The sequence below is a fragment of the Rothia sp. HMSC066G02 genome (genome assembly GCF_001813145.1).
Taxonomy (GTDB): domain Bacteria; phylum Actinomycetota; class Actinomycetes; order Actinomycetales; family Micrococcaceae; genus Rothia.
The window spans coordinates 1-42,101 of record NZ_KV811590.1 but is presented as its reverse complement, the minus strand read 5'-3'; the positions used below and the strand labels follow the sequence as shown (position 1 = coordinate 42,101).

27 protein-coding genes and 5 tRNA genes are annotated in these 42,101 nt (G+C 62.2%); 3 read left to right on the top strand and 29 right to left on the bottom strand.

Going from position 1 to position 42,101, the window contains the following annotated elements; all coding sequences use genetic code 11:
• Positions 1-47 precede the first annotated feature (47 nt).
• A tRNA-Val gene (locus HMPREF2894_RS04060) sits at positions 48-120 on the bottom strand.
• Positions 121-599: 479 nt separating this feature from the next.
• Here HMPREF2894_RS04060 and aceE point away from each other — a divergent pair.
• Entirely contained in the window at positions 600-3,332 is a 2,733-nt protein-coding gene (gene aceE, locus HMPREF2894_RS04055) for a pyruvate dehydrogenase (acetyl-transferring), homodimeric type (RefSeq protein ID WP_070605447.1), read from the top strand.
• A gap of 199 nt (positions 3,333-3,531) precedes the next feature.
• On the opposite strand, the gene HMPREF2894_RS04050 is transcribed toward aceE, so the two are convergent.
• From HMPREF2894_RS04050 to HMPREF2894_RS03930, 25 genes are all read right to left on the bottom strand, one after another.
• A complete protein-coding gene (locus HMPREF2894_RS04050) occupies positions 3,532-7,920 on the bottom strand; it encodes a non-ribosomal peptide synthetase (RefSeq protein WP_210399397.1) in 4,389 nt (1,462 codons plus the stop codon).
• A gap of 272 nt (positions 7,921-8,192) precedes the next feature.
• Entirely contained in the window at positions 8,193-8,420 is a 228-nt protein-coding gene (locus HMPREF2894_RS04045) for a phosphopantetheine-binding protein (protein ID WP_005507422.1), read from the bottom strand.
• A 66-nt stretch (positions 8,421-8,486) separates the two neighbouring features.
• Entirely contained in the window at positions 8,487-10,187 is a 1,701-nt protein-coding gene (locus HMPREF2894_RS04040; protein ID WP_070677928.1) for a (2,3-dihydroxybenzoyl)adenylate synthase, read from the bottom strand.
• A gap of 267 nt (positions 10,188-10,454) precedes the next feature.
• The gene (locus HMPREF2894_RS04035) at positions 10,455-11,858 is read right to left on the bottom strand and encodes an enterochelin esterase domain-containing protein (RefSeq protein ID WP_141754527.1); all 1,404 of its coding nucleotides are present in this window, start codon (positions 11,856-11,858) and stop codon (positions 10,455-10,457) included.
• Between the two features lie 532 nt (positions 11,859-12,390).
• The gene (locus tag HMPREF2894_RS04030; protein ID WP_049347404.1) at positions 12,391-13,233 is read right to left on the bottom strand and encodes an ABC transporter ATP-binding protein; all 843 of its coding nucleotides are present in this window, start codon (positions 13,231-13,233) and stop codon (positions 12,391-12,393) included.
• Complete coding sequence (locus HMPREF2894_RS04025; protein ID WP_070677926.1) at positions 13,233-14,339, bottom strand: FecCD family ABC transporter permease; 1,107 nt, start codon at positions 14,337-14,339, stop codon at positions 13,233-13,235. Before HMPREF2894_RS04025 ends, HMPREF2894_RS04030 begins: the two co-directional genes overlap by 1 nt.
• Complete coding sequence (locus HMPREF2894_RS04020; RefSeq protein ID WP_083309905.1) at positions 14,339-15,406, bottom strand: FecCD family ABC transporter permease; 1,068 nt, start codon at positions 15,404-15,406, stop codon at positions 14,339-14,341. Before HMPREF2894_RS04020 ends, HMPREF2894_RS04025 begins: the two co-directional genes overlap by 1 nt.
• 143 nt (positions 15,407-15,549) lie before the next feature.
• Positions 15,550-16,596 (bottom strand): plasmid partitioning protein, encoded by a 1,047-nt coding sequence (locus HMPREF2894_RS04015; protein WP_070677924.1) that lies wholly within the window; start codon positions 16,594-16,596, stop codon positions 15,550-15,552.
• 178 nt (positions 16,597-16,774) lie between these two features.
• On the bottom strand, positions 16,775-18,853 hold the full coding sequence (locus HMPREF2894_RS04010; protein WP_070677922.1) for a peptidase: 2,079 nt from the start codon (positions 18,851-18,853) through the stop codon (positions 16,775-16,777).
• 126 nt (positions 18,854-18,979) lie between these two features.
• Positions 18,980-20,053, bottom strand: coding sequence for an ABC transporter substrate-binding protein (locus HMPREF2894_RS04005; RefSeq protein WP_070677920.1), 1,074 nt, complete (start codon positions 20,051-20,053; stop codon positions 18,980-18,982).
• Positions 20,054-20,405: 352 nt separating this feature from the next.
• Positions 20,406-21,107, bottom strand: a complete 702-nt coding sequence (gene rpe, locus HMPREF2894_RS04000; protein WP_070605467.1) for a ribulose-phosphate 3-epimerase — start codon at positions 21,105-21,107, stop codon at positions 20,406-20,408.
• Between the two features lie 54 nt (positions 21,108-21,161).
• On the bottom strand, positions 21,162-23,114 hold the full coding sequence (locus HMPREF2894_RS03995) for an RsmB/NOP family class I SAM-dependent RNA methyltransferase (protein ID WP_070677919.1): 1,953 nt from the start codon (positions 23,112-23,114) through the stop codon (positions 21,162-21,164).
• On the bottom strand, positions 23,111-24,079 hold the full coding sequence (gene fmt / locus HMPREF2894_RS03990) for a methionyl-tRNA formyltransferase (protein WP_005505557.1): 969 nt from the start codon (positions 24,077-24,079) through the stop codon (positions 23,111-23,113). Before fmt ends, HMPREF2894_RS03995 begins: the two co-directional genes overlap by 4 nt.
• Before the next feature lie 6 nt (positions 24,080-24,085).
• Positions 24,086-24,691 carry a peptide deformylase gene (def, locus tag HMPREF2894_RS03985; RefSeq protein ID WP_049342135.1) on the bottom strand — a complete coding sequence of 202 codons (606 nt, stop codon included), beginning with the start codon at positions 24,689-24,691 and terminating at the stop codon, positions 24,086-24,088.
• A gap of 340 nt (positions 24,692-25,031) precedes the next feature.
• Complete coding sequence (locus tag HMPREF2894_RS03980) at positions 25,032-25,880, bottom strand: PD-(D/E)XK nuclease family protein (protein ID WP_070605482.1); 849 nt, start codon at positions 25,878-25,880, stop codon at positions 25,032-25,034.
• A 108-nt stretch (positions 25,881-25,988) separates the two neighbouring features.
• Positions 25,989-26,063: transfer RNA gene (locus tag HMPREF2894_RS03975), tRNA-Val, on the bottom strand.
• A 512-nt stretch (positions 26,064-26,575) separates the two neighbouring features.
• Positions 26,576-26,648, bottom strand: a tRNA-Glu gene (locus tag HMPREF2894_RS03970).
• A 22-nt stretch (positions 26,649-26,670) separates the two neighbouring features.
• Positions 26,671-26,742, bottom strand: a tRNA-Gln gene (locus HMPREF2894_RS03965).
• Positions 26,743-27,269: 527 nt separating this feature from the next.
• A tRNA-Gly gene (locus HMPREF2894_RS03960) sits at positions 27,270-27,342 on the bottom strand.
• A 263-nt stretch (positions 27,343-27,605) separates the two neighbouring features.
• Positions 27,606-28,049 (bottom strand): hypothetical protein, encoded by a 444-nt coding sequence (locus tag HMPREF2894_RS03955; protein WP_070677917.1) that lies wholly within the window; start codon positions 28,047-28,049, stop codon positions 27,606-27,608.
• Positions 28,050-28,051: 2 nt separating this feature from the next.
• Positions 28,052-29,563, bottom strand: coding sequence for a glutamate--tRNA ligase (gene gltX / locus HMPREF2894_RS03950; RefSeq protein ID WP_070677915.1), 1,512 nt, complete (start codon positions 29,561-29,563; stop codon positions 28,052-28,054).
• Positions 29,564-29,620: 57 nt separating this feature from the next.
• Positions 29,621-30,373: a fumarylacetoacetate hydrolase family protein gene (locus tag HMPREF2894_RS03945; protein ID WP_070677913.1), complete on the bottom strand. Its 753-nt coding sequence runs from the start codon at positions 30,371-30,373 to the stop codon at positions 29,621-29,623.
• A 264-nt stretch (positions 30,374-30,637) separates the two neighbouring features.
• Positions 30,638-31,735 carry a branched-chain amino acid aminotransferase gene (locus tag HMPREF2894_RS03940; RefSeq protein ID WP_070677910.1) on the bottom strand — a complete coding sequence of 366 codons (1,098 nt, stop codon included), beginning with the start codon at positions 31,733-31,735 and terminating at the stop codon, positions 30,638-30,640.
• Between the two features lie 392 nt (positions 31,736-32,127).
• Positions 32,128-33,183 carry a 3-isopropylmalate dehydrogenase gene (locus tag HMPREF2894_RS03935; RefSeq protein WP_070677908.1) on the bottom strand — a complete coding sequence of 352 codons (1,056 nt, stop codon included), beginning with the start codon at positions 33,181-33,183 and terminating at the stop codon, positions 32,128-32,130.
• Positions 33,184-33,365: 182 nt separating this feature from the next.
• On the bottom strand, positions 33,366-34,721 hold the full coding sequence (locus HMPREF2894_RS03930) for a hypothetical protein (RefSeq protein ID WP_070677907.1): 1,356 nt from the start codon (positions 34,719-34,721) through the stop codon (positions 33,366-33,368).
• Positions 34,722-35,306: 585 nt separating this feature from the next.
• Here HMPREF2894_RS03930 and HMPREF2894_RS03925 point away from each other — a divergent pair.
• Entirely contained in the window at positions 35,307-36,746 is a 1,440-nt protein-coding gene (locus HMPREF2894_RS03925) for a histidine kinase (RefSeq protein ID WP_210399396.1), read from the top strand.
• 41 nt (positions 36,747-36,787) lie between these two features.
• Positions 36,788-37,639 carry a response regulator gene (locus HMPREF2894_RS03920; protein WP_070677903.1) on the top strand — a complete coding sequence of 284 codons (852 nt, stop codon included), beginning with the start codon at positions 36,788-36,790 and terminating at the stop codon, positions 37,637-37,639.
• A gap of 142 nt (positions 37,640-37,781) precedes the next feature.
• Here HMPREF2894_RS03920 and HMPREF2894_RS03915 read toward each other — a convergent pair whose 3' ends face one another.
• The 3 genes from HMPREF2894_RS03915 to HMPREF2894_RS03905 all read right to left on the bottom strand — a co-directional run bounded on the left by HMPREF2894_RS03915 (position 37,782) and on the right by HMPREF2894_RS03905 (position 41,810).
• A complete protein-coding gene (locus HMPREF2894_RS03915; protein ID WP_070677901.1) occupies positions 37,782-38,099 on the bottom strand; it encodes a nucleotidyltransferase family protein in 318 nt (105 codons plus the stop codon).
• A 186-nt stretch (positions 38,100-38,285) separates the two neighbouring features.
• Positions 38,286-41,039 (bottom strand): ABC transporter permease, encoded by a 2,754-nt coding sequence (locus tag HMPREF2894_RS03910; protein WP_070677898.1) that lies wholly within the window; start codon positions 41,037-41,039, stop codon positions 38,286-38,288.
• 3 nt (positions 41,040-41,042) lie between these two features.
• Positions 41,043-41,810 (bottom strand): ABC transporter ATP-binding protein, encoded by a 768-nt coding sequence (locus tag HMPREF2894_RS03905; RefSeq protein WP_012903286.1) that lies wholly within the window; start codon positions 41,808-41,810, stop codon positions 41,043-41,045.
• Positions 41,811-42,101 lie beyond the last annotated feature (291 nt).

Sequence of the window (42,101 nt, the reverse complement as noted above, 5' to 3'; positions counted from 1 at the left end):
TTTATAGCGTCCAAGTTTCGGGGCGCAGTTCATACCGGGGTAATCGGTGGGTCCTACCGGGATCGAACCGATGACATCCACGGTGTAAACGTGGCGCTCTACCAGCTGAGCTAAAGACCCGTAGTTCTCACTGATTTGTTTTTGTTTCAGTGGCGAACACAAGAGAAAACTATACGGGCTTTTGAGGTGCCACGCAAATCCAGAACACGTGTTCTATGTCTCAATATTTTTTTCATTTTCCCACCGCACCCAACATCAAGCCACACCAAGCCACAGCTACCCTCCCCCTCAGAAACAAGCCACACCCTCTCATTCCGCGCCATTCCGCCCACCCCACCATTCCGCGCTATATAGGTGCAAAAAGACCCTAACTAGTACTTTTGATGCGCATATTTTTCGCTTAGAGAGCTAAGCCGCGAAACCCACATCACAAAAACCTTCGTTTGATGCCAAGAAGCCCACATTTAGGTCTAAGATAGTAGAGATAAGTAGCGAAGTAGACCCCACGGATCTATGGCGCTTAAACACAAAGATTGTTCGACAACGCAACATCGCGGGCGGGCGATCTCACAACCGCACAGAAGAGAGGTTGGATTAGTTTGGCTAACGTACCGAACGAGCACTCCCTGAGCACCCTTCTTGATGGCCTGAAGGACATCGACGTAGAAGAGACCCAGGAGTGGGCCGAGTCCCTCGAGGACCTTATCAAGACTCACGGCACCGAGCGTGCAGAGTACATCCTTCGCGCACTGCTCAAGGAGGCTGGCGAGAAGGGCGTTAAGGTCCCGACTCTGGTCAAGACCGACTACATCAACACCATCCCCGTCGACCAGCAGCCCGAGTACCCCGGTGATGAGGAACTCGAGCGCCAGTACCGCGCATGGATTCGTTGGAACGCAGCAATTATGGTTCAGCGTGCCCAGAAGAAGGGCATCGGCGTTGGCGGTCACATCTCCACCTTCGCAGGTGTGGCTGACCTCTACGAAATGGGCCAGAACCACTTCTTCCGCGGCCGTAACCACCCCGGTGGCGGTGACCAGGTCTTCTTCCAGGGTCACTCCTCCCCCGGTGTCTACTCCCGCGCATTCGTTGAGGGCGTCCTGACCGAAGAGCAGATGGACGGCTTCCGCCAGGAGAAGACCAAGGGCGCAAACGGTATTCCTTCGTACCCGCACCCCCGTTGCATGCCCGAGTTCTGGCAGTTCCCGACCGTTTCCATGGGTCTGGGCCCCCTGAACGCAATCCACCAGGCATCCTTCAACAAGTACCTGCACAACCACAAGATCAAGGACACCTCCGAGCAGCACGTCTGGGCATTCCTGGGCGACGGCGAAATGGACGAGCCCGAGTCGCGTGGTGCACTGCAGCTGGCTGCAAACGAGCACCTGGACAACCTGACCTTCGTCGTCAACTGCAACCTGCAGCGTCTGGACGGCCCCGTTCGCGGTAACGGCAAGATCGTTCAGGAGCTCGAGGCATTCTTCCGCGGCGCAGGCTGGCACGTCATCAAGGTCCTGTGGGGCTCCGACTACGACGAGCTGCTCAAGAAGGACAAGAGCGGCAAGCTCATCCAGCTGATGAACGAGACCCTCGACGGTGACTACCAGACCTTCCGTGGCGAAGACGGTGGCTACATCCGCGAGCACTTCTTCGGCAAGTACCCCGAAACCAAGGAACTGGTTGCAGACCTGACCGACGAGCAGATCTTCAACCTGCGCCTGGGTGGCCACGACGACAAGAAGCTCTACGCAGCCTACAAGGAAGCTATGGAGACCAAGGGCAAGCCCACCGTCATCCTGGCACAGTCCATTAAGGGTGCAGAGCTCGGCCCCTACTTCGAGGCACGTAACTCCACCCACCAGATCAAGAAGTTCACCATGGAAGCACTGAAGGGTTTCCGTGACCACCTGAACATCCCCATCTCCGACGAGGAGCTGGAGAAGGATCTGTACAACCCGCCGTATTACCTGCCCGAGGCAAACCACCCGGCACTGCAGTACATGCAGGCACGCCGCAAGGAACTCGGCGGTTACATCCCCGGCCGTGCAAACACCCAGCCTGAGATTATCCTGCCCGAGTCCAAGGTCTACGCACAGACCAAGAAGGGCTCCGGCAAGCAGACCGCTGCTACCACCATGGCGTTCGTCCGCCTGATGAAGGACCTCATGCGTGTGAAGGGCTTCGGTCACCGTATCGCTCCCATCACCCCCGATGAGGCACGTACCTTCGGTATGGACTCCTTCTTCCCCTCGGCTAAGCTGTACAACCCCAACGGTCAGAACTACGTGCCCGTTGACCACCAGCTCATGCTCACCTACACCGAGTCCCCCGAGGGCCAGATCGTTCACGTGGGTATTAACGAGGCAGGCGCAACCGCTGCGTTCATCGCACTGGGCTCCTCCTACGACACCCACGGCGAGCCGATGATCCCGATTTACATCTTCTACTCGATGTTCGGCTTCCAGCGCACTGGCGACGGCTTCTGGGCTGCTGCCGACCAGCTGTGCCGCGGCTTCGTCATCGGTGCAACCGCAGGTCGTACCACCCTGTCCGGTGAGGGTCTGCAGCACAACGATGGCCACTCCCCGATTCTGGCGTCCACCAACCCGGCGTTCAAGATCTACGACCCGGCTTACGGCTACGAGATCGCTCACATCGTGGAGCGCGGTATCGAGCAGATGTACGGTACCAAGGACGAAGACCACAACGTCATGTACTACCTGACCGTGTACAACGAGCCGATTCACCAGCCTGCTGAGCCGGCAAACGTTGACGTTGAGGGCATCATCAAGGGTATCCACAAGATCAGCGAGTCCCCGCTGACCTCCGGCCCCAAGGCACAGCTGCTGGCATCCGGCGTTGCTGTTCCGTGGGCTGAGAAGGCTCAGCAGCTGCTGGCTGAGGACTGGGGCGTCTCCGCAGACGTCTGGTCTGTCACCTCGTGGACCGAGCTGCGCCGCGACGGCATTGCCGCTGAGGAAGAGGCTCTGCTGAACCCGAACCAGCCCGCTCGCGTTCCTTACGTGACCCAGAAGCTGGCTGGCGCTGCTGGCCCGATCGTCGCGACCACCGACTTCGCTTCGGATGTTCCCGACCAGATCCGCCAGTTCGTTCCGAACGACTTCGCAACCCTGGGTGCTGACGGCTTCGGCTTCGCAGACACCCGCCCGGGCGCACGTCGCTTCTTCCACATCGATGCAGAGTCGGTTGTTGTCCGTACCCTGCAGATGCTGGCAAAGCGCGGCGAGGTTGCAGCAGACGTTCCCGCGAAGGCATTCGCTAAGTACGACCTGCTCAACGTGAACGCTAACTCCGAGCTGGAGCAGCACTAAGCATTTAGCTGTAGAACCCCGGTTCTGCGTTAGAAGCTAAACGATGCCCCCGGTTGATGATTCATCAACCGGGGGCTTTCGTGTTTTAACTGTGAAGGGGTGCAGGATACCCGAGCTGATTCCTGTCGATATGCTCGTTGACTATGCGTTTCTTACGTAATAAATCAGACGTGACCGGAGTTTTGGTTGCCTGGTGCGTCTAGCCGGCGAAGTGGCCGGTCACCTCCGCCAAACGCGCCGGATTCACCAAATCAGGGTGCGTACCCTCCAGCAGCACCGCACGGAACGACGACGCATGCGCCGCCCAACCCGCCGCGTCCAAATACGGCTGATCCTCATGCGGCACACCCACCAGCAACACATCACCATCAAAGAACGCCTGCTCAGCACCACGCATCAACGCCGCCGAAGCACGCATACTACCCAGGCACACGCCCAACTTCTCCTCCGGTAGGTAACCCATCGCCGAACCCGCCTTCTGCAGACGCTCCAACGTACCCGGCAGGTCAAGCTGCTCACCAGCCGCAGGCTCCGGCAAACCGCCCATACGCAGCAGCGCACGGAAGCTCTCCTGCTCATCCGGCGCAGGCACGCCCTGCCACTGCTCCGAAGGATACGCATCCAACAGGATGACACGCTCAACCTGCGCACCCGCAGCCTGCGCCAGGGCCGCCACCTGCACCGCGGCAGTACCGCCCACAGACCAGCCCATCAACGCAAAACGACGCGGCAACGAACGCTCCGCCAGGGTCTTCTCAATCAGCTTCAGGTAGCCCTCAGCCAGCTCCTGCAGGCTCGACGCAAACCCGGCCTGCGGGTCAGAGAACGCCTCAGCCTGCAAAGCATACACACCCTGCTGAGCCGGAAGATGCGAGAGGTACCCCGCATAGCACCAGCCCAAACCACCCGCGGGCGGCAGAATAAACAGCGGCGCGGGGGCCTCGGTCGTATCGGGGACAACGGGCTGCTCACGCTGAGTCACAACGTGTTCGCGCTGAGTCAAAATGTGCTCACGCAGCGGCAGAACCGGCGCGAACTCCGCGCCCTCGCCGCGCTCACCAGCAATGGACGCCACCAAAGCCTGCACGGTCGGATGCGCAAAAAGCGCACCGATGCTCACGCTCAGACCCAGCTGCTCTTCAACCGCGGCAATCACCTCAAGAGCCGCCAGCGAATGACCGCCCGAAGCGAAGAAATCCTCATCCACGCCGAAACGCTCACGACCCAGCACGCCCGCAATAATCGAGCACAGCTGCTGCTCCAGCAGGCCGTGCGGGCCCTCAGCATCAGAAGTCTGAGGGGTCAGGTCGAGGGACGCCAACAGCTTGCGATCCGCCTTACCGGAGGGGCTCACCGGCAGAGCAGGCAGGGTGTGCCACAGGGTCGGAACCATGTAGTCCGGCAGAACCTGCGCACAATGCTCGCGCGCCGCCTCCACCAGCTGCTCGGCACGCTCAGCGGGCACGTCGCCCACCTCCAGCACCGCCGCCAGGGCAGGCTCACGCAGACCGCGGTACAGCAGAGCCACCGAAGCGCTCACGCCCTCAACCGCGGCAAGAGCCATCTCAATATCGCCCAGCTCCAGGCGCTGACCGCGCACCTTAATCTGATAATCCGTGCGGCCGCGGTAGCCAATGACGGCGCGACCATCGGGAAGAATCTCCCAGCACGCCAAATCACCCGTACGGTACAGGCGCTGACTCTCACCGTTCAGCAGCGCGAGCGCACCGGCAGGAGCCTGCTCCACAAAAGCCGCCGCGGTCGCCTGCGGGTTGTTCTTGTAGCCGCGCGCCAGCTGCACACCCGACAGGTGCAGTTCGCCCGTCACGCCCACCGGCACGGGGTGGCCGGTCGGGTCAAGAATCAGGGTGCCGGTGTTCCAGACCGGCTCGCCAATGGGCACGCTCTCGCGCTGCGGGTCGGTGGAGGTCTCCCAGAAGGTCACGTCCACCGCCGCCTCGGTCGGGCCGTACAGGTTCAGCGGGTACACGCCCAGAACCTCGCCCGCAGCCTGCACCTGGTCCTTCTGCAGCGCCTCACCCGAGCAAACCACATAGCGCAGGGCCTGCTCTCGACCCTGACCGAAGCCAGCATCAGCCAGGATGCGGCGCGCCGCCGGCGAAGAGGTCAGCGCCGACAGCATGGTCGGCACAAAGTGCACCGCCGTGACGGACTGCTCGGCAATCACGCGCGCCAGGTAGGCGGGGTCGCGGTGCCCATCCGGGGCGGCAATGACCACGGCGGCACCCTCGGCGAGCGGCCAGTACAGCTCCCACACGTGCACGTCAAAGGAGATGGGGGTCTTGTGCAGAACGCGGTCGCCCTCCCCCACCGGAATCTGGTGCTGCTGCCAGCGCAGGCGGTTGTCAATCGAGCGGTGGCTGATGGCAACGCCCTTCGGACGGCCCGTGGAGCCGGAGGTGAAGAGAACGTAGGCGTCCTCGTCCAGGCCGGTTTTCGCGCCCGGAAGCTCCTCAGCGGCGGGTGCCTGTACAGCTTCCTCGATGCTCAGCTGCGGTAGGGTGTGCTGGGGCAGGTTTGCGTGACGCTGCGGTTCCTGCGGGTTCAGCTCTTCCGCGCTCAGCGGCTGCAGACCGGGGCCGTGCAGAAGCAGGGAGCACTCGGCGTCCTCCATCATCACGCCCACACGCTCGGCGGGCAGATCAGGAAGCACCGGAACGTAGGTGGCGCCAGCGTACAGCAGGGCGTACAGCGCCACGTACTGCTCGGCGCCGCGGTGCACACGCAGACCCACTGCGTCGGAAGGGCGAACACCCCAGTCCAGCAGCTGCGCGGCAAGCGCACGGGCGCGCTCGTCCAGTTCGGCGTAGGTGAGGGCGCGGTCAAAAGCGTAGGCGCGCTCCGACTCGGGGGTGAGCACCTCACCGGGCGCGGGGGCAGAATCCAGCACCGCGAGCGCCTGCGGATGCGCCGCCACCGCATCACGGAAGCGACCCAGCAGGGTCTTGTACTCCATCGGGTGCTCGGTAAGCGCCGGGGCGGTCAGCTCGCGCAGGGTCGCAAGCTCCGCCTCGGTCGCCAAACCAAGGTTGTTCAGGGAGGCGCCCTCGCGCTGCGCCTCCGCCGCGTAGGCGGGCAGCCACTCGCGCAGGCGGGCGGCGTGACGTTCCAGCTCCTCAGCGGTGTAGAGCGCCGGGTTCATGTCAATCTCGCAGGAGATGCTGTTGCCGCGGCCGGGCATGCCGCGCAGGGTGAAGGTCGCGTCAGCAACGGGACCGGCAGAGATATTGTGAATACGCGCAGTCGGTACCGGCTGTACAGTTCCGGACTCGTCCTTCGAGGGTGCCGCCAGCGGTAGCACCGCGTCAAAGGGCACCACGTTAATCTGCGCACCAAACAGCCTGGACTGGGCGTTACGCGCGGTACGTTCGAGGTCTTCCTGACGAGCCAGCGGATGCTCCGCGTTGCGGGCGTACTGTTCCTTCACCGAGTGCAGGGACTCCGAGATGGGGCAGGTCGCCGCAACCTGCACCGGCAGAACGTTCACCGCGGTACAGCCGGTCTGCGCGCTCGCCGTACCCAGGGCGCGGGTCGCCTCCGGCAGGGTGCGGGCGAACATGCGGTTCATCTGCGGCACGCCGAACGAAGCCTGCGGGTAGCCGCCCACACGCGCCAGGTAGGAGCCGACGGCGGCGGTCGCCAGCACGGGCCAGGAGACAGCGTGCTGCTTTGCCGCATCCAGCAGGGCCTGCTGGGTGGGCACGTCAATGCTGAACGCCAGGCGCACAGACTGCGCCGACGGGGAGGCGGTACGACCCGCCAGCGAGGTGTCTTCCTGCTCCAGGGCGCCGCTCGCCTCCCAGAAGGCGACGTCTTTGTCACGGGCGGTGGAGGCGGCATCGTCGGCGTCGAGCAGCTGCTGCAGGCTCATGCGGCGGGTTGCCGGAACCGGCTGACCGGCGGACAGGGCGCGGTATATCGCCGCCACGCGGGAGAGGCCGTTGAACGCGGCGAACCCGTCGGCAACCACGTGGGAGAACGAGTGATAAACCCAGAGGAACCCGCCGTAACGCGCCACTGCGCTACGCACGGTCACGCCCTCATCGGTGGCGAGGGGCTGGGCGAGCAGACGCTGCGCCCAGGCACGCACCGGCGCGGGCAAATCAGAGTCGGGCAGGGCTGAGTCAGGCAGGTCAGAGGCGTTCTCCTCCCCCGCCTCGGCGGTGCCGCTCAGCTCGCCCTCCTCCAGTTCGCCCCCGTCCAGTTCGCCTCCGTCCACGAGCAGGTCAATACCCTCGAGGAACGCCTCAAGCGGCAGAATCTGCTGGGAGGCGGCACCATCGGCAATGCGGGTGCGCACGCGGAAGCCCTCGTTCTCGCGGTAGAGCTGCTCAAAAGCCTCACGCAGCAGGGCGAGGTCGGTGTCTGCGGGGCATTGCAGAACCTCCGCGGTGTTGTAGCAGGGGTTCGTCGGGTCAATCGCGGCGGCAAAGTAGATGCCGCGTGCGTTAGTGGTCAGCGGTAGCCAGGGGCTGTCAGCGCTGTGCTGTGCGGAGGGGTTCGCGGCGGTGCGAAGGTCGGAAGCAGTCCCGAAGCTAGCGGGTGCGGTAGTATCAGCTACGCCCATGGTGGCCTCTCAAAGGTCTGGATTAGGGGTCTGGATTAGGGATGAGATATGCGGTGTGTTAAAGGTAGGTGTGAAAGGTAGGCTACTGCCCCGCCGCTTCACGCTGGCAGAAGTGCGCTGACAGAAGTGCGCTGACAGAAGTGCGCTGACAGGGGTAAACGCAGCTACACAACACGGCGTAAAACCGGCGCACAGAAAAACGAGGCGAGTAGCAAACACCCCGGGTACCCGCCTGCATTCGCGGCAGGCGGGCACTCGGGGTGTGATAACGCTTAGCCCAGGCGGGAGGCGATGAACTCCACGGTCGGGTTCTCCACCAGCTCGGTAAACTCAATTACGGCGCCCTCAGCGGCAAGGTCGTCGAGCAGGGCGAATGCGCCCATAGAGTCCATGCCTAGGGAGAACAGGTCGGTGGTCGGCTCGTCAAAAGCGGTCTGCAGGGAGTCGGGCTCGACGATGTACTTCTCCATGATGGGGCGCAGGGTCTCAAATGCGGACATTTTTCTCCTCAATAGGGGTAGGAATAAGGGCGTACGGTTTAGCTGAAAATGGTCAGCTCAAAGGGTTTAGCCGAAAATTTCGGCAAGCTTGGCGCGCAGTTCGCGGCGAGAAATCTTACCCACGTTCGTGGTGGGCAGCTCCTGCAGAACCTGCACGCGCTCCGGGATCTTGAAGTCGGCGAGCTTCTTCGAAGTGAAGAACTCGTGCATCGTGCGGCGCGGGTTTTCGCCCAGGTCGGCGCCTTCCTGCGGCACAATGACCAGGCCCACACGCTCGCCCACAGTCTCATCCGGGATGCCCAGAACCACGGCGTCAAAAACGTCGGGGTGGGTCAGCGCCAGCTCTTCAATTTCGTCCACGGCAATCTTCTCGCCGTTGCGGTTAATCTGGTCCTTCGCACGGCCGGTCACCTCAAGGTACTTGCCGGCAACCAGTCGCACAATGTCGCCGGTGCGGTAGAAGCCGTCCTCGGTGAAGCCGTAACGGTTCGCGTTCTCCTCCAGGTAGTAGCCGCGAATCGTGTACGGGCCGCGGGTGAGCAGGTGGCCGCTCTCGCCGCGCTTGACCGGCTGGTCCTGATCATCAACAATCAGGATTTCGTCGTCGGGGCTGATCGGGTAGCCCTGGGTCCTCAGACGCAGCTCAATCGGGTCGGTCGAGCGGGTGTAGTTCACCAGGCCCTCAGCCATGCCGAACACCTGCTGAACGGTGCAGCCGAGCACCGACTCAATCTTGCCCGCAACCGCCGGGGCCAGCTTCGAACCGCCCACCTGCAGGGTCTGCAGGGACGGCAGGGACACGCCGCGCTTCTCCGCGGAGGCGACCCATGCCTGAGCCAGCGGCGGCACCAGCGCGGAGGTGGTCACACCCTCCATCTCAATGAGGTGGAACGCAGTCTGCGGGGACGGATCCGCCGCAAACACCAGCTTGCCGGAGGCGCACATGACGCCCAGAATACCGGGCGAGCTCATCGTGAAGTTGTGCGCGGCGGGCAGCACCACGAGCATGGTCGTGTTGTTGTTCAGCTTGCAGATATCGACCGAGCCGCGCACCGAGTACAGGTAGGCGGCGTGGGTGCGAGGAATCAGCTTCGAAATGCCGGTCGTACCGCCGGAGAGCTGCAGGAACGCCACCTGCTCGCTCGCACGCAGGTTCTCGGTGTTCTGAATGACGCCGGGCACGAACTCTTCAGCGAGCTCTTCTTCGGTCAGCGGGGTCAGCGGCTCCGCAACGTCAATAGCAACCGGCGGCTCCAGGGAGTTCTTGCGCAGCTCGGCGGCAACGTCCTCGTGCAGGGCGGTGAAATCTGCGCCCGGGGTCAGCGAAGAGAACACGTGCGCCGCAGCGTCGGTGCGGGTCGCAAAGTGCACGAGCTCGGTGGTGCGGTGCTGCGGCAGGCAGAACACCGGCAACGCCGCCGCCCAGAAAATACCCAGCAGGTACACCAGGTACTCGGCGGTGTTACCCAGCTGCAGCAGCACACGGTCACCGGGCTGCACGCCAGCCTGAACGAGGCGCGCCGCAGCGGCACGACCTGCCGCCTCCAGCTCACCGTAGGAGAGGCGAATCTGCTGGGGCTTGCCGTCCTCATCGAGCTGCGCGTGCGAGAGCGCCACCAGCGCCGGGAAGTGCGGCTTCGCGCGGCATGCATCTAGCAGGAACTCGGGGATGGTCTGGTCAATCCAGTAGCCGGCTTCGCGGTACTTCGCGGCAAAAGACTCGGGGATGAGCGGCGTGGGGGCCAGGGGGCTACGTTCTACGGTCATCTTCTCTCGATTTCTGTGTCGTTTGCGGTTTCTATAGCGCTCACGTGCTGCGTGCGTTCGCAGCGTGATGCCATCTCGTCAATGAGGGCGGGTGCGCAACCTGCGCCGGGTACCCTTCGGCACCCCTCGCGGCGCGGTAGTGTTGCACTTCTCTTAGGCTGTACTTCTCTAGGATACGGGCGCGGCGGTGTTTACCCTAACGGGAACCGCGCACGCCCACCATGCGGGGTGTGCTCTACCCGTGCAGGATCCCTAGGCGATCTCTCGCTACTCCTCAGCTAAGCTCCGCTCAGCGCGCTCAGCCTCCCGGCGGGCAGCAATAATACGTTCCAACGCCGGCACAATCGCACCACGCCAGCACGCATAATCGTGACCGCCGTTGAAGGTCGTGCAACGCACATTCTTCAGGCCCAGCTTTTCCAGGCGCTCCTTCAGCTCGCGGTGAGGAGGCACCAGAACCCACTCCTGCTCCCCCACCTCAATCTCAAGGTACAGGTGGCGCAGGCGGTCGATCTCACCCGCCGCTTCCAGCTCGTCCAGGCGGTCCATGACCTGCGGTTGCCACAGCGACGAAGACTGCGCGATCGCGCCGCCAAACGCCTCCGGGCGGCTCAGCACCGCCAGCAGGGAGGACAGCCCGCCCAGCGACTGACCGTTAATCACAATGTTCTGCGGCGCGGTCTTAATGCAGTGCACTGCCTCCAGGTGCGGGAACGCGATCTCTACCAGGTAGTCGGCAATCGGGTTGTCGCCGTTCAGCTCCTTCCAGCGGTTCTCACGACCGCCAGAGTGCAGGAAGAACACGTGCATCGCCGGAATACGACCGGCCTCGTGGGCACGGTTGAGGGTGTGCTCCATACCCTGGCTGAACCACATCTCACCGTCGAACTGGATGAACAGCGGCGCATCCGGGGCGGGGTCACCCACGCGGCCGAGCACATACTGGTGACCGTCAGAGGTCTGCATCCACTCGGGGGCGGGCAGCGCGTCAATCTCTTCCTGAGTCAGGAGGAACTCCTGCACCGGCGCGTGCTCAAGCTGCACCACACCCATGCAACGACCGATACGGTTGCACGCGGTCTCGGGGTTCAGCGGGTCGCCCTCGCCGGAGTCCAGTGCGGCGCGCAGGCGCACCTGGTCGTCATCGCCCAGCCAGGCGGGGCGCTCGCCGGGCAGCGCCGGCAAGAAGTTGTAGGAGGCGCGCCAGGTGGTTTCCATCTGCATGCTCAGCTGCCACCAGGCGGTGCCCTCAATGCGGGTCATGAGGGAACGGTCGAGGTTCTTCTCATCGGTCAGGCGGTTGATGAACATGAGCACCTGCTCCGCCTGCTCATTGTGGTAGAGGAAGGTGACGATGCGCTCGTTCTCGCTGATGCTGCCGTCTTCGCGGTGCACCGGCTCAATAATGGGGGTGCCTTCGGAGACGGCCTCAACGATGCGGGCGTTCAGCTCTTCGGGGCTGACCGCCTCGGCGATGAGGGCGCTGATGAGGGGGCTGTCCACGCGCGGTGCCGGTACGGGGCGCGGGGTTTTAGGAGGGGTCGGGCGCACAGCCGGCGCAACGGTACGCGGCTGCGCAGAAGTAGCCTGTTCAGAAGTGTTCTGGGCAGAAGTATTCTGTGCAGAAATACTCTGCGCGGGAACGGTCGCGGTGGGTTCGTGCTCGCCCAACGGTTCCTCCTTGGTCTGTGGAAACACTCAATCGGTGAGAATCGGTGAGGAGGCGCATTATCGTTAGTTAGCCTCTACTACCTCACTCTATGGTATCCCTTACCCAAACTCCAGCCAAAGGGAAAAGCGAAAGAACCACAACATGACATTCATGACAGCGAGCGCGGGCTCCTAAAACCCAAGCGCAAGCCGCCACAACCCCACCTAAGACCAACCCAGCCCAGCCCCACCTAAGACCAGCCCAGCCCAGAAGTTAAAAGAGATGAGGCACCGAGACCGTGCATCAAACCTTCAAACAGTGAAGGTCTCATGCGGCAGTCTCGGTGCCTCATCTACGGGTTCCCAAAATGGAACCTACCCAGTGCTCGGAGCCGTTCATGCGTCAAAGACGGGCGAGCACCGGGTAGGCGCCCTACGCGCAGGGGATCCTGGGTCCCTCAGATCCTAACGTTCGCTACTCGGCGCAATGCCGAGCTTTTCCACCCGTACTGAGACGGTTGGCGCTAACTCCCACGCGGCTTAGGGGCGAAAACTATTCGCTTTCGCGGGCCGCCGAAATAGCGTCAGCGGCAATATGAATTGTTTGGTTCTCCTTCGGAATAACCAAAGGGGTGCCAGTGCATGGATCAGGAATAATAACCGATTGCAGGTCAAAAACTTCCTGGATAAGTTCCGGTGTAATTATCGCACGCGGATCGCCCTGAGCGATAATCCGGCCCTGCTTCATTAACACAACATGAGTAGCATACCTGAAAGCAAGGTTCAGGTCATGCAACACCACGGCTACCGTTCGCCCTTCGGAATGCAATTTCTTCGTCAGGTTCAGCACCTCGATCTGGTGCGTGATGTCCAGGTAAGTGGTCGGCTCATCGAGCAGAATCAGCGGGGTCTGCTGCGCCAGGGTCATGGCAATCCACACACGCTGACGCTGACCACCCGAAAGCGCCTCAATGGGACGCTCAGCAAGCTCCAGCACGTTCGCCGCCTGCATCGCCTCCACACAGGCGCGCTCGTCCTCATCAGACCAGGAACGCAGCAGCGACTGGTGCGGGTAGCGGCCGCGCGCCACCACATCTGCCACGGTCACGCCGCTAGGCGCCTCCGGGGTCTGCGGCAGCATCGCCAAGATCTTCGCGATAGCGCGGGACTTCATCTGCGGCAGCGGGGTGCCGTCCAGGCGAACCTCACCCTGCTTGAGCGGGTTCACGCGGGCAAGAGCCTTCAGGGTGGTCGACTTACCGCAGGCGTTCGGGCCCAAGATAACGGTCAGCTCCCCCTCCGGCACCTGAAAATCTACCCCGTTGAGCACCGTATGCTCACCGTAGGCAACCACCATGTTCTCGCCTTCAAGGCGGGTCGTCACACTAGCGTTCACTAGCTCTTCTTCCTTTCGAGGTAAATCAGGTAAATCAGGTACAGGCCGCCAATCGCGCCGGTCACCACACCCACCTGAATGATGCGTCCGGGAACAGCGAATCGGCCAATCAGGTCAGAGCCGAGCACCATGAGCGCACCCATAAGTGCCGCGGAGGTGAAGCCCACCCCGCCACTGCGAGACAGGGTCTTCGCGATGTGCGGTGCCGCCAGGGCGACAAAGGCAATCGGGCCGGTCGTCGCGGTCGCCAGCGAAACCAGAAGCACACCGATAAACAGAGCCGCCACACGGTACGCGTTCACGCTCACACCCAAACCGGATGCCACCTGGTCACCAAAACGAATCGCGCCCAGCGGGCGGACCAGCATCAGCAACAGCGGAGTCACCACGAGCAGCAGACCCATCAGCGCGTAGGTGCGCTCCCACGTGATGTCATTGAGCGAACCGGCAAGCCAGGACGCCGCGGTCTGCGCCTGAGTCAGCGAAGCACGCACCACCAGCAGCGCATTGAACGCCGCCAGGGTCGACCCCACACCAATACCGACCAGCACCAAGCGGAAGCCATGCAGGCCCGTGCGGCGCGTCAACAGCCACACCAGCACCGAAGTCGCCAAGCCACCAACCACAGCACCCAGAGCAACCTCAACGGGGCCGGAATTGAAGACAATAATCTGCAACAGCGCACCGGTCGCAGCACCATTCGTGAAGCCGATAATATCCGGCGAACCCAGGGCATTACCCGAAATCACCTGGAAAATCGCACCCGAGAGACCAAGCGCCGCACCCACCAGAAGCGCCGCCACAATACGCGCCGCACGCTGCTGAGCGAAAGTCACCGTAATCTGCTTGCCCTCACCCAGCAGCGCCGGGATCAGCTTCTCCGGGGCGATCTTATAATCACCCTGCAACATGCCCCAAAACGCCAGCGCCGCAATCAGCACCACCAACGCCACATTCAAAATCAGCACACGCCACGGCACCTGAGCACTCAGCGGACCGCGCACAGTCAACACCGGGCGGCCACCCAAATCGCGGCCGCTACGACGCACAGAACGATTAGCTGCAGTGGTGACGGTCGCCGTCGAAACAGCGGAAGAATTCGACATTAGAGAGCCTCCACCTTACGACGAGTCATCAAGAACAAGAACACCGGGGCACCGGCAAGAGTCGCCACAATACCCACCTGAGTCTCCTGCGGAGCCACCAGCACACGCGCCAACACGTCAGCACACAGCAGCCACACCGGACCCAACAGCGCCGAACCATAATTCACCCAGCGCACATCATTACCGAGTAGGGCACGCACCACAAACGGCACCGCCAAACCCACAAAACCAATCGGACCCACCGCAGCAGTCGCCGCACCGGCAAGCACCGTCACCGCCAGCAACGTCAAATTCTGGGTCGTACGCACACTCACGCCGAGGCTGGTCGCCGCCTCCTCGCCCATACTCAGAGCATTAATCGCAGGAGCCACAAAGAACGCCACCAGCATACCCAGCAGAATCACCGGACCCACCGTCGACGCGATATCCATACCGCGGCCCTCCAGCGAACCGGCAACCCACACACGGAACTCGTTATATGCATCCTGATCAGCCAAAATCAGGCCCTGTGCAATCGCCGACAGCGCCGCAGAAATCGCCACACCCGCCAGAGCGAGCTTCACAATCGACCCGTCACGACCACGACCCAGCGTGTACACCAGCACCGCAGCCAACGCGCCACCAATCGTCGCAGCAACCATGTACTGCCAAATACCCATCACGCCAAAAACCACCACGGAAGCAATCACAGCCACCGCAGCACCGGCATTCACACCCATCAGGCCGGGCTCAGCCAGCGGGTTACGAGTCAACGACTGCATCAAAGAACCGGCAACCGCCAACGCCGCACCCGCCGCAAGACCCACCAAGGTACGCGGAATGCGCTGCTCCATCACAATCGTCTGCGCCTGCTCAGAAGCAGTGCCATTGAAAACAGCCAGAACCTGATCTGGCGGAAGATTATTCGACCCGAACAGCAAAGAAGCAGCCACAGCCCCCACCAAAAGCACCGCAAACAAGAACAGAAAAGCCAGGCGCTTACCCAACTTCTGCCCCTGAATCACAGACCCCTGACGGGACGTACTCTCCTGCTGAACACCTCGGGACAATGAGCTCGTGCGGGCCACTATGCTCCTTATGCTCGATACAAGAAAACGGGGAGGCGCACCCGGCACCCCGCCGCAAGAGGGGGCACCCGGCACACCGGTAGATAATGAGAGAAACGCCGGAGCGGGTAGGGTACTCCCCCACCCGCATCCGACGTTATGTCTTAGCGCTTGCGGGCCAGCAGCAGCGCAGCGGCACCCACAATGCTTACGCCCAGAACCACCACGCCAATCCACGGGAACGCAGCACCGTAAGTCACGGTCTGAACGGTGGATGCGGTGTTAGCCGCGCCCGAAGCCGAAGCGCTCGGGTTTGACGCAGTACCGCGCGCAGCAGCCGAAGAGGACGCGCTCGCCGAAGCGGTCGCCTTCTTCTGGGCATTTGCAGAAGCCGAAGCAGCAGGCGCAGCGGAAGAGCCAGAGGTACCGGAGGTACCGGAAGAGTCAGCTTCCGCGTTCAGGCGGTCGTACTCCTCCTTAGTGATGGTGTTGCCCTCAGCGTCGGTGTACACGGTCTCAGCCTCAGCCGCGCCACCTGCAGAACCATTCGAGGAGCCGTTCGAACCACCATTGGACGAGGACTCGTTGGAATCGTTAGAGCCCTGAGCCTCGTCTGCAGAGTCTGAGTTGTTAGAGTTCGAGCCGCCGTTCGAGGAACCACCGTTGCTCTTCGAGCTGGAAGAGCCGCGGTTCGAGGAAGAACCCGAAGAGTTCGAGGAGGAATTATCCGAACCGCCCTCACCCACCACGGTGAACTCGGGGCTACGGTTGCTGTACGCCTCGGTGCCCAGGTACTTGCCGTCCTTGTCACGCTTCTCACCAGTTGCAAGGAAACGCAGAGTGTGAGTGCCAGCGCCAACATCCGGCAGAACGAAGGAACCGGAGACGTTACCGTTGCCATCGGTCTTCTGCTGGTGCACCACGCAAGCGCCCTGTGCCGCATCGGAGGGGCACAGGTTACCGTCGTCCACCTTCACGGACACCACAGTGTTTGCGGGGAAGCCGCTCACGCTAAAGGAAATCACGCCGTGCTCGCTCACAGAGGAGGAAACAGTCGAAGAGGTGCCGGGGGTAGATGCCTTCGCACCGCCCGGAGGCAGAGCGGATGCAGTGCCAACGCCCAAGCCCAGCGCCAGGGTTGCGGCAGCACAGGCGGTCAGCGCCTTAGAGGTCAGGGATGCCTTCGGGGCTCCCGAAAAAGGTGCACGCATGGTGGTCCTTTCAAAATTACCGGGGTCGAAGCTGAACGCTACCGGGTTCGTGGAGGTGCAGTTCAGCGGGTCGTGACCCGAATGGTTGGAGGCACCCGATCCACGCCCCTGTTCAAGGGTGCAGGGTCAAAAGTGTGGGGCGTGAGCCGGTGCCGGTGTGAATGTGTGGTCAGAGAGCTTACTTCTTGGAGGTGCGCAACAGCAGAGCCGCAGCCAAAACCACCAGGCCAGCCGCCGAGAGCAGCAGGTTATTGGCGTTGTTCACCAGCCACTTGGTCAGACCGGTCAGCTCAGTACCCTCAATGGTCGGGCCCTGTGCCTTGGTGCCAGCGGCGGAGTTCTGCGAACCCTGCGTGTTCTGCGAGTTCTGCGAGTTCTGCGAACCAGCGGCTGCCTTCGCAGCCTTCTTCGCGTTGGCTTCGGTCTTCTGCAAGCTGGTAGCCAGGGACTTCTGCGCGTTCTGAACCTTCGCCTTAGCCTGCACGCGGTTCACGACCGGAGCGGTGCTCTGCGAGAGGGCGGCGAGGGATGCGTCTACGTCGGTGGCGCGGGTGCTGATGCGACCGCCTGCGTTACGCATGGGCACAGGTGCCGTGGAGGTTGCGGTTGCGGGGTTCTCGTTCAGCTCTTCGACCTGCTGGTCGGTGGCGTCCTGCTCATCGCGGGAAACTTCCTGACGAGGGGTAACGGCACGTTCCACGGTCATGTCAGCAAAACCGAGCACCGCATTTTCAGCGCCCTGGTTGCCGTTGTGCACGACCACACGGTAGGTGGCGGCGGGCATACTCACGGTGGTTTCGTAGCTGAAGCTGCGGTTGTTATCCAGACGCTTCCAGCCGGAGCCGTAGAGGGTCTGCGGGGAGTTGCCGAGGTAGGTCGCGGCGTACACCCAGGTGCCCGGTTCAGCGTTCGGCACGGTCACGGTCACGGTGGAGCCGTCACGGCTCACCTGCACGCCATTACCGTTAGTCAGTTCGGAGGCGTTGACCGGCTCGGGCGCGTCACCGGGGGCGTACTCCGGAGCCTTGTCGCTGAGCTTAATCTTCTGTCGGATAGACACGCCGCGGTCGTAGTTTTTACCCTGCTCATCTGCTCCGCCCAAGGAACCGGAGAGAATCTGCACGTTGTGCTCGGAATTTTCGGTAGCCCAGCCTGCCTTAGCCAAATCTTCAGCGCTCAGACCGGTGTTTTCGGTGGTGGGTAGGGGAACCTCAACCTCAAAGGTGCCGTCTTCATTGGCGGTTGCCATGAAGTTCGCGGGCGAGTTGCCACCCTTATTGGTCAGGGGGTTAATGGCCTGGTGTGCATCATCGGGGAGGGCATCCAGGAACTTGACCGCAAATACGGCGCCGCGACCGGGGGCGTTGCTCACGAAGCCTTCACCGCGCACCACAATCTTGCCTTCGCGCCACTTTTCGGTGGAGATGGTGACATTCGCCTTCACGGGGTTCGCGGGCTTGGGGTCAGCAGGCTTGGGGTCAGCGGTGGGCTCTGCGGTAGGTGCCGGGGTGGGTTCTGCGGTAGCAGAGGGCTCCGCAGTAGGCTCGGCAGTCACAGAAGGCTCAGCGGTAGGCTCGGCAGTTGCAGAAGGCTCTGCAGTTACGCTGGGCTCAGCGGTAGGCTCGGCAGTCGCAGAAGGCTCAGCGGTGGCGCTGGGGTCAGCAGTGGGCTCTGCGGTCGGTGCGGGGCTCGGCTCCGGATCGCTCAGCGTAATATTCTGCGACACAGATGCACGACGGTCGTAGGTGTTACCGTCCGCATCCGTACCACCCAGGGAACCGGAAAGCACCTGAATACGGTGGCTGGTACCCTCCACGGTCCAGCCCTTGTTCTTCAGCTGCTCAGCGGTCAGACCGGTGTTTTCGGGGGTCGGCAGGGACACCTCAACCTCAAAAGTGCCGTCCTCCTTGGCGGTTGCCATGAAGTTCGCGGGCGAGTTGCCGCCCTTCTTGGTGATCGGGTTAATCGCCTGGTGCGCTTCATCCGGCAGGGCGTCGAGGAACTTCACGGCGAACACTGCGCCGCGACCGGGTGCGGTGCTGGTAAAGCCGGTGCCGCGCAGCACGAGCTTACCTTCACGCCACTTCTCGGTGGAGATGGTCACGGCAGCCTTAGCTTCCTGCTGGGTGGCGGCGGGGGTATCCGCGAATGCGAGAGTGGTGCCGGTCAGCGCTGCTCCGGGGGTGATGAGCGCGCCGGCGAGAGCCACGACGGCACCGTAGCGGGCTGCGGTGCGCACGGGTCGAGTTTCGGTCATTGTGGTCCTTGAGGATGGTGTGGTGGGTCGTGCATCCCCTTCCCGCCGCGGTTTTTAGGTCGCGGCGGGAAGGATGGCGGAAGCTTCAGCGGGTGATTGCTTCACAGGGTATTTAGAGCGGGGCGTTTAGAGCGGAAGCGCCTTCTTGACGTCTTCGATAATGCCCTCGAGCAGTAGCGGGCCGCCGGTGGAGGTCCACTTGGAGCCGTCCACGAGAATCACGTGGTCGTCCTTGAATGCCTTCAGGTTGGTGAAGCCGGAGGTTTCCTTCGCCTTGTTCAGTGCTTCTTCGGCGCCCTGCAGACCTGCGGAGCCCTGCGCGTTCGGGTTCTGCTGGCTTGCGCCGCCGAGGGTGCCCAGGAACATGTAGTCCGCGTCGATGGTTGCCAGGTTCTCGAGGGAGACGGGCTCGGAGTGGCCCTGACCGTTTCGGTCCTGCGACTCGGGGCGCTTAAGGCCCAGGTCGTTGAGTACCTGGCCGGCGGGCAGTTCCTTGAGGATCAGGGCGGGGCCGTTGCCTGCCCAGCGGACGATGGAGAAGGTCTTGTCGCCGTACTTGGGGGCGAGCTGGTCCTTCAGCGTAGCGGCGTTTGACTCGTATGCCTTGATGACTTCTTCGCCCTTGTCGACCATGTTCATAGCGTTGGCGACGTTGCGGAAGTTGATGCGCCAGTCTCCGCCCGCGTAGCCGCAGTAGACGACGGGGGCGATCTTCTTGAGAGTTTCGAAGGCCTCGGAGCGCTTGTCCACGCCGGTGGAGTCGACCAGAATCAGGTCGGGGTCAAGGTTGCCGATCTGCTCGTAGTTGACCTGGGCGACGGTGCCGATAATCTGCACGCCCTTGGCGCGGTCGGCAAGGTAGTTGGGCACGCCGGACTGGCCGCGACCGGAGACGGAACCGACGGGGGTCACGCCGAGGGCGAGCAGGCCGTCGAGGGTGGGTTCGGAGAGGACGATAACCTTCTTCGGGTTGGCGGGAACTTCTACATTCTCGTCGTCAATGTCCTTGATGGTGCGGGTGCCGCTGTTGCCACCGGAGGTGGAACCGCCGGAAGTGGTGGTCGTGGTGGTCTCGCTGCTGCATGCCGCGAGGGCGAGAGCAGCCGAGGAGGCGAGCGCCAGGCCGAAGAATGCGCGGCGGTTAACGCCCGATGCGCCGTGGTTTTCGGCGTCGGTCAGCTCGGTTCGGTTGAAAGACATAGTTCCCCCTAGATTTGACTAAACTATACCTAACCTTACAGATATCTGAGTGTTACATCAAGATGTGTTCAGTTTGCTTTTTCTGACCGCCGGGATGCCCGGTTTTACCGCGGAATTGCGCGGGGTAACATATCTCACGCTTTGTCATAGTCTTGCTGACACTATGTCGCTTAACTGGGTGTCTCTCCCCTGCTATTACCTCGCTATAAATCTGCGGTGGTTGAGAAAGCCGGGCACGCAAAACGCCCCGCCGCGAAGAGCCGCGACGGGGCGCAATCTTCGCAACGGGGCGTTGAAGTTTTATAGATGCGGGGGTGTCATCGATACGGGGCGCCGTTACCGGCGAGCACCGCTAGCAGCCGCAACCGCATCCGGCGCTGGAACGCTTGACCGATGCGGCCGCCTCACGCAGGGAGGCGATTGCCGCCTCCGGACCGCCGAGCGCCTCATCCACACCGTAGACCGAGCTACCGGCAACGAAGCAGGTTGCGCCAGCCTCCGCGGCACGCAGGATGGTCTCTTCGGTGATGCCGCCGTCCACCTGCACGGTCACCGGCAGGTTCGCCCCCTCAATCGCCTTGGCGGCGCGGGCGATCTTCGGCAGGGTCACGTCCAGGAACGCCTGACCGCCGAAGCCGGGTTCCACGGTCATGATCAGCAGCATGTCCAGTTCGCTGAGCATGTCCAGGTAGGGTTCCACGGCGGTTGCCGGACGCAGCGCCATACCCGCCTTCGCACCCTCAGCACGCAGGGTGCGCGCCAGCTTGATGGGGGCGATAGCCGCCTCCGCGTGGAAGGTCACCGATTCGCAGCCCATGCTGGCGTATTCGGGTGCCCAACGGTCGGCGTCCTCAATCATCAGGTGCACGTCGAACGGCACCGGGGAGATTTCGCGCAGACGCTTGACCACCGGCGGACCCCAGGTGAGGTTGGGGACGAAGTGGTTGTCCATCACGTCAATATGCGCGGCGTCTGCGGTGGAAATGCGCTCCAGCTCGCGCTGCAGGTTCGCGAAATCCGCCGAGAGAATCGACGGGTTAATGGCAATACCCATGGGGTTCCTTTCAAATCCGTGCCGTATGGCCAGTGATGCTAGGCGGTGAAGCGGCTAGTTCTTACGCAGCAGGGCGAGGAACATTGCGTCGGTTCCGTGCACGTGCGGCCACAGCTGCGCGGTGGTCGGGTTCTCCGAAGCCTTCAGGACCGGCGCGCCCTTCTTGACCTTGATCTCGGGGGTGTGGCCGGGGTCCTTCTCCCCCGCCAGCACGCTCACGGGCTCGCCGTTCGCGCCTTCGGTGTGCAGGGCGACTTCGCGCAGTGCGGCGGCGGAATCAAGCAGGCTGACCGCGCCGCTTTCGAGCACCTCGGCAACAATGTTCTGGGTTTCTGCCGCGTGCGGGGAGCAGGTCACGTAGGCGATGACGCCGCCGGGGCGGGTCGCCTCAATGGCTGCGTCCAGGAGCTGACGTTGCAGGGGCAGTAGCTCGGCAATATCGCGCGGGGACTTGCGCCAACGCGCCTCAGGGCGGCGGCGCAGGGCGCCCAGGCCGGAGCAGGGCACATCCACCATCACGCGGTCGAAAAGCTGACCGGGCTCAATGGATCCGGGCAGGTCAGAGGCGTTCTTGCGCAGGGTCTCGCGGATCTGGCGGCCGTCGCCGGTGAGTACCGTGTAGCTGTCCTCGGACAGGGGGCGCATGGAGGATTCCACGAGCTGGGCGCGGTGCGGTGCCGCCTCGTTGGCGACCAGGGATGCGCCGCGCTGAATACCGAGCGCACCGAGGAGTGCCGCCTTACCGCCGGGGCCTGCGCACAGGTCGAGCCAGGCGGTGTCGGTGCCGTCCAGGGGTGCTGCGGCGAGCGCGCGTGCCACCAGCTGGGAGCCGGCATCCTGGGCACGTACGGTGCCTTCACGTACGGATTCCAGGCGCGCCAAGTCGCCGGAGGCGTACAGCGCCGAACCTTCAACCAGCTCACCGTCGACGGCGCCCTGTTCGCGGGCCTCGTCGAGGCTACCCAGGCCGGGCAGCGCAACCAGGTTCACTACGGGGGCGAGGTTGTCCGCTTCGAGCAGCTGCTCAATTTCGGAGGCGGGGCGGCCGTGCGCGACGAGTGCCTGGCGCATGGAACGCACAATCCAGCCGGGGTGCGAGGCGAGCAGAGCCATTCGCTCGGTGTCGTCCTTCGCGTCCTCGATGATGAGTTCGTACCACTCTTCGGGGGTGCGCTCGGAGACGCGGCGCAGCACCGCGTTGATGAAGCTTGCCGGGCCCGCACCGATCTTTTCACGTGCCAGGGACACGCTCTGGTTCAGTGCCGCGTGGGCGGGAACGCGCATGTTCAGCAGCTGGTGCACGCCCATGCGCAGCACGATCAGGGTGGTGGTGCCGACCTTCTCGATGGGGCGGTCTACGCAGCGGCTGAGTATTGCGTCGTAGGTGCCCTGGTGGCGTAGCGTGCCGTAGGTCAGCTCGGTGGCGAAGCCTGCGTCGCGGTGGTCGAGGCGGTGGCTACGAATCGCCTTGGGCAGCACGAGGTTCGCGTAGGCGTCGGATTCCGCTACGGAGCGCAGTACGTCGAAGACGGTTGCGCGGGCGGTGTCTGCGGTACGCGAGCGTGCGGAGGGTGCCGCCGCGGAGAATTCGCGGGCGGACATGGAGCGGCGGTTGCGTTCGTGGCCGCTCTTATTGCGCTGGGAGGTGCCGCCGCCACCGCGTTTGGTGTCGTCGTGTTCGGTCTTGGCGCGGCGTGCGGCGCGTTCGACGCTGGTCAGGCCGTCAAAGCGGCGGCCGGTGCGCGATTCGGGGCGGGAGTTGTCGTCCCACTTCTGCGGGCGGCCCTGGGAACGCTGGTTCTGGGTGCGCTGGTTCTGCGAGCGCTCGGAGTTTTGTGACTGCTGGCGGTTCTGCTCACTCACACCGGAGCCGGAGCCAGAGCGTCGTCGACGCTTACGCTTCGCACCGCCCTCACCCTGGCTGAACTTGCCGTTGCCGGGCTTGCCATTGCCAGCGTGACCGGGCTTGCCGTGTTCTCCCTTGTAGGGGCGCTTTTCGTTGCTCATGCGAGTACCACCAGGCCTTCCGCCATGTCCTTGCCAGCGCCGCGAGCCCACGCGGGCGCATCCATCATTTTCTTACCGGCAGGCTGAACCTGCAGCAGCATCAGGGGTTCGGTACCGGTGCCGACGAGTACCTTCTTTGCGTGCAGACGCACCGCACCGGGTGCGAGGGGGCCGCCGTTCGCCTCGGTCAGGGACTGCACCAGGCGCTCGTCGGCTACCGCCAGGCCACCGATCTTGAAGCGGTTTTCGCCCAGTTCGCACCATGCGCCGGGTTCGGGGGTGACGCCGCGGAAGCGTGCCAGGATCTGTTCGGCGGGTTCGGTCCAGGTGAGGCGGCCGTCGGCAATGCTCATCTTGGAGGCGTAGCTGACCGACTCGTCCTCGACCTGCACGGTGCCGTTCTCGCCCGCTTCGAGGCGTTCGAAGGTGCGTTCAAGCAGTGCGCCGCCGCTGGTTGCAAGGCGCATCAGCACGGTGCCTGCGGTGTCGTCGGCGGCTACGGGGGTGGATTCCTGTTCGAAGGTGGGGCCGGTGTCCAGGCCTTCTTCGAGCAGGAAAGTGGTGGAGAAAATTTCCTGCTCACCGGCGATGAGGGCGCGTTGCACGGGGGCGGCGCCGCGCCATGCGGGCAGCTTGGAGAAGTGCAGGTTGACCCAGCCGTAGCGCAGGGATTCGAGCGCGGGCAGCGGCAGCAGGGCGCCGTAGGCGACCACGGCGGCTGCGTCAGCGTTCAGCTCGGCGATGGCTGCGGCGGCTTCGTCGTTCCAGCGGTTTGCCTTCACGATGGGCAGGCCGAGCTCCTCGGCGCGCTGCGCGACCGGGGAGGGGGTGAGCACGCGCTTGCGGCCCACGGGGGCGTCTTCGCGGGTGAGCACGCCGACCACGCGAACCTTATCGGAGTTCGCCAGGTAGTCGAGCGGGGGCACGGCAACCTCGGGGGTGCCTGCGTAAATAATGTTGAGCATGTGAGCCTACTTTCCGAAGCTACCGAAGGAGGAACCGGCAGAGCCTGCACCGAACGCGCCACCGCCGCCGAAGGCACCGCCCACGCGGGTTGCACGCTCGGTCACGGTCTTCGCGGCAACCGAGTTGTAGTCTGCGGCGCGCAGGGCACGCATCACGCGCTGGCGGTCTTCACCCACGAGGCGATCGATGAACAGCTTGCCATGCAGGTGATCGGTTTCGTGCTGCAGCATGCGCGCGAACAGGCCCTCACCCTCCAGCACGAGGGGTTCGCCGTGGCGGTCCACGCCGGTCACGCGCGCCCAGTTCTTGCGAGGGGTCGCGGACTTCTGACCGGGCACGGACAGGCAGCCTTCGCCGCCTTCCTGGTCTTCTTCGCCGACTTCGAGCACGGGGTTGATAATGTAGCCTTCGCGGTCGTCAATGCCGCCGAAGGTGAAGATTTGTTTGGAGATGCCAACCTGCGGGCCGGCAAGGCCCACGCCGCCCACGTCGTACATGGTTTCTAGCATGTCGTCGATAAGCCGTGCCAGGTCGTCGTCGAAGACGGTGATGGGGTCGCAGACGCTACGCAGCACCGGGTCGCCTACGGTGCGGATGCTCAGGATGGTCATGGTTCTCCTTTGCCGGCGGGTGCCGGGAATGTGCTTACGGATTTCAATATGGCTGCAGAACTGCGCCGGTAGAACCTCGCGGGTGAAACTGCGCTGGCGGGCTCTCTCGGCAGGAGGGGTCTCCCAGGAGCAGGTTCTCACAGCGGGCGCATTCTTCACAGCAGGTGCGCCGTTCTGCCTATTGTTCTATTGTCGCCGATTCAGTAGCGCGAATCTAGAACGAATCGAGGCGCTGGGGTGGAGGCGGCAGGGTGAGGGCTGAGCCTCACCTCCCTGGGCTCACCTCCCTAGGCTCACCTCCTCAGGGGGTTTGAGCCTCTCCCCTACGCTCGTTACTCCCCTATACCGCGGGCGGGGGTACTACGGGCATGAGCGCGGGGTCTTCAAATTCTTGGACCTGGCGGTCGAATTCCCAGACGCGGCGCAGGGCGCAGAACTTGTACCAGTTGCGTTCGAGCACGGCGGGGTTCGCCTGCTGCGGCAGCACCTGCGTTTCGCCGAGGGCCACGCCCATGAGGACGGGTGCGTCGCCGTATTTCCAGGGTTCCCAGGTGCCTTTGTCAGGGTCGACGATGGATTCTTCGGCTTTGAGTCCGGCAACGAGCTGCATGACGACTTTTTCGTCGAGTGCTTTGACGCGGCCGCGTTTGTCGGTGCCTTTGGTTTTGTAGTCGATGATGCAGGTTCGGCCTGCGATTTCTGCGACGAGGTCGAGGGTTCCCGCGTAGCCGACGGTGTCGTTCCAGATGGTGACTTCGGCGGCGAGGGGGCGGGGCTTGAAGGCTTCCCACCATTCGTCGAAGCGGTCGGCGTAGGCTTGTTCGCCGTTGATGATGAGCTGTTCGCGGCTTTCGTCGAGGTTGTGTTCGCGGCCCATGGCGCGTAGGGCGACGGCTTCGGCGTAGTTGTGGACGCGGTCGCCTCGGGCGGCGGCTGCGTCGCGGTATCGTTCGGAGGCGCTGGCTGCGTCGCGGATGATGGCGAATTTGAGGCCGTGGGATCCGGTGGCGCGGTAGGCGCGCTGGTCTTCGAGGGCGGCTTTGGCGGCCATGTACCCGTGCCAGCCGCTGAGGTCGTTGGCGTGCTGCCCGATGACGGTGGTGATGGAGGGGACGAGGGGTTCTCCTCCGCGGACGCGCGCGTACATGCGTCCGTAGTCGGTGGCTGCGGCGAGTTCGGGTGTTGTCACGGGGTACCTCATTCTCGGGTGGTTGTGTCCGCGGCTGGGTTTGTACTGCTTGTGGACACAAATACCGGTGGGCATAATAAAACCCCCGTTCCTTGAAACGGGGGTTATTGGTGCGTGATACTGGGTTCGAACCAGTGACCTCTTCGGTGTGAACGAAGCGCGCTACCACTGCGCCAATCACGCTTACGGATAAGACTATACCGAGGCTTGGCGTGAAGGTCAAATTTTGCGCTCCCCTTTTTTTCTTCCCGTTCCCTTCTCGAGGAGTATGCGGCGGCACCATGGAATCTAAAAGATCATCCCACCAGAGGTGACTGCAGGTTCAGTAATGACTTATGGACTCTGGTCATGAGGTACGGACTTTGGGGCTGGGTTAGCGTTTTGAGGGATAGCTTTTAACCATGGCTGAAGTCGCTAAGTCATTACCGAATCTCAGTCCGGTTTCACTGGATAAACAAAAAAGCCTGGCTTCCGAAGAAACCAGGCTTTTTTCCTAGTGTGACCCCAACCGGTTTGTAACGGTGACGGAGGGGCATGATGCCGAGCGCGCGAGGAAATCCATCATGCCCCGGAGTGCCGCGACGTAAGGAGCGGCGCCGTGAGAGGCTCACGGCGGCACCGTAGAATCTAAAACCAGTCTTTACCGGATAAACAAATAAACCCTCAGCCAGAAGACTGAGGGTTTATTTCTAGTGTGACCCCAACCGGATTTGAACCGGTGTTGCCGCCGTGAGAGGGCGGAGTACTAGGCCGCTATACGATGGGGCCGCAACCTCCGTGAGGAGGTTAGCTGGGATACCAGGACTCGAACCTAGAACAAAGGAACCAGAAACCTTCGTGTTGCCAATTACACCATATCCCATTACCGTTCCGTTTCTCGCCTTTCGACTTATCACCGGAACGAGTAATAACTATACGGGTCTTTCTGGAGGCGTGCAAGCCGAAATCTAGAGAGCCGCCTCACATTCACGGTTTTATGCCCGCTACTTCCGCGTGTTTCCGGGGTTTTTGGGGTTAAAAAGTTTTTTAAATTTCTTAAAAAGGAGGGTTTTGGGGTCGATTTTCACCCCTCAAAGCAGCTTCCAAGGGGCTCAGAGAGTGGCTTTAACCTCTCCCCCGCACGCTTTGCATCCCAAATTTTTTTGAAGATTTTTCCTGTATTGCCTCCCGATAGCCAGATGACCGGACAGTCAGGTCGTCAGATAGCCCGGCAGCCAGCACCCAGGTAGCCAGGTAGTCAGATAGTCTGGCAGTCAACCCACCCAAGCAACCGCCTCGGGAAAGATCACAGGACCCCGCCCCCCGCACCTCCAAAAACTAAAACCCCGGAGACAATAAAACCCCAGAGACAACAAAAAAGCCCCGAGGCGAACCTCGGGGCTTGAGCGGAGCGGTTGACGAGACTTGAACTCGCGACATCCACCTTGGCAAGGTGGTGCTCTACCAACTGAGCTACAACCGCATGTTTTCGCTTTGAACTTTTCAGTTCGTCGCAACAACAGGTACTACTATACGAGCCTTTACCGGGGTGCGCAAACCAAATTCTTGCTACACTCCCTCAAATGGAGCCAGATTCACCTCCGCAAAAGATACCGACTAGTAGTTTTACAGGAAATACCCATCACAAAAAATATTCTCAAATTTATGAAAAATCCCCTTATCCGCCGGGTTTCTTCAGACCTTTCGGTCGTCTGATTCCCGCTGGATAAGGGGATTCTCTAGAGCTTAGTCGCTACTACCGCCGGAGTCGCCTCCACCGGAATCGCCGCCGCCAGAGTAGTCGGAGCTGCTGTAGCTACTGTAGTCCGAGCTACTGGAGCTTCCGGCGTCGAAGTCGCCCGCGTCCGGGTCGGGGCCCGGGTCCACGAAGTCGTCTTTGTCGTCCTCGCGCTCTTCGTCCGAAGAATCCGAAGTGTCTACGCCGTCAGACGAGCTGCTGACGTCGCCACCGCGGGCGTGCCGTGCCTGAGCTTCTTGAGCGTTCAGGGCGGCGCGCGCCTCGAAGTAGGCGGTCACGTACCCGAAGGCTGCCGCAACAACAACAGCGACCACCATCAAGACGGACTTGTCCATGTTGGCGATGTACAGAATCAGCCAGATAATGCAGGCGTTGGTGAGCGCCATGAGGGTGCCCTTGAGCAGCGCCTTCCCCATAATCGATTGATTCATAGCTAGCTCAGTTCAGCGGCAAGCTTGCGCAGGCGTGCGAGGGAGGATTCCTTGCCCAGGATTTCCATGGATTCGAACAAGGGCGGGGAGATACGCTCACCGGACACTGCGATGCGCACGGGGCCGAATGCGAGGCGCGGCTTGATTTCCAGGCCGTCGACGATTGCGGCGCGCAGGGCTGCTTCGATGTTGGCTGCGGTGAAGTCCTCGAGGGGCTCCAGAGCCTCGATCGCTGCGGCGAGGACCTGCGGTGCGGATTCCTTGAGCTGCTTGCGTGCGTCGTCTGCGGTGCTGATTTCTTCGTCAGCCTTGAAGAGGAATGCGAGCAGGCCGGGTGCTTCGCCGAGCAGCTGCATACGCTCCTGTACGAGGGGTGCAGCTTCGGTGAGGACCTGCTCTTCACGCTCGGTGAGGGTTTCACCGAGTACGCCTGCAGCCTGCAGGTACGGGATGAGGCGGTCGCGGAAGTCCTTGGGGTCGAGCGCACGGATGTGGTCGCCGTTGATGGACTCTGCCTTCTTCACGTCGAAGCGTGCGGGGTTGGCGACAACGTCGTGTACGTCGAAGTGCTCGACGAGCTCATCAATGGTGAAGACGTCCTGATCTGCGGAGAGGGACCAGCCCAGCAGGGACAGGTAGTTCAGCAGGCCTTCCTTGATGAAGCCGGAGTCGCGCAGCAGGAAGAGGTTCGACTCGGGGTCGCGCTTGGAGAGCTTCTTGTTGCCCTGGCCCATGACGTAGGGCAGGTGGCCGAATTCGGGGATGAAGCTGGTCACGCCGGTGTCGATGAGTGCGCGGTAGAGCGCAATCTGACGCGGGGTGGAGGAGAGCAGGTCTTCGCCGCGCAGCACGTGGGTGACGCCCATGAGTGCGTCGTCGACGGGGTTCACGAAGGGGTACAGCGGGTCGCCGTTGGAGCGGACGACCACGTAGTCGGGTACGGTGCCTGCCTTGAAGGTGATTTCACCGCGAACGAGGTCGTTGAAGGTGATGTCCTCATCGGGCATGCGCAGACGCCACACGGGCTTGCGACCTTCTGCGCGGTAGGCTTCCTTCTGCTCTTCGGTGAGGTTGCGGTCGTAGTTGTCGTAGCCGAGCTGCGGGTCCTGACCGGCTGCCTTGCGGCGTTCCTTCACCTCGTCGGGGGTGGAGAAGTCTTCGTACACGTAGCCGCCTTCAACGAGCTTCTGGAAAATCTCGTTGTAGATGCCTGCGGTCTTACGCTCGGACTGGCGGTAGGGCTCGTGGGGGCCGCCGACGCCAACGCCTTCGTCCCAGTTGATGCCGAGCCAGTGCAGGGATTCAAGCACCTGGTTGAACGACTCTTCGGAGTCGCGTGCTGCGTCGGTGTCTTCGATGCGGAAGATCAGCTTGCCGCCGGTGTGGCGTGCGTACGCCCAGTTGAAGAGGGCGGTGCGGACCATGCCCACGTGCGGGGTGCCGGTGGGCGAGGGGCAGAAGCGGACGCGGGTGTCTGCGGGGCTGTTGAGTACGGGACCGTGGTATTCGGTCATGATGTCTCCTTGACGGTGTGTTTCAGGATGTACGTTACGTTTTTGGGCGCGGGCGGCTTAGTCGCGCACGCGGGTGACGAGGGAGCCGATGCCTTCGATCTCGACCTCTACTTCGTTGCCGTCGCGCAGCACGCTGACGCCGGCGGGGGTGCCGGTCAGGATGACGTCGCCGGGCAGTAGGGTGAAGATTTCGGAGGCTGCGGCCACCTGTTCGGCCACGGAGTAGTGCATCTCGGAGGTGTTGCCCTCCTGCACGACGTCGCCGTCGACCCAGGTGGTGATGTTCAGCGAGTCGGTGTCCAGGTCGGTTTCAATCCAGGGGCCGAGCGGGGTGGAGCCGTCGAAGCCCTTGGCGCGGGTCCACTGGCGGTCTTCGAGCAGGTCGCGGGCGGTGAGGTCGTTGGCTACGGTGTAGCCGAAGATGACCTCGTGCACGCGCTCAAGAGGCACGGACTTGGCGATACGACCGATAACGACGGCGAGTTCACCTTCTGCGCTGACGGCTTCGGAGTACTCGGGCAGGGTCACGGGGTCGCCGGGGCCAATCACGGTGGTGTTGGGCTTGAGGAAGAACTGCGGAGAGGCGGGCGCCTCGGTTCCAGCCCAGTTTGCGATCGCTCCAATCACCTTGGAGCGGGGAATAATCGGGGCGAGCAGGCGCACCTGGTCGATGGGGTAGGTGGTGCCGGTCGGTTCGACGCCCGAGTAGAAGGGGTCGCCGGCGATGACGCGCAGGGTTTCTTCGCCTGCGTCGCCTTCTACCAGCCCGAAGTGGAGCTCATTATTTACGGTAAATCGTGCAATACGCATACTTTCTAGGGTACCAGCCTTCGAGGGTGTGAGCGGCGGGCGGAATTGGCAAGGCAGGGTTTAGCCCGGCGGGGTTCAACACTATTAAGTTCGGCGGGGTGCGCCTCCTCTCCCCTACCCTCACGCTATCAACGCCGCGCGCAATATTCGCCGGGCACAGCACTGACCGGGCACAGCGAATCCCCGCGGGTTGCTCACCGCGCGACATGCGGGGTCGGGCGGGGCATCCTGCGGGGATTTCGCTGGTTACGTTAGATTCACGTTTTAGATGAGGCGGGTCATCCAGCCGTGGCGGTCCTCAACGGTGCCGAGCTGAATGCCGACGAGCTCTTCGCGCAGGCTCTTGGAGATTTCGCCGAAGTGCTCGGTGGGTGCCGGGATTTCGAAGTCTTCTGCCTTGAGCTTGCCGATGGGTGCGACCACTGCTGCGGTGCCGCAGGCGAAGATTTCGGTGATGTCGCCGTTTGCCACGCCTTCACGCCACTCGGTGAGGGTGATGGCGCGCTCTTCAACGGTCATACCGCGGTCCTTAGCGAGCTGAATCAGCGAGGAGCGGGTCACGCCTTCAAGGATGGTGCCGGTCAGTTCGGGGGTAACGATCTTGTTTTCCTTGCCGAAGATGAAGAACACGTTCATGCCGCCGAGCTCTTCAATAGCGTCGCCGCGGTGCGGGTCCTTGAAGATAACCTGCTTGCAGCCGTGCTTTTCACCTTCGGTCTGGGCGATCATGGATGCTGCGTAGTTACCGCCGCACTTTGCCGCACCGGTGCCGCCTTCGCCTGCGCGGGCGTAGGTGGTGGAGAGCCAGATGTCCACGGGTTCGGGGGTGCCGAAGTAGTTACCTGCGGGCGAGCCGATCACGTGGTACTGCACGTGGCGTGCGGGGCGAACGCCCAGGAACGCCTCGGTTGCAATCATGAAGGGGCGGAAGTAGAAGGCTTCACCGTCGCCGGTGGGTACCCACTGCTCGTCCATCTTCACGAGTTCGCGCAGGGATTCAATGAAGGTCTCTGCGGGCAGTTCGGGCAGGGAGAGACGGTGTGCAGAGTTTGCGAAACGTGCCGCGTTCTTTTCGGGGCGGAAGGTCCACACGGAGCCGTCGGCGTGGCGGTAGCCCTTGACGCCTTCGAAGATTTCCTGACCGTAGTGGAACACGGATGCTGCGGGGTCGAGAACGAGCGGGCCGTAGGGGTGAACTCGTGCGTCGTACCAGGTGCCGCCGGTCTTGTAGTCGCCTTCCCAGTCGATGGTGACCATGTGGTCGCTGAAGTAGTCGCCGAAGCCGGGGTTTGCAAGGATTTCGGCGCGGCGTTCGGCGGTGGCGGGTGACTGGTTTGCTTCGTGGCTGAATTCGATGGCCATCGTTCTGCGTTCCTCTTCGTCTAGTTGCCTCTGTGGGCGTTCTTTGAGTGGCGGTTCTCGCGCCGGGGCGAGGGACCGGTGTGTGCCGCCGGGCGCGTTGTCGTGCGGGGCAGATGGTGCATCTAGCGGTCTGTGCTAGTCGGATGCATCAAAGCTAGTGGTGGATGGTGTCCACCGCCGAGGTGCCGGGCGGGTGTGCCTGACCTGTTTTAGAGTACCGGAAAGATGCGTTTGCCGCATGCACACCTTTTCTCCCATTCAGGATATGAACAGGGGCTGTACCGGCGAAGATATGGGTGAAGCCCGGAAGGTGTGTTCCTTCCGGGCTTCACGGGTGTTTCGCGTTCAGCTGCTACTGAATTTTAGCCGCGTGGGTTTTAGCCGCGTGGGTTTTAACCGAGGCGTACGAGCACGTCCGCGCCGACCTGATCGGTTCCGCGCACGGTGGCGCCGTTTTCGCGCATGTCTGCTTCGACGGCGTCCTCAATGCGGGCTGCGGCTGCATCGTGGCCGAGGTGGCGCAGCAGCATTGCACCGGCGAGGATTGCGGCGGTGGGGTTTGCCTTGTTCTGGCGGGCGATGTCCGGTGCGGAGCCGTGTACGGGCTCGAACATGGAGGGGAACTCGCCGACGGCGTTGATGTTGCCGCTTGCCGCGTAGCCGATACCGCCGGTCACTGCACCGGCGAGGTCGGTGATGATGTCGCCGAAGAGGTTGTCGGTGACGATCACGTCGAAGCGGGCGGGGTCGGTGACCATGAAGATGGTGGTCGCGTCAATGTGCAGGTAGTCGGTCTCAACCTCGGGGAATTCAGCCGCGATTTCGGTGAAGTAGCGGTTGTAGAGGCGACCTGCGTGGGTGAGCACGTTGGTCTTGTGTACGAGGGTGACCTTCTTGCGGCGGGTGGACGCCAGCTCGAAGGCGTAGCGCACCAGGCGCTCCACGCCGTGCGCGGTGTTGAGGGAGACTTCGGTGGCGATTTCGTGCGGGGTGCCCTGGCGAATCACGCCGCCGTTGCCGATGTAGGGGCCTTCGGTGCCTTCACGCACGACCACAAAGTCGATGTTGCCGGGGGTGGCGAGCGGGGAGACTGCGCCGGGGTACAGGCGGGAGGGGCGCAGGTTGATGTAGTGGTCGAAGGCGAAGCGCAGCTTCAGGAGCATTTCGCGTTCGATGAGGCCGGAGGGAATCTTGCCGCTGCGCGGGTCTGCACCGATGGCGCCGAAGAGGATCGCGTCGTGCTTCTTGAGGGCGTCCATGGTGGAGTCGGGCAGGGTTTCACCGGTTTCCAGCCAGTGCTCGGCGCCGAGCTTGTAGTGGGTGGGGGTTACGGTGATGTTTTCGAGCTCGCAGGCGCGGGTGAGGATGCGCTGGGCTTCGGTAATGATTTCGGGGCCGATGCCGTCGCCGGGGATGACGGCGAGGTCGATGCTACGTGCTTCAGTCATGCCTCTACCGTAATACGCGCCGCGGGTGGGCGGTAGAGTGTGCGGGCGGGTTCTCAGACTCTGGGCTAGGGAGGGGTGGGCTAGATGGGTACTGCCAGTTAAAACAATATTCCCCGACTGAATCATCAGCCGGGGAATATTGTTTATCTACGAGTTCTCACAGGGTAAGAACTTAGACGCTATTAGGAGCGCTGGCAGAAGGTAACAACTACGGAGCCGTTCTTACGGTCACCACGGTTGGTCGCAACCTGCTCAGAGGTAGCAACAACAGGGTCGATAACATCGGGAGCCAGGTAGGAACCACCTGCGCCACCTGCGCCGCCCTGCTGGCCAAAGCCAACGGGCTGACGAAGACCGTTCGGGTTATTGTTCCACTTCTGCTTCAGGATAGCAGCAGAAGAGGTGGAAGCACCGGAGCCACCGCCACCGTAGCCTGCACCGCCACCTGCGGAGACGACGGACTGACGACCATTGAAGTTGAAGCCGGTGGAGGGGTATTCAAGAGCCCAGCCCTTGCCGTTAAGAACGCCCTCTTCCTTCTTGGTGCTGTCGTTGTTATCAATCTGGTAAGAGTAGGAGCCAACGCCGTCTGCACCTGCACCGGTGAAGCCATCGCCACCTGCGTTACCGGTTGCGGAGGAAGCGTAGATTTCCTGGTTGTTGGTGGTGTAGAAGATAACCTCACCGTTCGGGGAGGTAGCGGTCGGCAGAGCGGTCTTGGTACCACCGATACCGCCGACACCGCCTGCACCACCCTTACCTGCTTCAACAGTGATGGTCTGGCTGTGGTCAACGGTGTAGGCACCAGAGCCCTGCTCACCAGCACCACCGGTCAGACCGGATACGCTACCTGCCTTCGAGGTCAGGTAGGGCAGAGCAGTGCGGTCACCGTCAGACTTCCACCAACCTGCATCAGCAGCACCGGGGTACTTGTACTGCTCGTTGATGTTAGAACCACCAGCGTTGATGACGCCAACGCCACCGCCACCACCGGCAACAGCAATCACAGTGCCGTCAATAATGAGAGCGGAGGAGCCACCACCGGAGGAGGAGAAGAGGGAGCGGTTCAGCTGGGTGTTACCGGACCACTTAGCGTTCACCTTGGAGATAATGCTGGAGGGAATGATGTCGGAGCCCTTGGAGGAACCACCGTTACCGTAGCCTTCGCCACCCTCAGCAGCAGTCAGGGGGTGGTTACCGATACCACCAGCTGCAGCCACAATCTCAACAGTCTGGCCTTCCTTTACAGCGATGCTGCCGGACAGCATAGCTGCACGACCACCGGGAACTGCGGGGTACTGGGTACCACCGGGGCCACCCTTGATAACGAAGTTAATCTTGTCAACCTTAGCGGGAACCTTGAACTTCTGAACAGTCTTAGCGCCTGCGGAGGTACCTTCGATGGAGTATGCCGGGGATGCCTGGTCAGCACAGTCAGTGGAGGAAGCAAAAGCGGGAACTACAGCGGATGCTGCAACAACCGGGGCAGCCCATGCTGCGCCAGCGACAACCTTGCGGCGAGAAATATTAGTAGACATATATGTCCTTCGAGAGTGATGTCATTTGAGGAATAAGAGTTATCACCCGCCGTCGTGCGCGGCAGAAAACATCACTTGAAACAAGTCGAGTGAGTGAGTCGGCTTGAGCCTAACCTCTGGTGATAACGACATAATGCTGTAACCGGTCCCCTACATAGGGACTTTCGCGTTTCAGAGCGCTTGGTGTTCGCTCTGCGGGGTCATAGACCACCGGCGCAGATTTCGGGTACGGCTAAAACTATACCCATCAAGGACCTGTACCGCAATGGTTCCAAAAATGGTTTGATGAGGGGGTTTCCCCTAAACTCTCCGCCTTGGTTGAAGGTTTTTCAACCAAAATAGGTTACTTAAGGGAGTTTCAAGTCTCTTAAACCCGAATTCGAACCCCATACAACCCCAAACTCTCAAGCTTTAGTTGAATAAACAATCTGCAAAAAAGTAATCAAGGTCACTAAAAATAGGTGTTTTCGGCGTGTCATACTCACTCAAGCACACGCCCCCACACACAAACCCACAAAATATCCCTGCATGTGAGAGTAGAAAGAGGCTCCCAGCCCCGCCCCACCACCCCGATACACTGGAAACATGCCCCTCAAACACACCGAACCCCAGCAGAACCCACAGCACAGCACAGAGACAGCCGAATCAGGCCACGCCGTAACGCATACCCGCGGCAGCTCAGAAAACAGCGACCTACCCGCCGACGCAATCAGCGCCTCCAGCCGCATGCAAAACTACCTCAGAGACAAACGCGGCTGGATGAACTTCATCGTCGTCGCGCACATGCAGTTCTTCTGCTGCGTACTCTCCGTTGCCTTCATCAACGGCTACGGCTGGATCCCGCTCATCTCCGCGCTCTGCAGCACCACCGCGCTCTACTTCCGCTACCGCTTCCCCTACGGCAGCATCTACGTGGTCATCGCGGCGCTCTGCCTCACCCTCGTGGAGCCCTACCCCGGCTCACTCGCCATCACCTGCTACCCGCCGGTCAGCCTCGCCGCCTACCACACCGGCAGGCACTGGACCCGCCGCACCCGCTTCCGTGCCCTCATTCTCGGCTGGGTCGGCGCACTCGCCGTCACCGTGCAGGCCTCGCTCTCGTTCCTCTACCATTGGGACGACATGCCCGCCCGCATCTTCATCTCCCTGATGCTCGGCGTGCTCTGCGGATCCATCTTCACCGTCTTCTGGTTCCTCGGCGACTCCCGCCGCATGCGCGAACTGCGCAGTGAGGAATTCAAAGAACGCGCCCGCCGCCTCGAATACGAGCAGGAACAGGAACGCCGCCTCGCCGCACAGGATGAACGCACCCGCATCGCCCGTGAAATGCACGATATTGTGGCGCACTCGCTCTCCAGCATTATTTCCCAGGCGGACGGGGCACGCTACGCCGCCGCAAGCGCCCGCACCGCACGCGCCCAGCAAACACAACAGGCACAGCAGGCAGAGCAACAGACCGAACAGGCAGAGCAGTGGGGTCAGGCTCAGCAGAACGAACCGGATATTGCCGAGCAGACCCTAGAACTCATCGCAGACACGGCACGCGACTCCCTCACCCAGATGCGTTCCCTCCTCGGGCTACTCCGCACGGACGAGGCAACCGCCTACGCACCCGTGCCCACCCTCAACGATGTGCCTGCCCTCGTGGAGCAGAGTCGCCGCGCCGGGCTACCCGTCACCTTCACCGGAATCACCGGCACCATGGCGCGCACCCTACCGCAAGGTGCCGAGCTGGCGGCGTACCGCACCGTGCAGGAGGCGCTCACCAACGCGCTCAAGCACTCCCCCGGCGCGGCAACCACCGTCACCATTCACTGGGGCGAGGACGGTCTGCAGTTGTGGGTACATAACGACCCGGTTTCCTCTGCCGTGGCTCAGCACATTGCCCGCCCTGTGCCCGGTAGCGGCAACGGTCTGCGCGGCATGAGCGAACGCATCGCCCTCTACCACGGCACCCTCACCTACGGTCTGCAGCCTGACGGCGGCTGGCTCGTTGAGGCGGCGCTGCCCTACCGCGACCTCTAATAGCGGTGCCCTCTACTACCTCGTGATCTAGGATTGAAACTATGTACTCTTCTGCACCACAGACTTCTGCACCACAGACCACCCAGCCGATTCGCGTGATGCTCGTTGACGACCAGCGCCTAGTGCGCGGCGGCTTGAGCATGCTCGTCAACTCCCAGCCGGATCTGCAGGTCGTCATGGAAGCCGATGACGGCCTGGCGGCGATTGACGTTTTTGACCGCATGGTCTCTGAGGGGCAGGCGCCGCAGGTCATCCTCATGGATGTGCGCATGCCGCACTGCGACGGCCTGGAGGCGGCGCGCCGTATTCTGGAGCGTGACGGCGAGCGTGAAGAGGATGAGCGGGTGCGCATTATTATGCTCACGACCTTCGATATTGATGAGTACGTGTATTCGGCGGTGCGTGCGGGTGCGAGCGGTTTCTTGTTGAAGGACACCCCGCCGGAGCAGCTGCTGGAGGCGATTCGTACGGTGCACCGCGGCGATGCGGTGATTGCGCCGTCTGCAACTCGCCGTCTGTTGGAGCAGATGATTCCGGTGCTGGACTCCCCCGCTCCTGTTGTTCCTACCGCTCCTGCCGCTGAGTCTGTTCCTGCTATTCCCCCGGCTGCTGGTTCTGAGCTTCCTAAGGCGACGTTCATTCCGGCTGAGCATGCAAGCTTTGAGCCGGTGCAGGATTATCCGCATCGTGAGTTGATTGAGCAGTTGTCGCCGCGTGAGTTTGAGGTGCTGGGTTTGATTGCGCGCGGCTTGTCGAATGCGGAGATTACGCGGGAGCTGGTGCTTTCGGAGGCGACGGTGAAGACGCATGTATCGCATGTGTTGGCGAAGTTGGGTGCGCGTGATCGTGTGCAGGCGGTCATTATGGCGTATGAGGCGGGTATCGCCCACTAGCGCTCCCTTATATAAGAGCACAGTGAAGCCCCGGCGGGCGCCTCCTAATCGAGGCACCCTCCGGGGCTTTGTTAGTTAAGTAGTTTCTTGTATCATCTTGTTGATGATTCGTTCAAAGTCGCTCATCAGCTCAGGCAACTTCTTATAGCGGCATCTCCACCATGTCCGGTTCTGCCTCCGCATAGATGCGGGGGCGCAACCGGGTGACCATATCAACGCTACGGCCGGTCAGCTGTTCAATGCGGTGCTGAGCATCCACCATCTGCATGAACTCGTCAAAAGGGGCCGCACCCGGCATCTGCACCAAAAAATCCAGGTCGCTGGTTTCGGTCAGCTCACCGCGGGCGGCGCTGCCGAAGAGTCGGGCACGGCGCACACCAGCGTCACGGAGGATCTGAAGAACCTCCGCTTCATGGGGTAGCGTGTACCCGCGACGCAGATTGGGGTAGCTAGTACTCATACACCCATCATACGCGCAAAGCCAGGCTGCAGGTCAGCTCCAAGAATCTGAGAGCACAAGCACGGCAGACTAGAGGACACAGTGAAGCCCCGGAGGGCGCCTCCCTTATCGGGGCACCCTTCCGGGGCTTTCTCACGCCGAGTATCCGGGTTTGCCGGGTACTGTGACTATGCCAGGTACAGCGGGTTAGCCGCGCATACCCTCAACCGGGGACATGCGAGCCGAACGAGCCGCAGGCAGAGCCGAAGCGAGCATCGCGGCGAGCACACCCACCATGAGGATGACTACGTACCAGACGTACGGCAGGTCAAGCACCAGCGGGGCGGAAGCACTCATGGAAGACATAATAATCTGCGCCGAGAGGCTACCAATCACCGCACCGGAAACCATACCGAGCACCACAGCGGCGAGCGTAATCAGAATCGCCTCAATGGAGATCATGCGGCGCAGCTGCTTGCGGGACAGACCCAGCGAACGGAGCATCGCGTTCTCGCGGCGGCGTTCGTTGACCGACAGGGTCATCGTGTTCGCCACACCAATGATGGAGATGACCACTGCGAGCATGAGCATCACCAGGGTGAAGGTCAGCATAACGGTCAGCAGCTGGTCGTAGGTCTGACGTTCCTGCAAGCCACCGGTGAAGGAGCTGTCAGGGCTGGCTCGGTTCAGGTCAGCCTGCAGGGTCGCGTTCTCGCTACTGGTCAGCGGGGAGGCGGCGCGCACCAGAACGACGGTGTCGTTACCGGTTGCCTGGCTGGTGACAGTCAGGTGAGCTGCCTTTGTCTGAGCTTCCTTGTCACCGCTGGCGATTGCTTCTTCCAGGCGCTTCTGAGCTTCCTCAGCGGCAGGGTTGGCAACCTTCTGCGGGTTCTTGGCGTCCTGCAGCTTGGCGGCGGTGGCAGGGTTGACAATCAGCAGGTGCTGCTTGGTTGCGGACTTGACGGGCTTGAGTTCCACTTCGCCGAGCGGGCCGTGTGCCTTCAGACGGCTGGATTCGTTCAATCCAGCGGACTTCCAGAGGCCCTGCGGTACGAGCACGGTGTCGTCAGCAAGGTTCGAGTTTTCGCCCGGCAAGATTGCCTTCAAATCGGAGGAGCTCAGCGCCACCAGGTCGGAATTCTGGTTGGCGGTCTGGCCTTCGTACTCGACGGTGTAGTCAACCACACCGGCTGCGTAACCGACGGCGGATGCCTGAACGTTCTTAATACCCTTGACCTTGGAGGCGATTTCCTCCGCCTTGGTCACGGTGGAGGCAGCCTCGGACTGGTCGTACGAGCTGTACTTTGCCTGCGCAGAAATCGGGTACTGCTGATCCAAGGCTTTGGTCAGCGAGGCGCTCAGCACCGAGTAACCGGTCAGCACAGTCGATACGACCAGGGTACCCACCAGCACGGCACGACCGGTGGAGACGGTGCGCTTGGGCGAACGCAGCGCGTTGGCGAGCGCCAGCTTGCCGGTCTGGGTGCGGGTGACCGTGCCGAGGGCACGTACCAGCGGCGGCAGTACCAGCGGGGTGAGGAGGAAGACCGCAATACCGAGCAGCAGCGCGGCCCCCATCATGAGAAGGATGGCCTTATTGCCGGCGCCCTCACCGGAACCCTGGTTCTGAGCCAGCATAACCAGGCCGATACCTGCGGCACCGAAGACCAGACCCAGGATTGGGCCAACCTTGCCGGGCTTGCGCACCTCAAGGTTGGTGTGCTCGCTCATCGCGCTGATGGGCGAGATGCGCAGGGCGCTTCGTGCCGGGGAGAGCGACGCCAGAACCGTCACGATGGTGCAGAGGAGCACACTCACCAGGATCGGGGTAATCGAGTACGAAATCATGATGGTGGTGAGGTTTGCACCAACCAGCGCGCCAACCGGGTAGGTCAGCAGTGCACCGATGAGGGAGAACACCACGCCCACGGTAATGGATTCGATGAGTAGCATCCGTACGAGGGAGCCGCCGCGGGCACCGAGGGTGCGCAACAGAGCCAGTTCACGGATGCGCTGGCCGACCAGCACCGCAAAGGTGTTGGAGATGACGAAGGAGGAAACCAGCAGAGCCAGTGCCGCGAAGGCACCCAGGACCACGCTAATGGAGGTGAAGACCGTGGAGAGGGTCTTCTGGTAGTCCTCCAGCAGCTTCTGACCGGTCATGACGCGCGGGTCGTTCTTGGTGTCGCCGCTGCTGAGGGTATCCTGCAGGCTCTTGAGCTTGGCGTCGGTTACGCCGTCCTTGAACTTGAGGTAGATGAGGTTCGCGCCAGCCATGCTTCGGTAGCCTGCCGCGGAGCTCTTGTTTTCTGCCTCGGATGCCTTCAGGGCGGCTTCGCCGAGGCTGGTACCGCCAATGAAGACAGCCTGGTTGGTGGTGGAGCCTTCAAAGCCGGGGTCGAACAGGCCGACGACGGTGTATTCGGCGGTCTTATCAGTACCGGGAGCACTAACGGATTCCACAACGTCGGTGCTGGTGACCTTGCCATTCAGCGAGAGGTTGTGCTTCTTCGCAAAGTAGGTAGAGACCATGATTTCGTGGTCGCTACTGGGGATTTTGCCCTGCACCTTGTACGGGAAGAGGCTCGAGTCGGCGGGCAGCTGGTTGTACTGCACGGGGGTTTTCTGGTCGCCGGTACCGATCGAGCCCGTGACGGCGTACTGCACCCAGTAGCCGGAGAGCAGGTCGCTCTGCTCTACCTTCTGGATCTGGTCGCGCGTCAGGTAGATGGCGGTGCTGTCTTTACCATCGTAGGTGGTAGCGGCGGAGGCGACGACCGCCTCGGCGCGGGAGAGCACGTCACCGACGGAGGAGTTGACGGTCGCCTGCAGCGAGTTGGTGAGCATCATAATGGCGGCGATAAAGAAGGATGAGATCGCGATGCCTATGCCCGTGAGAATGTATTTTCCTTTGGAGGCGCGCAGATTGGAGCGCGCCACCGTGTTCAGTGTGGTTGCCACGGCTTATCGACCTTCCAGCTGTGCCATTGCGCCGAGCACGGCGTCGTAGGTGGGTTCGATCATTTCGCCGGCGACCATGCCGTCCTTGATGAAGACCACGCGGTCTGCGTAGGAGGCGGCGTTTGCGTCGTGGGTGACCATGAGGATGGTCTGTGCGTGGTCGGTTGCGGCGGCACGTAGCAGGCGCAGCACCTCGGCGCCGGAGTTGGAGTCGAGGTTACCGGTCGGTTCGTCGGCGAAGACCACTTCGGGGCGTGCGAGCAGGGCGCGCACGATGGCGACGCGCTGCTGCTGACCGCCGGAGAGCTGTTCGGGGCGGTGGTCGAGGCGGGTTTCCAGGCCGAGGGTCTTAACTAGGTAGTCGCGCCACTGCGGGTCCGGCTTCTTACCGGCAAGGCCCAGGGGCAGGTCAATGTTCTGGCCCGCGGTGAGGGTGGGCACCAGGTTGAACGCCTGGAAGATGAAGCCGATGTGTTCGCGGCGGAATTCGGTGAGGGCGTTGTCCTTCAGACCGAAGAGCTCGGTACCACCAATACGAATCGAGGTTGCCGGGTTCGGGTCGGGGGTATCCAGGGTTGCGATGGTCTGCATCAGCGTGGACTTACCCGAGCCGGAGGGACCCATAATGGCGGTGAACTTGCCCTGCTCAAAGTCGACGGAGACGTTGTTGAGGGCGTGGACGGTTGCTTCACCCATGCCGTAGGTTTTGGAAAGGTTTCGTGCGGAGACGGCGGGCTGTGCCGTCTGTGCGTGAGGAGTTGTCGTAGTCATAGTTCAATTATTTCACGCAATGCGGCGCTGACTAAGGGGTTTTTCTCATCCTCCAGGTTGATTTTGGTAGGTGTTCACCGGGTCTTGACCTGCAGACGCAGGGGCTATTGCTAAGCCCACGGGCTGAGATGCGTCTGAGGCGGCAGGAACGGGAATCCGGCCTCATCCTTAAGTATGAGTGGCGGTTCAGCCAGGGCTACTACCCCACGCGCAAACCTACCCCTACGTACATACAGAAAGCCCCCGGCTCCTCCCCCATTGAACTGCCTCCCGTTTCTTGGACAACAAAAA

What these genes read in the sequence shown, in the direction of transcription:
- HMPREF2894_RS04050 (WP_210399397.1), bottom strand. Translation starts at nt 7,920, where the DNA reads ATGGGCGTAGCTGATACTACCGCACCCGCTAGCTTCGGGACTGCTTCC.
- HMPREF2894_RS04045 (WP_005507422.1), bottom strand. Translation starts at nt 8,420, where the DNA reads ATGTCCGCATTTGAGACCCTGCGCCCCATCATGGAGAAGTACATCGTC.
- HMPREF2894_RS04040 (WP_070677928.1), bottom strand. Translation starts at nt 10,187, where the DNA reads ATGACCGTAGAACGTAGCCCCCTGGCCCCCACGCCGCTCATCCCCGAG.
- HMPREF2894_RS04025 (WP_070677926.1), bottom strand. Translation starts at nt 14,339, where the DNA reads ATGTCGAATTCTTCCGCTGTTTCGACGGCGACCGTCACCACTGCAGCT.
- HMPREF2894_RS04015 (WP_070677924.1), bottom strand. Translation starts at nt 16,596, where the DNA reads ATGCGTGCACCTTTTTCGGGAGCCCCGAAGGCATCCCTGACCTCTAAG.
- HMPREF2894_RS04010 (WP_070677922.1), bottom strand. Translation starts at nt 18,853, where the DNA reads ATGACCGAAACTCGACCCGTGCGCACCGCAGCCCGCTACGGTGCCGTC.
- HMPREF2894_RS04005 (WP_070677920.1), bottom strand. Translation starts at nt 20,053, where the DNA reads ATGTCTTTCAACCGAACCGAGCTGACCGACGCCGAAAACCACGGCGCA.
- rpe (WP_070605467.1), bottom strand. Translation starts at nt 21,107, where the DNA reads ATGGGTATTGCCATTAACCCGTCGATTCTCTCGGCGGATTTCGCGAAC.
- HMPREF2894_RS03995 (WP_070677919.1), bottom strand. Translation starts at nt 23,114, where the DNA reads ATGAGCAACGAAAAGCGCCCCTACAAGGGAGAACACGGCAAGCCCGGT.
- fmt (WP_005505557.1), bottom strand. Translation starts at nt 24,079, where the DNA reads ATGCTCAACATTATTTACGCAGGCACCCCCGAGGTTGCCGTGCCCCCG.
- def (WP_049342135.1), bottom strand. Translation starts at nt 24,691, where the DNA reads ATGACCATCCTGAGCATCCGCACCGTAGGCGACCCGGTGCTGCGTAGC.
- HMPREF2894_RS03955 (WP_070677917.1), bottom strand. Translation starts at nt 28,049, where the DNA reads ATGAATCAATCGATTATGGGGAAGGCGCTGCTCAAGGGCACCCTCATG.
- gltX (WP_070677915.1), bottom strand. Translation starts at nt 29,563, where the DNA reads ATGACCGAATACCACGGTCCCGTACTCAACAGCCCCGCAGACACCCGC.
- HMPREF2894_RS03945 (WP_070677913.1), bottom strand. Translation starts at nt 30,373, where the DNA reads ATGCGTATTGCACGATTTACCGTAAATAATGAGCTCCACTTCGGGCTG.
- HMPREF2894_RS03940 (WP_070677910.1), bottom strand. Translation starts at nt 31,735, where the DNA reads ATGGCCATCGAATTCAGCCACGAAGCAAACCAGTCACCCGCCACCGCC.
- HMPREF2894_RS03935 (WP_070677908.1), bottom strand. Translation starts at nt 33,183, where the DNA reads ATGACTGAAGCACGTAGCATCGACCTCGCCGTCATCCCCGGCGACGGC.
- HMPREF2894_RS03930 (WP_070677907.1), bottom strand. Translation starts at nt 34,721, where the DNA reads ATGTCTACTAATATTTCTCGCCGCAAGGTTGTCGCTGGCGCAGCATGG.
- HMPREF2894_RS03925 (WP_210399396.1), top strand. Translation starts at nt 35,307, where the DNA reads ATGCCCCTCAAACACACCGAACCCCAGCAGAACCCACAGCACAGCACA.
- HMPREF2894_RS03920 (WP_070677903.1), top strand. Translation starts at nt 36,788, where the DNA reads ATGTACTCTTCTGCACCACAGACTTCTGCACCACAGACCACCCAGCCG.
- HMPREF2894_RS03915 (WP_070677901.1), bottom strand. Translation starts at nt 38,099, where the DNA reads ATGAGTACTAGCTACCCCAATCTGCGTCGCGGGTACACGCTACCCCAT.
- HMPREF2894_RS03905 (WP_012903286.1), bottom strand. Translation starts at nt 41,810, where the DNA reads ATGACTACGACAACTCCTCACGCACAGACGGCACAGCCCGCCGTCTCC.